At 58.1% G+C, this 55364-nt stretch carries 53 protein-coding genes, 1 pseudogene and 1 riboswitch (1 of these 55 cut by a window edge); of the genes and pseudogenes, 23 read left to right on the forward strand and 31 right to left on the reverse strand.

Annotated features, from left to right (window positions below; all coding sequences use genetic code 11):
* The 3 genes from CH74_RS00790 to purU form a co-directional block, all read left to right on the forward strand.
* On the forward strand, positions 1-676 hold the 3' portion of the coding sequence (locus tag CH74_RS00790; RefSeq protein WP_048305572.1) for a hypothetical protein. 641 nt of this gene lie to the left of the window's left edge; the window shows 676 of its 1317 coding nt (coding positions 642-1317); its start codon lies beyond the left edge, outside the window; it ends in the stop codon at positions 674-676.
* Between the two features lie 78 nt (positions 677-754).
* Positions 755-1363, forward strand: coding sequence for a LysE family translocator (locus CH74_RS00795; RefSeq protein ID WP_048305573.1), 609 nt, complete (start codon positions 755-757; stop codon positions 1361-1363).
* Positions 1364-1472: 109 nt separating this feature from the next.
* Positions 1473-2339 (forward strand): formyltetrahydrofolate deformylase, encoded by an 867-nt coding sequence (purU, locus tag CH74_RS00800; RefSeq protein WP_048305574.1) that lies wholly within the window; start codon positions 1473-1475, stop codon positions 2337-2339.
* Positions 2340-2399: 60 nt separating this feature from the next.
* Here the strand turns inward: purU and CH74_RS00805 are convergent, their stop codons facing one another.
* Entirely contained in the window at positions 2400-3386 is a 987-nt protein-coding gene (locus tag CH74_RS00805) for a D-glycerate dehydrogenase (RefSeq protein WP_082140233.1), read from the reverse strand.
* Positions 3387-3476: 90 nt separating this feature from the next.
* Between CH74_RS00805 and CH74_RS00810 the strand changes: the two genes are divergently transcribed.
* The 4 genes from CH74_RS00810 to CH74_RS00825 all read left to right on the forward strand — a co-directional run bounded on the left by CH74_RS00810 (position 3477) and on the right by CH74_RS00825 (position 7557).
* Positions 3477-4898, forward strand: coding sequence for a coniferyl aldehyde dehydrogenase (locus CH74_RS00810; protein WP_048305575.1), 1422 nt, complete (start codon positions 3477-3479; stop codon positions 4896-4898).
* A 10-nt stretch (positions 4899-4908) separates the two neighbouring features.
* Complete coding sequence (locus tag CH74_RS00815; protein WP_048305576.1) at positions 4909-5436, forward strand: hypothetical protein; 528 nt, start codon at positions 4909-4911, stop codon at positions 5434-5436.
* 23 nt (positions 5437-5459) lie between these two features.
* Complete coding sequence (locus CH74_RS00820) at positions 5460-7064, forward strand: GMC family oxidoreductase (protein ID WP_048305577.1); 1605 nt, start codon at positions 5460-5462, stop codon at positions 7062-7064.
* A 97-nt stretch (positions 7065-7161) separates the two neighbouring features.
* The gene (locus CH74_RS00825; RefSeq protein WP_253272871.1) at positions 7162-7557 is read left to right on the forward strand and encodes a putative zinc-binding protein; all 396 of its coding nucleotides are present in this window, start codon (positions 7162-7164) and stop codon (positions 7555-7557) included.
* 5 nt (positions 7558-7562) lie between these two features.
* On the opposite strand, the gene CH74_RS00830 is transcribed toward CH74_RS00825, so the two are convergent.
* Genes CH74_RS00830 through CH74_RS00840 form a run of 3 tightly spaced genes read right to left on the reverse strand, consistent with a single transcriptional unit; the run spans position 7563 to position 9891 of the window.
* Entirely contained in the window at positions 7563-8030 is a 468-nt protein-coding gene (locus CH74_RS00830; RefSeq protein WP_048305578.1) for a thioesterase family protein, read from the reverse strand.
* Positions 8030-8986: an L-carnitine dehydrogenase gene (locus CH74_RS00835; protein ID WP_048305579.1), complete on the reverse strand. Its 957-nt coding sequence runs from the start codon at positions 8984-8986 to the stop codon at positions 8030-8032. Before CH74_RS00835 ends, CH74_RS00830 begins: the two co-directional genes overlap by 1 nt.
* Complete coding sequence (locus tag CH74_RS00840; RefSeq protein ID WP_048305580.1) at positions 8983-9891, reverse strand: 3-keto-5-aminohexanoate cleavage protein; 909 nt, start codon at positions 9889-9891, stop codon at positions 8983-8985. Before CH74_RS00840 ends, CH74_RS00835 begins: the two co-directional genes overlap by 4 nt.
* A gap of 173 nt (positions 9892-10064) precedes the next feature.
* On the opposite strand from CH74_RS00840, the gene CH74_RS00845 reads away from it, so the two are divergent.
* From CH74_RS00845 to CH74_RS00855, 4 genes are all read left to right on the forward strand, one after another.
* A complete protein-coding gene (locus CH74_RS00845; protein WP_253272872.1) occupies positions 10065-10667 on the forward strand; it encodes a TSUP family transporter in 603 nt (200 codons plus the stop codon).
* Positions 10643-10828, forward strand: a complete 186-nt coding sequence (locus CH74_RS19195; protein ID WP_253272873.1) for a hypothetical protein — start codon at positions 10643-10645, stop codon at positions 10826-10828. Before CH74_RS00845 ends, CH74_RS19195 begins: the two co-directional genes overlap by 25 nt.
* 120 nt (positions 10829-10948) lie before the next feature.
* Positions 10949-11350 carry an MbcA/ParS/Xre antitoxin family protein gene (locus CH74_RS00850; protein WP_048305581.1) on the forward strand — a complete coding sequence of 134 codons (402 nt, stop codon included), beginning with the start codon at positions 10949-10951 and terminating at the stop codon, positions 11348-11350.
* Positions 11347-12024, forward strand: a complete 678-nt coding sequence (locus CH74_RS00855; protein ID WP_048305582.1) for an RES family NAD+ phosphorylase — start codon at positions 11347-11349, stop codon at positions 12022-12024. Before CH74_RS00850 ends, CH74_RS00855 begins: the two co-directional genes overlap by 4 nt.
* Before the next feature lie 26 nt (positions 12025-12050).
* Here CH74_RS00855 and CH74_RS00860 read toward each other — a convergent pair whose 3' ends face one another.
* The 6 genes from CH74_RS00860 to thiM form a co-directional block, all read right to left on the reverse strand.
* Positions 12051-13148, reverse strand: a complete 1098-nt coding sequence (locus tag CH74_RS00860; protein WP_156181287.1) for a DUF1513 domain-containing protein — start codon at positions 13146-13148, stop codon at positions 12051-12053.
* A 3-nt stretch (positions 13149-13151) separates the two neighbouring features.
* Positions 13152-14159 (reverse strand): imelysin family protein, encoded by a 1008-nt coding sequence (locus CH74_RS00865; RefSeq protein WP_048305584.1) that lies wholly within the window; start codon positions 14157-14159, stop codon positions 13152-13154.
* A 21-nt stretch (positions 14160-14180) separates the two neighbouring features.
* Positions 14181-15590 (reverse strand): di-heme oxidoredictase family protein, encoded by a 1410-nt coding sequence (locus CH74_RS00870; protein WP_082140226.1) that lies wholly within the window; start codon positions 15588-15590, stop codon positions 14181-14183.
* Positions 15591-15662: 72 nt separating this feature from the next.
* Positions 15663-16955 carry an imelysin family protein gene (locus tag CH74_RS00875; RefSeq protein WP_082140227.1) on the reverse strand — a complete coding sequence of 431 codons (1293 nt, stop codon included), beginning with the start codon at positions 16953-16955 and terminating at the stop codon, positions 15663-15665.
* A gap of 136 nt (positions 16956-17091) precedes the next feature.
* Positions 17092-17712 (reverse strand): thiamine phosphate synthase, encoded by a 621-nt coding sequence (gene thiE, locus CH74_RS00880; protein WP_048305585.1) that lies wholly within the window; start codon positions 17710-17712, stop codon positions 17092-17094.
* Positions 17702-18502 carry a hydroxyethylthiazole kinase gene (gene thiM, locus CH74_RS00885; RefSeq protein WP_048305586.1) on the reverse strand — a complete coding sequence of 267 codons (801 nt, stop codon included), beginning with the start codon at positions 18500-18502 and terminating at the stop codon, positions 17702-17704. The genes thiE and thiM overlap by 11 nt, the downstream gene beginning before the upstream one ends.
* Positions 18503-18528: 26 nt before the next feature.
* Positions 18529-18637, reverse strand: a riboswitch (TPP riboswitch).
* Positions 18638-18881: 244 nt separating this feature from the next.
* Between thiM and CH74_RS00890 the strand changes: the two are divergent.
* The 3 genes and pseudogenes from CH74_RS00890 (at position 18882) to CH74_RS00900 (ending at position 23388) form a co-directional block, all read left to right on the forward strand.
* Positions 18882-20596: pseudogene (locus tag CH74_RS00890) on the forward strand (thiamine pyrophosphate-dependent enzyme).
* A gap of 238 nt (positions 20597-20834) precedes the next feature.
* A complete protein-coding gene (locus CH74_RS00895; protein ID WP_048305587.1) occupies positions 20835-22301 on the forward strand; it encodes an NAD-dependent succinate-semialdehyde dehydrogenase in 1467 nt (488 codons plus the stop codon).
* A gap of 133 nt (positions 22302-22434) precedes the next feature.
* Positions 22435-23388 carry an alpha/beta hydrolase gene (locus tag CH74_RS00900; RefSeq protein WP_048305588.1) on the forward strand — a complete coding sequence of 318 codons (954 nt, stop codon included), beginning with the start codon at positions 22435-22437 and terminating at the stop codon, positions 23386-23388.
* Here the strand turns inward: CH74_RS00900 and CH74_RS00905 are convergent, their stop codons facing one another.
* Complete coding sequence (locus tag CH74_RS00905; RefSeq protein WP_082140228.1) at positions 23389-25452, reverse strand: bifunctional diguanylate cyclase/phosphodiesterase; 2064 nt, start codon at positions 25450-25452, stop codon at positions 23389-23391.
* 174 nt (positions 25453-25626) lie between these two features.
* On the opposite strand from CH74_RS00905, the gene lhgO reads away from it, so the two are divergent.
* Positions 25627-26826, forward strand: a complete 1200-nt coding sequence (lhgO, locus tag CH74_RS00910) for an L-2-hydroxyglutarate oxidase (protein WP_048305589.1) — start codon at positions 25627-25629, stop codon at positions 26824-26826.
* Positions 26827-26837: 11 nt separating this feature from the next.
* Here the strand turns inward: lhgO and pgaB (CH74_RS00915) are convergent, their stop codons facing one another.
* From pgaB (CH74_RS00915) to pgaA, 5 genes are all read right to left on the reverse strand, one after another.
* Entirely contained in the window at positions 26838-28703 is a 1866-nt protein-coding gene (pgaB, locus tag CH74_RS00915; protein ID WP_253272874.1) for a poly-beta-1,6-N-acetyl-D-glucosamine N-deacetylase PgaB, read from the reverse strand.
* 367 nt (positions 28704-29070) lie between these two features.
* Entirely contained in the window at positions 29071-29475 is a 405-nt protein-coding gene (locus tag CH74_RS00920; RefSeq protein ID WP_048305591.1) for a hypothetical protein, read from the reverse strand.
* Complete coding sequence (gene pgaC / locus CH74_RS00925) at positions 29465-30715, reverse strand: poly-beta-1,6-N-acetyl-D-glucosamine synthase (RefSeq protein ID WP_048305592.1); 1251 nt, start codon at positions 30713-30715, stop codon at positions 29465-29467. Before pgaC ends, CH74_RS00920 begins: the two co-directional genes overlap by 11 nt.
* Positions 30712-32679, reverse strand: a complete 1968-nt coding sequence (gene pgaB, locus CH74_RS00930; protein ID WP_253272875.1) for a poly-beta-1,6-N-acetyl-D-glucosamine N-deacetylase PgaB — start codon at positions 32677-32679, stop codon at positions 30712-30714. The genes pgaC and pgaB (CH74_RS00930) overlap by 4 nt, the downstream gene beginning before the upstream one ends.
* Complete coding sequence (gene pgaA / locus CH74_RS00935; RefSeq protein ID WP_048305594.1) at positions 32676-35099, reverse strand: poly-beta-1,6 N-acetyl-D-glucosamine export porin PgaA; 2424 nt, start codon at positions 35097-35099, stop codon at positions 32676-32678. The genes pgaB (CH74_RS00930) and pgaA overlap by 4 nt, the downstream gene beginning before the upstream one ends.
* A gap of 730 nt (positions 35100-35829) precedes the next feature.
* Here pgaA and CH74_RS00940 point away from each other — a divergent pair.
* Positions 35830-36705 carry a DMT family transporter gene (locus tag CH74_RS00940; RefSeq protein WP_048305595.1) on the forward strand — a complete coding sequence of 292 codons (876 nt, stop codon included), beginning with the start codon at positions 35830-35832 and terminating at the stop codon, positions 36703-36705.
* A gap of 72 nt (positions 36706-36777) precedes the next feature.
* Here CH74_RS00940 and CH74_RS00945 read toward each other — a convergent pair whose 3' ends face one another.
* The 3 genes from CH74_RS00945 to CH74_RS00955 form a co-directional block, all read right to left on the reverse strand.
* On the reverse strand, positions 36778-37416 hold the full coding sequence (locus tag CH74_RS00945) for a peroxiredoxin (RefSeq protein WP_048305596.1): 639 nt from the start codon (positions 37414-37416) through the stop codon (positions 36778-36780).
* 61 nt (positions 37417-37477) lie between these two features.
* On the reverse strand, positions 37478-38035 hold the full coding sequence (locus CH74_RS00950; RefSeq protein WP_048305597.1) for a bacterioferritin: 558 nt from the start codon (positions 38033-38035) through the stop codon (positions 37478-37480).
* Between the two features lie 114 nt (positions 38036-38149).
* On the reverse strand, positions 38150-38662 hold the full coding sequence (locus tag CH74_RS00955; protein WP_367379070.1) for an NlpC/P60 family protein: 513 nt from the start codon (positions 38660-38662) through the stop codon (positions 38150-38152).
* A gap of 215 nt (positions 38663-38877) precedes the next feature.
* On the opposite strand from CH74_RS00955, the gene CH74_RS00960 reads away from it, so the two are divergent.
* Positions 38878-39864 carry an ABC transporter substrate-binding protein gene (locus CH74_RS00960; protein WP_048305598.1) on the forward strand — a complete coding sequence of 329 codons (987 nt, stop codon included), beginning with the start codon at positions 38878-38880 and terminating at the stop codon, positions 39862-39864.
* Between the two features lie 54 nt (positions 39865-39918).
* On the opposite strand, the gene gloA is transcribed toward CH74_RS00960, so the two are convergent.
* The 8 genes from gloA to CH74_RS18735 form a co-directional block, all read right to left on the reverse strand.
* Positions 39919-40455: a lactoylglutathione lyase gene (gene gloA, locus CH74_RS00965; RefSeq protein WP_048305599.1), complete on the reverse strand. Its 537-nt coding sequence runs from the start codon at positions 40453-40455 to the stop codon at positions 39919-39921.
* 63 nt (positions 40456-40518) lie between these two features.
* Positions 40519-41676: a lipocalin-like domain-containing protein gene (locus tag CH74_RS00970; RefSeq protein ID WP_048305600.1), complete on the reverse strand. Its 1158-nt coding sequence runs from the start codon at positions 41674-41676 to the stop codon at positions 40519-40521.
* Positions 41673-44171 carry an ABC transporter permease gene (locus CH74_RS00975; RefSeq protein WP_253272876.1) on the reverse strand — a complete coding sequence of 833 codons (2499 nt, stop codon included), beginning with the start codon at positions 44169-44171 and terminating at the stop codon, positions 41673-41675. Before CH74_RS00975 ends, CH74_RS00970 begins: the two co-directional genes overlap by 4 nt.
* Positions 44168-44833: an ABC transporter ATP-binding protein gene (locus tag CH74_RS00980; RefSeq protein WP_048305601.1), complete on the reverse strand. Its 666-nt coding sequence runs from the start codon at positions 44831-44833 to the stop codon at positions 44168-44170. The genes CH74_RS00975 and CH74_RS00980 overlap by 4 nt, the downstream gene beginning before the upstream one ends.
* A gap of 53 nt (positions 44834-44886) precedes the next feature.
* Positions 44887-45825, reverse strand: coding sequence for a zinc ABC transporter substrate-binding protein (locus CH74_RS00985; RefSeq protein WP_048305602.1), 939 nt, complete (start codon positions 45823-45825; stop codon positions 44887-44889).
* Positions 45825-46754 carry a metal ABC transporter permease gene (locus CH74_RS00990; RefSeq protein WP_048305603.1) on the reverse strand — a complete coding sequence of 310 codons (930 nt, stop codon included), beginning with the start codon at positions 46752-46754 and terminating at the stop codon, positions 45825-45827. The genes CH74_RS00985 and CH74_RS00990 overlap by 1 nt, the downstream gene beginning before the upstream one ends.
* Positions 46751-47476, reverse strand: coding sequence for a metal ABC transporter ATP-binding protein (locus CH74_RS00995; RefSeq protein WP_048305604.1), 726 nt, complete (start codon positions 47474-47476; stop codon positions 46751-46753). The genes CH74_RS00990 and CH74_RS00995 overlap by 4 nt, the downstream gene beginning before the upstream one ends.
* Positions 47476-47622 (reverse strand): hypothetical protein, encoded by a 147-nt coding sequence (locus CH74_RS18735; protein ID WP_172656288.1) that lies wholly within the window; start codon positions 47620-47622, stop codon positions 47476-47478. The genes CH74_RS00995 and CH74_RS18735 overlap by 1 nt, the downstream gene beginning before the upstream one ends.
* Before the next feature lie 214 nt (positions 47623-47836).
* Between CH74_RS18735 and betT the strand changes: the two genes are divergently transcribed.
* Positions 47837-49900 carry a choline BCCT transporter BetT gene (gene betT, locus CH74_RS01000; RefSeq protein ID WP_048305605.1) on the forward strand — a complete coding sequence of 688 codons (2064 nt, stop codon included), beginning with the start codon at positions 47837-47839 and terminating at the stop codon, positions 49898-49900.
* A gap of 100 nt (positions 49901-50000) precedes the next feature.
* Here betT and CH74_RS01005 read toward each other — a convergent pair whose 3' ends face one another.
* Positions 50001-50288: a DUF29 domain-containing protein gene (locus CH74_RS01005; protein WP_253272877.1), complete on the reverse strand. Its 288-nt coding sequence runs from the start codon at positions 50286-50288 to the stop codon at positions 50001-50003.
* A gap of 151 nt (positions 50289-50439) precedes the next feature.
* Here CH74_RS01005 and CH74_RS19770 point away from each other — a divergent pair, with 151 nt between their 5' ends.
* From CH74_RS19770 to CH74_RS01015, 3 genes are all read left to right on the forward strand, one after another.
* A complete protein-coding gene (locus tag CH74_RS19770; protein ID WP_301280841.1) occupies positions 50440-50562 on the forward strand; it encodes a hypothetical protein in 123 nt (40 codons plus the stop codon).
* Between the two features lie 63 nt (positions 50563-50625).
* Positions 50626-51378: a HipA family kinase gene (locus CH74_RS01010; protein ID WP_048305606.1), complete on the forward strand. Its 753-nt coding sequence runs from the start codon at positions 50626-50628 to the stop codon at positions 51376-51378.
* Positions 51375-52205 (forward strand): DUF3037 domain-containing protein, encoded by an 831-nt coding sequence (locus tag CH74_RS01015; protein ID WP_048305607.1) that lies wholly within the window; start codon positions 51375-51377, stop codon positions 52203-52205. The genes CH74_RS01010 and CH74_RS01015 overlap by 4 nt, the downstream gene beginning before the upstream one ends.
* A 108-nt stretch (positions 52206-52313) precedes the next feature.
* On the opposite strand, the gene CH74_RS01020 is transcribed toward CH74_RS01015, so the two are convergent.
* Entirely contained in the window at positions 52314-52607 is a 294-nt protein-coding gene (locus tag CH74_RS01020) for a type II toxin-antitoxin system RelE/ParE family toxin (RefSeq protein WP_048305608.1), read from the reverse strand.
* Positions 52600-52842: a type II toxin-antitoxin system ParD family antitoxin gene (locus CH74_RS01025; RefSeq protein WP_048305609.1), complete on the reverse strand. Its 243-nt coding sequence runs from the start codon at positions 52840-52842 to the stop codon at positions 52600-52602. The genes CH74_RS01020 and CH74_RS01025 overlap by 8 nt, the downstream gene beginning before the upstream one ends.
* A gap of 371 nt (positions 52843-53213) precedes the next feature.
* Here CH74_RS01025 and CH74_RS19200 point away from each other — a divergent pair, with 371 nt between their 5' ends.
* Together CH74_RS19200 and CH74_RS19205 are read left to right on the forward strand one after the other, a co-directional pair.
* Positions 53214-54311 (forward strand): cache domain-containing protein, encoded by a 1098-nt coding sequence (locus CH74_RS19200; RefSeq protein ID WP_053070580.1) that lies wholly within the window; start codon positions 53214-53216, stop codon positions 54309-54311.
* Positions 54308-54961, forward strand: coding sequence for a methyl-accepting chemotaxis protein (locus tag CH74_RS19205; RefSeq protein ID WP_053070581.1), 654 nt, complete (start codon positions 54308-54310; stop codon positions 54959-54961). The genes CH74_RS19200 and CH74_RS19205 overlap by 4 nt, the downstream gene beginning before the upstream one ends.
* Before the next feature lie 15 nt (positions 54962-54976).
* Here the strand turns inward: CH74_RS19205 and CH74_RS01035 are convergent.
* Positions 54977-55364 (reverse strand): peptidase C45 acyl-coenzyme A--6- aminopenicillanic acid acyl-transferase (locus tag CH74_RS01035; RefSeq protein ID WP_048305610.1); only part of this gene is annotated, 388 nt, incomplete at its 5' end.

The following is a 55364-nucleotide window of genomic DNA, read 5'->3' on the forward strand; positions in this document are numbered from 1 at the left end:
GCTGATCGATCTTTCCCGACGCTTCGATCTTTCGGAAGTGGCAGGGTTTTCTCTCTCGCCGCGCAGCCTGATGATGCCGTCTGGCATGGCCTTGCTGGTGCTGCTCTTTCATTATCAACTGCTGCCAGGGTTGCAGATCATCAGCATCATTACTTTCCTGCTGCCGGCGGTGGCATTGCTCAGCAACCTGGTTCAAGGACCACGCTGGACGCTCAAGCGCGTTCGTCAGCACACGCTTGAGCGGCTGCCCGCCATGCGCGGCGAGATCTCTCTTTTTCTTTGCGCGGGGCTCTTCACCTTGGGGCTTTCGAGTCTGATCGATGCCGCAACTAACGGCGAATGGACGCTTTTTGCCGAGTTCGGCGCTGTTCAAGGGGTGATCAGCTTCCTGGCTATCGTGGCAAGCGCCATTGCCGGTCTGCATCCCATCATCGGCGTGTCGGTGCTTGCCTCGATGCTGAATCTTCAGGGAGGCGAACAGACCCTGTTCGCTTTCGTCGCTCTCGGCGCCTGGGCGGTGGGCACCGCCGTAGGTCCTCTTTCGGGCATCAATCTTTCGCTACAGGGGCGCTACGGCGTCAGCGGCTACCGCATGATGAAGCACAGCCTGGGCTATGCGGCAGTGATGGCAGGATTGGTATCGGTAGGCATCTTCGGGCTCGATTTCTGGTTGTGAGGTGAGTCTAGCCATCTTGTCAGCTCTATCCCGCACCCATCGGCTACACTCTATTTTCAATAAGAATAGGAAGCCGCCATGTCCTGGGAGTTCTTGCTGACGTCATTCGTCGTCGTGCTGTTACCCGGCACGGGTGTGATCTACACGCTTGCCGTTGGCCTGGGTCGAGGGTTTCAAGCCAGCGTTGCCGCTGCCTTGGGGTGCACGTTCGGCATCGTGCCTGCCGCTGTCGCTAGTATCCTCGGACTGGCGGCCCTGTTGCATACAAGCGCATTGATGTTTCAGGTGTTCAAGTATCTTGGGGTGGTTTATCTCTTCTATATGGCCTGGAGCATTCTGCGTGAGGGCGGCGCCCTCGACGTTACCGGCAATACAACCAGGGAGAACATGCGGCGTATCGCCGTGAGAGGGACGCTGCTCAATGTATTGAACCCGAAGCTGTCGCTGTTCTTCCTTGCCTTCCTGCCCCAGTTCGTGACGCCGGGCGCCGAAAACGCCACCCTGGCACTTGTCGGTCTTGCCGCGATCTTCATGCTGATGACGTTTGTGGTCTTCATCGGTTACGGCGCGTTTGCGTCGCTTGCTCGGGATTACGTGATCCGACGGCCTAGAGTCTTGCAATGGATCAGGCGCGCCTTCGCTGGGGCCTTCGGTTTTCTCGGGGCCAGGCTGGCAACTTCCGAATGATGGGGCTTGTTGCCGTGCTTTTTAGGCTAGGCATGGCGTTTATTCCCAATCCTCGACGCTGGCTGGTTAGAATGGTCCTTGCCTTTCATCGTCGATTGAGGAGCCTCGCATGAGCGCCACCGACACCTGGATACTCACCGCCCAATGCCCCAGCCGCCTTGGCACCGTGGATGTGGTCACCCGCTTCCTGAAGGAGCAGCATTGCTACATCACCGAACTCAACTCCTTCGATGATCGTCTGGCAGAGCGTTTCTTCATCCGTGTCGAGTTTCGACCCGAAAACGAGGGGTTCGATGATGAGCGCTTCCAGGCCGAATTTGCCCCTCGGGCGGCAGAGTTCGACATGACCTTCGAGTTGGCCGCACCCGGCAGGCGCACCCCGGTGGTGATCATGGTTTCCAAGACGGATCATTGTCTTAACGATCTGCTTTATCGCTACCGTACCGGTCAGCTGTCCATCGATGTGCGGGCGATCATCTCCAATCACCCGGATCTCGAACCCCTGGCCGTCTGGCATGAAATTCCCTATCACCACTGCCCGATAACGCCGGAAACCAAGCCCCAGCAGGAAGCCGAGGTGTGGCGTATCATCGAGGAAACCGGCGCCGAGCTGGTGATCCTGGCGCGCTACATGCAGGTGCTCTCGAGCGAGATGTGTACCCGCCTGAGTGGCTGGGCGATCAATATCCATCACTCTTTGCTGCCAGGGTTCAAGGGCGCCAAGCCTTATCATCAGGCCTACGAGAAAGGGGTCAAGCTGGTCGGTGCCACGGCCCACTACATCAATGACGATCTTGACGAAGGGCCGATCATCACCCAAGGCGTGGAAGTGGTGGATCACAGCCACTACCCGGAGGATCTGGTGGCCAAAGGCCGGGACATCGAACGCCAGACCCTGGCCCGGGCGGTGGATTACCACCTGCAGCGCCGGGTGTTTTTGCATGCCAAACGCACGGTGGTGTTTGCGGGGAGCTGATGAGAAGCTAATAAAATACCAGCTCAGTCGTAAAATCAAAGAGCAAGTGGTGAAAAGTAGTTATGTATTCCTCCAAGCATCTTCATTCACGAGATTGATCGGCCGCTGGCCCTTGAGCGCCAGGGTGATGTTGTCCACGGCACGCTGGGCCATGGCGTTGCGGGTCTCGGTCGTAGCCGAGCCGATATGCGGCAGCGCCACCACGTTGTTCATGTGCGGCAAGGGAGAGTCCTTTGGCAGCGGCTCCTGCTCGAACACGTCGAGGCCGGCGGCCCTGATCTCGCCGTTCTTCAGCGCCGCGATCAGTGCCGGTTCGTCGACCACCTTGCCCCGGGCGATGTTGACGAAGATCGCCGAAGGTTTCATCAGCGAGAACTCCCGTGCGCCGATCAGTTTCTCCGTGTCTTCGGTCAGGGGCACGGTGACGCAGACGAAGTCGGCCTCGGCGAGCAGCGCATCGAGTTCGCGACGTTCGGCGCCGAGTTCGGTTTCCAGTTCCGGCTTGGGGGAGGCGTTGGAATAGAGAATTTTCATGCCGAATCCCAGGGCGCCGCGGCGCGCGATGGCGGCGCCGATACGCCCGAAGCCGACCATCCCTAAGGTCTTGCCGTGCACGTCGCTGCCGAACTGGGCTTCATTGATGCTTGTTTTCCAGTCGCCGCGCTTGATGAACTCGGCAAGTTCCACTGCGCGCCGGGCGGTGGCCATGATCAGCAGAAAGCCGGTATCGGCGGTGGTTTCGGTGAGCACATCCGGGGTGTTGCACAGCAGGATGCCGCGACGGGTCAGCTCGTCGATCGGATAGTTGTCGACCCCCACCGAGATACTGGCGATGGCTTCCAGCTTGGGTGCCATATTGAGCAGCTCGGAGGTGACGGACAAGCTGGCGCCGCCGACCAGACCGTGGGCATCTTTTAGCGCCTCATGAAAGGCCGGGTCGTTGGCCAGGTCGGTGCCTGAGAAGCGCGTCAACTCGAAATCCCGGGATAGCGCGGCCAGCTGATCGTCGGTCAATCGGCCATAGACGAGAACGGGTTTCTTGTTCAGCGTAATTCTCCTCTTGATAGTGGGCCTATATCGTACCGCGTCACAGCGAGTGATATAACGCAGAAGACGCAACGCCACCCGGGATGTTTCATGACCGATCGTTCACACCTCAACGCCGACCTCGAACGCCTGCTCGCTGCCCAGCGCGAGGCTTTCAATCGGGAGCCCATGCCGGAGGCGGCGGCGCGCATTCGTCTGCTCAAGGCGCTCAGGGGAAGCCTGATTCGCCATCAGGATGCCCTGATCGAGGCCATCAGCCACGACTTCGGCCGTCGTTCGCCTCATGAAACCCGCTTCGCGGAGATATTGCCGACGGTGCAGGGTATCGATTATGCGGTGAAACGGATACGCCGCTGGATGAAGCCTTCCCGGCGTCGGGTCGGGATAGCCTTTCAGCCAGGCCGGGCGCGGGTGGTGTATCAGCCCCTCGGCGTGGTGGGCATCATCGTGCCCTGGAACTATCCGCTCTATCTGGCCATGAGCCCCTTGATCGCCGCCCTGGCCGCCGGCAATCGGGCGATGCTCAAGATGAGTGAGTTCACCCCGGCCACCGCCGAGGTCGTGGCCCGCTTGCTGGGCGAGGTCTTCGAGGAAGACCGGGTCGCGGTGGTTACCGGCGAGGCGGATATCGGCCGGGCGTTCTCGCAGCTACCCTTCGATCATCTGCTGTTCACCGGCAGCACCGCGGTAGGCAAGCACGTGATGCGCGCCGCCGCGGACAATCTGACCCCGGTGACCCTGGAGCTGGGCGGCAAGTCGCCGGCCATCGTCTCCAGGGACGTACCCATCGAGCATGCCGCCGAGCGCATCGCCTTCGGCAAGGGACTCAATGCCGGCCAGACCTGCGTCGCGCCGGATTACGTACTCTGCCCGCGAGAGCGGGTGGACGAACTCGAGGCGGCGCTGCGCCAGGCGTTCACACGGCTCTACCCGAGCCTCGTTGACAACCCGGACTACACCCGGATCGTCAACGAGCGTCAGTATCGACGGCTCGTCGACGTCCTCGACGATGCCCGGGCCAAGGGTGCCCGCGTGATCGCCATCAATCCGGCCGATGAGAACTTCGAGGGTTCGCGAGTGATACCGCCGACCCTGCTGCTCGATGTCACCGATGACATGCGGGCCATGCAGGAGGAAATCTTCGGCCCGCTGCTGCCGATCGTCCCGGTCGATGATATCGAGGAAGCGATGGCTTATGTGGCTCGTCGTCCGCGCCCGCTGGCGCTGTACTACTTCGGCTATAACAGGGCCGAGCAGCGCCGCTTGATGAGCCACACCCACGCCGGCGGCATGTGCGTGAACGACAGCGTGCTCCACGTGGCCCAGGAGGACATGCCCTTCGGCGGCATCGGCGCCTCGGGCATGGGCCATTATCATGGTCACGAGGGCTTCCTCACCTTCAGCAAGGCCAAGGGGGTGTTCATCAAGCAGCGCCTCAACACGGCCAAGCTGATCTACCCGCCTTATGGCGGCAAGCTACAAATGCTGATTTATCGCTGGTTTGTACGGTGAGGGAGGGCCGATGCCGATTGTGATCTCGCGCCGCGAACTCCTGAAGCTGGGCCTGGGCGCCAGCTTGACCCTGACCACGGTGGGGGTCACGGCGAGCCTCTCGGGTTGCTCATCCGCTCAGCCGGCGGCGGGTTTCATGGTGCTGCGCGACAGCGATCTGGGGCTGCTGGCCGTGTTGCTTCCTGCGGTGATCGGCCCTCATCCTGCCCTGGCAGACAATGAAAGCGCCGCCGATGCGACGCTTCGTCAGCTCGATCGCAGCCTGGCGGCCATGTCGCCGGCCATTCACAAGGACGTTTGCGAGCTGCTCGATCTGCTCAACCTGCCGCTCACCCGAGGCCCATTGACCGGTGTTTGGAGCGCCTGGGAGAACGCATCACCCGGCCAGATCGATGCCTTTCTGATTCGCTGGCGCGACAGCCGCTTTGACTTGCTGCGTCAAGGGGTCAAGGCGCTCAATCAGCTGCTGTCGATGGCCTGGTACGCGCTGCCCATGGCCTGGGCCGAGACCGGCTATCCCGGGCCGCCGCGCGTATGAATGACCACAGGAGATAAACGCCCATGCCGGTACCTGATCCGTTCCTGCAAGGCCTCGCCCGAGGCTGGCGTGTACTGGATGCCTCCCGACTCGATGAGGACCAGGTCTTCGAGGCCGACGTGATCATTGTCGGCACGGGGGCCGGGGGCGGCACCAGCGCCGAGATCCTGATCGGGGCCGGACTCTCCGTGGTGCTGGTGGAGGAGGGGTCGCACAAGACTTCTTCCGATTTCGAGAACGACGAGGCCAAAGCCTATGCCGAGCTCTATCAGGAGGGGGCGGCGCGCATGACGGCGGATGGCGGGATCAGCATCCTGCAGGGGCGAACCGTAGGCGGCTCCACTACCGTGAACTGGACCAGCAGTTTTCGCACCCCGGCGCCGACCCTGAACCATTGGGCAGCGGCCCACGCGGTAACGGGCCTCGATGCCGAGAGTCTCGCGCCCTGGTTCGAACGCATGGAAGCACGACTTGGCATCGCGCCCTGGGCCGTCCCGCCGAATCCCAATAACGGCGTTTTGCTTGCCGGTTGCGAGGCGCTGGGCTGGCACTGGTCAACGATCCCGCGCAACGTGCGTGGCTGCTGGAACCTCGGTTATTGCGGCACCGGCTGCCCGACCAATGCCAAGCAGTCGATGCTGCTGACCACCCTGCCGGCCGCCCTGGAGGCCGGTGCCACCCTGATCCATAGCGCCCGGGCGGAGCGCCTGGTTATCGAAGATGAGCGAGTTGTGGGAGTGGAATGCCGGGGCATGAATGCCACCTTGAGCCGGGCCGTTGGGCCACGCCTGCAGATTCGTGGCCATCATGTAGTACTGGCGGGTGGCGGCATCAACACGCCGGGGTTGTTGTTGCGCTCCCAGGCGCCGGACCCGTTCGAGCGACTTGGCAAGCGCACCTTTCTGCACCCGGTGGCGCTGACGGTGGCCCAGTTCGATCAACGCATCGACGGCTACTACGGCGCACCGCAATCCGTGCACAGCGATCATTTCCAATGGCGTGAAGGCGTGACCGGCCCCCTGGGTTTCAAGCTGGAGGTGCCGCCCATGCAGCCCAGCATCATGGCGGCGCTGTTCGGTGGTCACGGAAGGGAAGGCCTTGCCCGCATGAGCCGGCTCTCTCACAGCAGCGTGGCGATCGCCCTGATGCGCGATGGCTTTCATTCCGAGAGTCGGGGCGGGCAGGTGGTATTACGAAAAGACGGCACGCCGGTGCTGGATTACCCGCTCAACGACTATCTCTTTGGTGGGGTCAGGCGCGCCTATCTGGCCATGGGCGAACTGCAGTTTGCCGCCGGCGCCGAGGCCGTGATGCCGGGGCATAGTCATGCGCGTCTCAGCCGGGATTGGCCGGATTTTCGCGCGCAGGTGGAGCGCCTCAGCTATGCGTTACATGACGTGCGCCTGGCCAGCGCCCACGTGATGGGCGGCTGCGCCCTGGGGGACGATCCGCGTTATGCGGTGGTCGACAGTCGCGGGCGTCATCATCAGCTCGATAATCTGTCGGTCCTCGATGGCTCGCTGTTTCCGACCAGCATCGGCGCCAATCCCCAGCTCTCCATCTACGCCATCGTCGCCTGCCTGGCGAGCCGGCTCGCTGAGGAGATGAACAGTCAGCGCCATCCTTGACCTCACTCAACATGCCGATGCCGTTAGCATGCGACCATAGTTGGCGTCGGGGGGCCTAGCCCTCTTTTGCCGTCTCTCATCATCACAGGGAGGAATCATGACTAGCATGCAACGTCCAAGTAAACCCCGCACCCTGATCTATTCCTGCTCGGGTTGCTCCGACGTGGCGCAGCTCGCCAATGAAACCGCCGTACGCCTCGATCATGCCGGCGTGGCGGAGATGTCCTGCATCGCCGGGGTCGGCGGCGGCGTGCCCGGGCTGGTGAAGACCGCCCGTTCCGGTCGGCCGATCGTCGCCATCGACGGCTGCCAGATGCACTGCGTCAGCCATTGCCTGGACAACGCCGGCGTCACCGCCACCGAACACGTCAAGCTCTACGAAATGGGCTACAAGAAGCGTCGTGGCAAGCGCTACAGCGACGAAGAGATCGCCCGGGTCTGCGACGATGTCAGCAATATCATTGCGCGGTTGCCGATGAACGCCGAGGCGTAGACTTCTCAGCGCCGAATACCCAGCCGCCTGCCAGCCAGGGCCGGCCATTTGTCCGCTTCGGCCTGAGGCAGACCTTCGATGCGTTCCGCCACCGGTGCCGGGAAAGGCGCCGGGCGAGCGCCTTCGCTGTCGTTTTCCACCCCCATGCCCATCAGCATCTGTTCGCTGGTGGCGAGGGTCCGATCGTCAGCGTCTAGCATTTCCATAAAGACATGCAGGCGCTTGGCGTCCCGATCCAGGAGCATCACATTCACGCTTAACGCCTGATCCAGGTGGGCCTCCCGGCGATAGCACAGATGAGTCTCCAGGGTGTAGATGGTGTAGCTATGCTCGGCGCGGCCTGCCTCGTCCAGTCCGATATGATCCATCAAGGCTTCCAGGGCCAGGGAGAAGACCCGGGCGTACTCCGCGTCGTTCATGTGGCCGTTGTAATCCACCCACTCATGCGCGACCCGGATGTCGAGAATGCGCATCAGATGCGCCCCTTGAGCCCTTCGGCTTCCGGCCAGTACTTGTGTACCAGATCGAGCAGTTCCACCAGGAAGTCGTCCCGGCGCTGATCGAGCTCGGACACCGAGCGTCCGGCGGCTTGGTGTTCGCAGCCTTTGACGACCTTGTCGATTAGCTCATCGGTAAGCTCGGGGGCTTGCAGTTTGGTCCAGGGCAGTTTCAGTGCCGGGCCGAACTGCTCGAGCATATGGCGCATGCCTGCATCGCCCCCGGCCAGGTGGAAGGTCAGGAAGGTGCCCATCAACGACCAGCGCAGGCCGCAACCATAGACCACCGCCGCATCGATCTCCTCGGTAGTCGCCACGCCGTCGTTGACCAGATGCAGCGCTTCCCGCCACAGCGCTTCCATCAAGCGGTCGGCGATATGGCCCTCGATCTCCTTGCGCACGATCAGTGGTCGCATGGCCATGTCCCGATACAGCGCCTGAGCGGTTTCCATCTGCGCGGGCGTGGTGGCCTCGCCTCCCACCAGTTCCACCAAGGGCAGCAGATAGACCGGGTTGAAGGGGTGAGCGACGATCACCCGGCCCGGGGCGTTGGAACAGTCTTGCTGCAGATCCGTGGGCTTGAAGCCGGAGGTAGACGAGCCGACGATGGTGGCACTCGGGGCTGCCGCATCCAGCTTAGCAAGAATCTCGCGCTTGAGTTCGAGGCGCTCCGGCACGTTCTCCTGCACCAGATCCGCATTCTCGACCGCTTCCTCCAGGCTTTCGACGAAGCGCAGCCGCTCCTGACTGGCATCGTCCGCAAGGCCGAGTTTTTCCAAAGAGGGCCAGGCGTTTTTTACCGCATTACGTGTACGCGCCTCGGCCCCTTCCATGGGATCAAACGCCACTACATCGAAGCCTTGCGCCAGGGCCCGGGAAATCCAGCCGTTGCCGATCACACCGGTGCCGATCACGGAAAACTGCTTGCTCATACCTGGCCTCCTGCGGTGTTACCAGTGTTAGGATCGCGCAGCTTCAAGAAGGCGCGGGTTTCAGCGGGGGTCATGACCTTGCCTCCCAGGTTCTCGATGAGGCCGGCAGCCTTCTCGACCAGCTGGCCGTTGGTGGCCTTGACCCCCTTGCTCAGATACAGATTGTCTTCCAAACCGACCCGGGCATGGCCACCGAGCAGCATGGCCTGAGCCACCATGGGCATCTGCAACCGTCCGATGCCGAAGGCGGCCCAGTTGGCGCCTGCCGGCAGCTTGTTGCGCATGGTCATCATGGTCTCGGTGTCCGCTTCCGCGCCCCAGGGGATACCTAGGCACAGCTGGAACAGTGGATCACCGTCGAGCAGGCCTTCTTCCTGTAGCTGACGGGCGAACCAGACATGGCCCAGGTCGAAGCATTCGAGTTCCGGCTTGACCCCGGCGGCTTGTACCAAGCGTGCGTGCTCTCGCAGCCAGTCCGCGGTATTGATGTAGACCATGTCGCCGAAGTTGAGGCTGCCACAATCCAGGGTGCACATCTCCGGCAGCAGTTCGCCTACTGGGGCGTGGCGCTCCGCCGGGGTCTGCATGTCGGTGCCCGGGCCGCCCCGGGTCGGATCATTCTCATCCGGAATCCAGTCGCCGCCGCCGCCAGCGGTGATGTTGATGACGATGTCTTGATCAGCCTCGCGAATGCGCTGCACCACCTCACGAAAATGTTCGATGGAGTGGCTGATGCCGCCGGTTTCCGGGTCGCGCACGTGCAGGTGGGCCACACTGGCGCCAGCCTTCGCCGCTTCGATGGCGGCATTGGCGATCTGCTCCGGCGTCACAGGAACGTTGGGGTTCTTATCAAAGGTATCGCCGGCACCGGTCAGGGCGCAGGTAAGGATCATGTTGCGGTTCATGGGAAGAACTCCGTCATTGAATTGACATTAGTGTGGTAGAAAATCCGCCGGCTAAATCGACGTTTTGCGACATGGTGTTGACGTTTTACGTCACTCTTCTTAGTCATGTCGGTTTCGGCACCGCTCCAATCCGATATAATCCGCGTCAAATTTCACTGAACAGGACGTCCTGCGTGACGCTTTTCGACGCGCTTTCCCCGCTCTCCAGCACCCTCGAGCTGGTACTGATTGCGCTGTCGGCGCTGACCTCCGCCATTTCGGCGAGCGCCGGTATCGGTGGTGGCACCTTGCTGATCATCGTCATGGCTCAGGTAATGCCTGCCGTGGCGCTGATTCCGGTACACGGCATGGTGCAGTTCGGCTCCAACCTGGGGCGTGCGGCCCTCACCTGGCGACACATCGATCGTCAATTGATCGCTGCGTTCTTGCCCGGTGTCGTGCTGGGCGCCCTGGCCGCCGCCTGGTTGCTGATCCGCCTGCCCAGCGGCGTGCTGGAGCTGTGTATCGCGCTGTTCGTGCTCTACTCCTGCTGGGGGCCGAGCCTGCCCAAGCGCAGGCTGGGCCAAGGCACGACGCTGCTTGCCGGCGCGGTGACCACGCTTCTGTCCAGTTTGATTGGCGCCAGCGGCCCATTAGTTGCCGCCTTCGTCAAGCACAGTCAGACCACGCCCTTTGCCCGGGTGGCGACTTTCGCCGCCTGCATGAGCCTGCAGCACCTGACCAAGGCGTTTATATTCGCTTCGCCGGATTCGTGTTTCGCGACTGGCTGGGGCTGATGGTGGCGATGATCGCTGCTGGCTTGTTGGGCACCTGGCTGGGGCTGCGTTTGCTGAAAGGGTTAAGCGCCGAGCGCTTCGACAGCCTGTTCAAATGGATGCTGACGCTTTTGGCGCTGCGTTTATTGTGGATGGGAGCTGAGCAGATAGTTGCCCATTGAGGTGTGCTCAAGGGTAGGTCATGCGTTTTTGGCGAAAAGTTCTCTCGTGACAAAATTCGCCATTTGAGCGATGATGTAAAATGTTTCGTCATTTGAGCGATGCATAGAGAGAGCCCCGCCATGTCCTTGCACCAGCTCAGCAACGATAAGCGCCGTGATATGAGCGCCGCGGCCATGCGCACCTTCCCCAACATCGTCCGTGACTGGGGGCTGAAAGAACAGGAGGCCGCCGTGTTGCTCGGCGTGCCCGACTCTACCTACCGCCGCTGGCGCAAGGTGCCTGACAGCGCACGTTTGGACGTGAATCATCTCGAGCGCATGTCCCTGCTCCTGGGAATCTACAAGGCGCTGCAGATCCTGTTGCCCAACGCCGAGGCGGCGGATGCGTGGCTGCGCCGACCCAATCGGAACCCGCTGTTCGCCGGTCAGGCCCCGCTCGATCGCTTGCGCCAGGGTTTGGTCGCGGATCTCTATGTGGTCCGCCAATACCTGGATGCTGCAAGAGGCGGCGGCTTTGCATGAGCCTTTCGACAAATGATGTGCGCTGGCGCCCCAGCTATCGCATCATTCCCTCTCGATTTCCACCCATCGACCTGTTTGAGCGCGTCGCCGATCCGGACGATTGGAACCTGCTCCAGGAACTCGAAGGCAAAACCTCAGCGAGACTTCGCGAGCAGGCTGGGGCTATCCATCTCGTAGACGAAGAGGACCGTCGCTATGGTCCGGGCTGGACGCCGATCATGGCCGCGTTCTGCCATTTTTCGAGTCAAGGAAGCCGCTTCTCGGACGGCACCTTTGGCGTCTACTACTGTGCCCTTAGCGAGGCCACGGCCATCGCTGAAACGCGCTATCACGCCGAGCGGTTCCTGCGGGATTCGAACGAACCACCCATGCTACTACCGCAACGCGTCTATCTGTCTGATCTGGCGGGGTGTTTGATCGACTTGCGCAACGCGGCCTCTGCCGCGCCCTTTCTCGTTCCTGAGGATTGGTCGGCAGGTCAGACCTTTGGACGCGACGCCAGGGCGTCTCGTCGTGATGGGATCGTCTACCCCAGCGTGCGTGATCCAGAGGGGGAGTGCGCCGCTGTATTACGTCCCCCGGTACTCTCTCCCACCCGCCAGGGGCGGCATCTGGGGTATGACTGGGATGGGCAGCGCATCCGCCATGTGCTGGAACTGAGCCTGGTCGATTAGTAACCCGAATGGATTGCCAGCAGTGCTTACGCCAGGGTCAGGTGGTTGTCCCAGTGCACAGGCAGTTGGGTTAGGCGTTCCGGCGTGCTGGACGTGCTGTTTAGACGATAGAGCCCACCGCGGCCCGAGGAGACGAGAAAGTCGTTTTCGCCTTCTGCGACTACGCCGGCGGCGTCTTCCAGGGCAAGTTCGCGTAGCAGTTTTCCGGTGTGGGTTTCCATGATCAATATTCGAGCGCCCCTGGGTGCAGTGATCGCGGCGTGGCGGCCATTGCCGGAGATGGCGACACTTGCGATGTATTGCTTGAGCGAGGTCGTCAGGGGTTCAGGCAGGGCAAGCTCTTTAAACTCGTCGGCCCGGCCATCCAGCCGGGCGATCAATGGCAGTGTTTCCCACTCCGGCCCTTGAAACTGATAACCCGTAATCACCGTGCCGTCCGGTCCGACATCCAGATGGCGGCAGCTAAGCTGATGGTGAGAAGGTTCATGACGCGCAAGAATCTTGCCGCTGTGCCGGTCCATCAATAGCAGTGCCGGCGCCATGCTATCCAGGTTGAGCTTGGCGCGACCGTAGTCCGGGTGGGTTTCGATACCGCCAAGGGCCACGATCAGCGTATCGCCATCCGGATGCAGGCGCAGCTCGTGGGGGCCGATACCGTCAAGGGGGAACTCCTTCACGAGAGCGTAGTCACGCGCCGCATCGAAGACCTGAATGATGCCCACGGTGCTCTCAAATCGATTGGCGGTGGCATAGAGATAGTGCCCGTCCGGGCTGAATACGCCGTGACCGTAAAAGTGGCGGCCGTCTCCCGCTTCAATGGACAGCCGCGTGCTGCCGGCATCGATATCCAGCACATGAAGCTGCCGTCCGGGCCGCCGGGCGAACATCACCACTTCGCGCTTGCCCGGGCGTCGTGTGCCGCCATGGCAGCGCTCCGGTACGTCTGTCATGAAAGCCAGTTCGCCCCGCAGAGTAGCGCCTGCCAGGCAGTGCTTGCCCTCGGCATCGTCCACCGCGCTGAACAGCAGCGGTTCGTCGTCGGCCCAGGCCCAAGGCGCGGGGGCCAGCCCCGCCCAGGCGCTCAGGACTAGACTGTTCTTGAGAAAGTGGCGACGGTTCAGCATGGGTCAGTCTCCGTCGCTTGAATTAAACCCCTGCTTGATATCCAGCGCCGGGGCGATCTTGTACTCCATCAGCTGGCGCAGCTGCTCGACTTGCACGTACAGGCGTTGCAGTCCCTTATAGGCCTGCTCGTCTTCCAGCGCTGGGGCAAGCCCGGAAGGCAGTGACTCCGCCAAGGCGCGGGTCTCGGAGAGCGTCTCTTCCAGCTCCTGGCCCAGCTCCGCCTCGCTTTCCTGTTGCAGCAGCGCCTGCGCCCCCGGCAGGAAGCTCTGCTCCAGTCCCGCCAGTGACGCTGCGATCAGGGCGATGGATTCACTGCTACGCCAGGCATCCGCCAGATAGCCGTTGCGGGATTTGCCGCGCAGACCCATGGGCTCCGCCAGGCGTTTGTCATCCAGAATCTGCAGGCCGTGCAGGGCGCTTTCCACGGTGGTTTCCGTATAGCCTTCGGTGCTCAGGTAATGCTCCTCAAAAGCCTGCCAGTCCTGATTCAGCGCCTGGGTCGTGGTGGCCAGATGCTGGCCGATGGCGCCGGCCAGGGCGCAGCCTTGTGGTGATTCTAGCGGTACCTCATTCCCGTTCTCGGACTCGAACAGCAGATATTCCAGGGCCGGGAAGCCTTTGAGAGCAACGCTGTCTGCAGCGACCTGCTCCGGGGTGGGCGGGTTGGGGGCCTTGAGCCAGGCATCGACCTTTCTGGCGATGAGGTTCTTGCGGTCCGGCCAGAACTGCAGCTGCCAGGCGCGGCTTCGCTGCTCGATGGGGCCGAAATCCACATAGCGCACCCGCTGCCAGGCCTTGTAGGCCGCAAGCCAGGCATCGCGTATCGTATCGGGATTCTGACAGCCCTCTTGCAAGGTGTCCGCAAGCGCAGTGCTTTCATTTTGGAGCGCTTGATACTGCCCGCCGATAGCGCTGTACCAGCGCTCCTTAGGTTCGGCGTCATCGGCCCAGGCCGACGATGACAGCAGGGAGGTGGCAAGCAGGGCGAGAAGAGAGCGTCGCAAGGTCATGCTGTTTGTTCCTTATACTCTTCAAAGAGATTCAAGAAAGCGCAGCAAGGTCTCGCGCTCTTCTGCGGGCAGATGACGGTACTGTTCCTTGGCGCTTTCCGCTTCACCGCCATGCCATAAAATGGCTTCTTCCAAGGTTCGGGCGCGCCCATCGTGCAGGAAACTGGCGCGGGGATTGACGGTTTGCGCCAAGCCGATGCCCCATAGCGGCGGGGTGCGCCACTCTTGGCCGCTGGCCTTGAACTCGGGACGATTATCCGCCAGCGCCGCGCCCATGTCGTGCAACAGCATGTCCGTGTAGGGCCAGATGGTCTGGTCGCTCAGCTCTGGCCGATCCTCGACTTCGGCGGTCTGGTGACGCGGGGTATGACAGCCGGCGCAGCCAAGGTCGTTGAATTTCCGCGCGCCCGTCTGTACCGCTGGGTCGTCCATGTCGCGGCGCGCCGGCACCGCCAGGCTGCTGGCGTAGAAGGTGATGAAGTTGGCGATCTTATCGCTGACTTCCGGCTCGCCGCCATGAGGAGTCTCGTCACAGCGCTGCTTGGGGTCGCAGTCCGTGGCCAGATTCAGGCTCGAGGTCAAACCCATATCGCCGGCGAAGGCGCCTAGGCTTTGTTGCTCGATGCTGACCTCACCGGCCTTCCATCCGAAGCGGCCCATCTGGAGGGTGTCGGTGGCACGGTTCCAGGCCACATTGGTCCGCCCGGAGATGCCATCGCCATCGGCATCCTCCGGGTCCGCATTGGCCAGAAGATCCTTTTCCTCGATTGCTTCGAGCAACCCCAGGCCGATCATCGGTGGCGCTACCCGGGGCGAAGTCAGTAGATCCTCGGGTAGGGGGCCGTAATTTGGATTTTCGATGCGATATTCCGGGACTTGCAGGCTGACCGGTGAACCGTCTCCCAGCTTGACCTCTCGTTCGATGTACTCCACCACCATGTTTGCTTCCGGCTTGACACCGGGCAGGGCCGCGTTCTGCAACTGGGTGCCATAGACGGGGGCAGGCTTCACGCCCTGGCGCTCCAGGAGTTCCGCGTCCTCTTCCGGGTCGGCGGGCACGGATAGGCGCAAGAACAACGAGACCGGTGTTTCCCCCGAGGCCGGTGGATGGCCGCGACCGTCCTTGATGTGACAGCCCTGACAGGAGTTGGTGTTGAACAGCGGGCCCAGGCCGTCCCGAGCCTCGGTGCTGGCCGGAGCCGCAACCCAAGGGTTGCGGAAGAAACTGTTGCCCACGCTGAAATCGAGGCGTTTGGTCATCGACTGATTGCTCAGGGGCAGGGAATAGGCGTTGTGATCGAACTGCTCCACGGTGCCCTCACCCGCGCTCTTGGGGGTGTTCTGCAGCGGATATTCCTCGGCGGCGGCACCGGTTGCCAGTCCTACCAGGCAGAGACTCGCCCAGAAAATCAGATGATGCGATGCGGTCATGGAAAAGACCTCGTTGAAGCGTCAACGGCGAAGCCTTGAGATGGGGCTTCGCCGTTGTTTTTTACGGGTATCTTAGAAATCGTGGCCGGCGGTGTCCGGTTCCAGTGATGCGATACCCAGCGTGTTGGCAGCCTGCTCGATGGAGCCGGTCTGTTCGACCAGCGTCAGAATGGCATTATTGATCATTTCGCTACCCTGGGTATTGCCCGGGGCGATCATCATGTCGAATTTCATCGGTGACTCTTCGGCCTCGGCGGTCTGCTTCAGGGTATCGAGGGCCGCCATGGAGTCCTTGAGCTGCTGGCGCAAGGTGTCATCGAGCTCGCTATCCTGTTTGGCGACCAGATCGGAGAGCGAAGAACCGCTCAGCTCGCTGCCGTCCACCCGCTCATACTGGCCGGTATAGACGTTGCGAATGCCCTTGCCGTTGTAATAATGGGCGTTGTGGGTGTTGTCGCTGAAACAGGAGTGCTCGTCCTCGAAGGAGTTGGCTTCTAGTGCGACCTTCATGCGTTCGCCGGCGAGTTCCCCTAGCGATAGCGAACCCATGCCGAACAGCATGCGCTGCAGGCCTTCTTGTGGCTCAAGTGCCAGCAATTCCGCGCGATAGTTGTCCTGCTGTTCCGGTGCCCACTGCGCCGTCATCCACTCCAGGTCGTTGACCAACAGATCCGTGGCCGCATCCAGATAGGCGGCGCGGCGATCACAGTTGCCGTGAGTGCAGTCCTCTCCGGTTTGGTAGTCGCTGGGCGGACGGTCGCCGTTGCCGGCCTCGAAGCCATGTAGATCCTGGCCCCATAGAAGAAACTCGATGGCGTGATAGCCGGTGGCCACGTTGGCCTCGGAGCCGCCAATTTCATTGAGATCCGCCAGCAGCTGTGGCGTCAAGTCGCTGACGTCGATCGTCTCGCCACCCACGTTGATCTCGTTGCTGGCGATGATGTTGACCGTGGCGCCTTCATTACCCAGCTCGTGCTGGTAGTCATCGCCTTCCACGTAGTCGATCATGCCCTCGTCCAGGGGCCAGGCGTTGACCTGGCCTTCCCAGTCGTCCACCACCGGGTTACCGAAACGAAAGACTTCGCTTTGCTGATAAGGAATGCGGGACGCCAGCCAGGCCTGCTTGGCGGCTTCAAGAGTGTCGGCGTTGGGATTTTCGATGAAGGCGTCGGTGGCCTCATCGAGTTTTTGCGCCGTGATCAGGGCATCCTGGAAGGTGGCGTGGGCCAGATCGGCATAGTGTTCGACCACCGCCTCAGGCGTGACATTGTCGTTTGACTTGGTTTGCTCTTGTGCTTGGGCTTGAGCAGCCAGGCTGAAAGTGGCGATAGAAACAACAAGTGGCGCGAGGTGAAAGCGGGTCATGGCAGCTTCCTGAAGAAAAGAAAATCATTATTGGATGCGAGTTATTCTTCTTCGCGATTATAGGCATTCAACCCTAGGTTGCAATGCTTTTCCCCGGCAGTTGTTCTGAATAGCGCCGCCATTGTAAAATACTAATTTAGAAAGAATTTGTAGCGAATTGCTGCGACGCTGCTTGAGGATCCAACGCGGCACAGATCGCGGAGATGATCGCGACTCCTCGAGCCCCCGCCTTTTCTACGGCATCCACATGCTGGGCCTGCAGGCCGCCAATAGCCACGCTGGGTAACGGGCTTATCGCGGCCAATGCTGCCAGACCATCAAACCCCAGCGGCGATTCATGATCGCTCTTGGTAGCAGTAGCGAATACCGGTCCCAAGCCTACATAGTCGAGTAGCGACGTATCCGCCTTTGCCAGCTGTTCTGCAGTATTGATGGATAGCCCCAAAATGGCATCCGAACCCAGCGCCTTGCGGGCTGCGGCGGCGTTGCCGTCGGTCTGGCCGATATGCAGGCCATCCGCATCGGCGGCCAGGGCCACTTCCAGCCGGTCATTGATGATCAGTGGCACGCCGCTGCCGACGAGTGCCTTTTTCAGCGCCTTGGCCTGCTCGATCAGTTCCGCGTCCGAGGCGTGTTTATCTCGTAGCTGAACCATGGTCACCCCGCCGCGCACGGCCGCCATCACGGTCTCGACAAGGCCACGTTCGGCGCACATTTTGGGGTCAGTGATCAAATACAGGGATAAATCAAAGGTCATCGTCCATCTCCAGGCGCAGGCGGTTATTGAGCTGTGCGTCATTCAGGTTGTATAAGGCGTCGATAAAGGCCACGGCGAAGCTACCGGGGCCGTTTGCGCTTTCGCCAGCGATCTCACCGGCGACGCCATAGCAGGCCATCGCCGCCAGGGTGGCGTCGAAAACATCCTCGGCTCCGGCGATAAAGGCGGCGACCACGCCGGTTTGGGCGCACCCCAGCACGGTAATACGCGGCATCAGCGCATGGCCGTTGGCGACTCGGGCCTTTCGCTTACCGTCGGTGACGAAGTCCACCGGGCCGCTGACCGCCACTACGCCGCCGCTGCGTGTGGCAAGCTCGATGGCTGCCTGTTCCGCCGCTTCCACCGGATCGGCGCTGTCCACGCCACGACCACCCATGCGTTCGGAGGCAAGAGCAATGATTTCTGATGCGTTTCCGCGAATCACGCTGGGATTCAATGCGACGAGTTCGGCACCGATCCGGCGACGAAACGCTGTGGCACCTACCGCCACCGGATCGAAGACCCAAGGCGTGCCAGTTTGATTGGCAGCGCGGGCAGCAAGCTGCATGGATTCGACCCATTCTGCGGACAGTGTGCCGATGTTCAGGCTCAATGCATCCGCAAGGGCGGCGAACTCCTCGACTTCTTCTTTGGCATGCACCATGGCAGGGGATGCGCCGATGGCCAACAGCACATTTGCCATGACGTTCATGGCAACATGGTTGGTGATGTTCTGCACCAGCGGTGCATTCTGGCGCATACGCGCAAGATGGGACGGGCAATCGAACATATGGCTGCCTCCGGGCGGAGACAGGTCGGGACATTTCCGCGACTTCCTCCGCCAGTATTAACTGGTTCAGGTTCCGAGGGTGCTTCTCAGCCGGCTTTCGGTTAGTGCATGAAGCCAGCGCCCCTGTCGTGGCGTTACCTAAGCATGTCGTCGCGAAGCTGTCAAAGCAGGATCGAAGGCGAAATCGTTTGCCTCAGATACTGCCGGATGCTAACAAATGCTTAATGTTTTCTTGCTAATTATATTGCGTCATCAATCATGTCCTGCATGATTGGCACTTGTCTTCCAGTCGTCATAGGCTGTTAGGAAGGCCGTCATATATTCATGACGGCAGTGTTCACGCGCCCAGGCAAGGGCGTCAATGCGGAGGAAATCGCAGATGAGTCACAGTAACGTGGCCGAAATCATCGTGGAAACCCTGGCTCAGGCCGGTGCAAAGCGCTGCTACGGCGTGGTCGGCGATACCATCAATCAGTTTACCGATGCCATTCGACGCAGCGATCTTGAGTGGGTGCATGTGCGCCACGAAGAGGTGGGCGGGTTTGCCGCCGGCGCCGAGGCCTACATGACCCGGGAGCTTGCCTTGTGTGCCGGCACCTGTGGCCCGGGCAGCCTGCACTTCGTCAATGGGCTGTTCGATGCCCACCGAAATGGCTCGCCGGTGGTGTTCATTGCTTCTCAGATACCCACTAGCGAAAGCGGCGTCGCCTTCCCTCAGGACGTCGATCCCGTTCCCATCTACGAGCAGTACAGCGTGTTCTGCGAGACCATCATCAATCCCGATCAGGCACGGCGCATGACGGCGCTGGCCGCCCAGGCGGCCCTGGCCAAGAACGGCGTGGCGGTGCTGGTAGTGCCTGGGGATCTGTTTACCCAGACCCCAAGCCAGGATCTGCCGTTTCGCGCCCACCGGGTCAACCCGGTCATCTATCCCAACGAGCTGGAGCTAGCACCGGTGGTGGAACAGCTCAACAAGGGCGGCAAGATTTCCATCTTTGCCGGCTCCGGCTGTGAGGGGGCGCGAGAGGAGGTCATGGCCTTGGCGGCCAGGCTCAAGGCGCCCATTGCCTGGACCTCTCGAGCCAAGGATTTCATCGAACCGGACAATCCCTTTGAAGTTGGCATGACCGGGGTGTTTGGTCTAGCCGGCGGATTCCATGCGGTAGGGGAGTGCGACACGCTTATTCTGTTGGGCTGTAACTTCGCCTGGGGACAGTTCTATCCAGAAAAAGCGACCATCATTCAGGTGGACATCGATCCGCAGCAGCTGGGCAAGCGCCATCCGGTGGACATTGGCCTGATGGGCAGTGTGCGCGGCACCTGCGCAGTGCTGACGCCGATGCTCAAGGAGCAAACCAGTACCAAGTGGTTGGATAGCTGCCGCAAGCAATACCACAAAGCCCTGGAGAGCACGGCCCACGAGTCCAAGGATGATAATCTGATTCATCCCCAGGAGCTGACTCTGGCCCTCGATAAGCTGGCGCCGGATAACGCCTTCTTCACTGCAGACGGCGGCAGCCCCATGGTGTGGATGCTGCGTCACATTCGTACCCGCGGCCAGCGTCGTACCCATGCGAGTCTCGTGCACGGCACCATGGCCAACGCCTACCCCCAGGCAATCGGCATTCAGAAGGCCTTTCCCGATCGCCGGTGATTGCCATGTGCGGCGATGGCGGTATGACCATGCTGATGGGGGATCTGCTGACTCTCAGACAGGAGAAGCTTCCGCTCAAGCTCGTCGTTTTCAATAATAGCACCCTGGGCTTTGTCGAGATCGAACAGAAAGTGGAAGGGTTACTGGACAGCTACACCAAGCTCGAAAATCCGCATTTCGACAAGCTGGCTGAAGCATTGGGCTTCTGGGGGCGGCGCGTAGAGCAGGATCACGAGCTCGAGGGCGCCATCGCCGAATGGCTGGCTCAGGACGGTCCGGCGCTGCTTGATGTGAAGGTCAACCCCATGGAGCTTGTCATGCCGCCGAAGGTCGAGGCCGGCCAGGTTGCCTCCACGGCCATGTACTCCACCAAGGCGGTATTGGATGGGCGTATGGAGGATGTGGTCGACCTGGTGAAAAGCAACTTCCTGAAACGGTAAATCAAGGCAATATGTTCAACCGGGCGCCGTCTGGCGCCCGGGCATTGCTAATAGTAACGCGGTATGTTCATTTTTTACGACAAGTGTCAAAAATATACTATGATGGGCTGTTCGCTTGCCAGAATGTGGCGTCTGTACTGCACTAAGAGCCTGTTTGCGATCGTTGCGATGTTCTCATTCGCCGGTTCACACTGTTCTTGATAGCCCAGACTTGATAACCCATAGAGAAGGAGCCCTCATGACACTTAACTTGAAAGATTCAAGCTTGCTCAAGACCCAGGCCTATATTGACGGTCAGTGGGTCGATGGCGATGATGGCGAAACGTTTGACGTGATCAATCCCGCTACCGGTGAGGTGATCACCCAGGTGGCAAGCGTAGGGGCCAACGAAACCCGGCGCGCCATCGAGGCGGCCCAACGCGCCATGCCCGCCTGGCAGGCCAAGACCGCCAAGGAGCGGGCAGCGATCATGCGGCGCTGGTTCGACCTGATGATGGAGAATCAGGACGACCTGGCGGTGATCATGACCAGCGAGCAGGGCAAGGTGCTGGCCGAATCCAAGGGTGAGGTGGCTTATGGCGCCTCTTTCATCGAATGGTTTGCCGAGGAAGCCAAGCGCATCTACGGCGACGTGATTCCTACTGTGGCCAATGATCGTCGCCTGATCACCATTCGCCAGCCGGTAGGGGTCGTCGGGGCGATTTCACCCTGGAACTTCCCCAATGCCATGCTGGCGCGTAAGGCCGGGCCAGCCTTGGCAGTGGGCTGCACCTTCGTCATGAAACCCGCCAAGGAAACGCCGCTGTCGGCACTTGCCATGGTGGAACTGGCCGAGCGCGCCGGTGTGCCCAAGGGCGTGATCAACCTGGTGGCCGGCAAGAGTGCTAGTGCCATCGGCAACGAGCTGACCAGCAATCCGATCGTGCGCAAGGTCACCTTCACCGGCTCCACGGCCGTTGGCAAGCAGCTGCTCAAGCAGGCGGCGGATACCGTCAAGAAGGTCTCCATGGAGCTGGGCGGCAACGCTCCGGTCATCGTCTTCGACGACGCGGACCTGGACAAGGCCGTGGCCGGCGCCCTGGCGTCGAAGTACCGCAATGCGGGCCAGACCTGTATCTGTGCCAACCGCATTCTGGTGCAGGACAGCATCTACGACACCTTCGTTGAGAAGTTCACCGCCAAGGTCAACGAGTTCAAACTCGGCAACGGCCTGGAAGACGGCGTCACCATGGGCCCCCTGGTGAACGAGGACGCTGTGAAGGGCGTGCAGGAACTGGTCGAGGATGCTCAAAACAAGGGTGCCAAGACCGTCACCGGCGGCAGTCCTGCGGATAACGGCGCCTGCTTCTATCAGCCCACGGTGCTTACCAACGTCAACAAGGACATGCGTCTGTTCAAGGAAGAGATCTTCGGACCGGTCGCGCCCATCTTCCGTTTCAAGGACGAGGCCGAGGCCATTGCCATGGCCAACGACACCGAAGTCGGTTTGGCCTCCTACATCTACACTCGGGACATTGGCCGCGCCTGGCGCGTCTCAGAAGGGGTGGAATACGGCATGGTGGGGGTCAACGAAGTCGGCATCACTAGCGAAGTGATCCCCTTTGGCGGCATCAAGGAGTCAGGTTTGGGCCGTGAAGGCTCCAAGTACGGCGTCGATGACTATCTGGAGATGAAGTATATCTGCATGGGTGGCATCGAAAGCTGAGCCGATCATCGCTAGATGGCCAGGGAAAGCCGACGAGTGATCGTCGGCTTTCATCGTTTAGTGGCTCTTTGTATGGCAAAGAGCGCACATTCCCTCTTTACTGAAGTCGTCCGTAACCCTGACAGGAGATTTTATGAGTACGTCACCCAGCCCTTCACTTAGCCCCAAGCTGCAACCCTGGTTGGATCAAGTCAACGTGTTGATCGAGCAGCAGCGTCAGGCCGGGGCATCCTTTTCCCCGATCAGTGCCCGGGAGGCCCTGGCCTACGTGACCATGACCCTGGTCACCCAGCGACCTGAACTTCCCTGGGTTGGCGATGTGATGATCGATGCCGGCGGGTACCCGGTGCTGGTTCGTATTTACGATCCGGCGCCAGAGACACCCAAGCCGGTGTGCGTCTATCTACACGGCGGCGGTCATGTTGCCGGTGGGGTGACGGTCTATGATTCGATCTGTCGCAAGCTGGCCAAGGCCAGCGGTCATCTGGTGGTGTCAGTGGAGTACCGCCTGGCGCCAGAGTGCCCGTATCCGCTAGCCGTCGACGATACTCTAGCGGTTCTCAAGCATCTATGGCCGGCGCTCGAAGCCAAGCAGCGCAACGTCATCAAATCGCTGACGGTGGCGGGGGATTCCGCAGGAGGCGCTTTAGCGGCGACGGTCAGCGCCCGGTTGCAGGATGACGACAGCATTCCACTGCATCGACAGATCCTTATCTATCCAAGTCTTGATTACACCTTGTCGTATCCCTCCGTGCAGGAGCTGGGGCAAGGCTATTTTCTGGAAGAAGAGCGTATTCGCTGGTATTTCGATAGCTATTTTCGCGAGGGTGGGGATCGTCGCAACGCCTCGGCGCTGTTCATGCCCATGACGAAGACCTTGCCGGATACGTTGGTCATTACCGCCGGTTTCTGCCCGTTGCGGGATGAGGGGTTGGCCTATGTAAAACGGCTTGAAGAAGCCGGCGTGATGTATCGGCATCATCATTTTCCAGACATGCTGCACGCCTTTCTCAATATGGAGGATTTGGTGCGCGAAGAGTGCGACGAGGCGTATCAGGTGATGGGTGAGTTCCTGAACGCTGAATGATCAATCGCTGAGTACCAATTCGCGCTGTGTAAGAAAACCAACAACCTCGTTCTGAGCCAGCGGTTTGCTGAAGAAATAACCTTGCATCGTATGACAGCCAAGCTTGCGTAAAATAGCTACTTGCCGGGCGGTTTCCATGCCCTCGACGACACAGCCGATCCCCAGGTTGCGGCATAGATCGACGATGGTACGAATGATGTCCCTGCTGGTGTCCCGGGTCTCGATATCCGTCACGAAACTACGATCGATCTTGATCGTATCCAGTGGCAGACGGTGCACGTAGCTGAGGCTGGAATAACCGGTACCGAAATCATCGAGGGATATTTTCGCACCGAGAGCCCTGAGCCTGCTGATCGATTCATGGGCCTGATCGAAATCCCCCATGAGCGCGGACTCGGTCACCTCGAATCCAATACGAGTCGGCTCGACGCCGCTTTCCTCGATGACCCTGATGATTCCGGATATTGCATTCGGCGAGATAATGTCGCGTACCGATAGATTGAAAGAAATATAAATATCCTGGGGCCAGGTTGCGGCTGCTGCCAGGGCCTTGCGAAGTAGCGCCTGGGTGAGGGTATTGATCAGCTCGGTACGCTCCGCAATTGCGATGAAGACGTCCGGTGGTATGGCACCAAGTTCAGCATGGTGCCAGCGGGCGAGGGCTTCGAAGCCTACGGGTCTTTGACGCTGAATGTCGAATAGTGGCTGAAAATTCAACGACAGCTCTTTATCCAGATCCGCGCAGCGCAGCGCCTGTTCGATAAGGCTACGGGTACGAATTTCGGTTTCGTGGGATTTCGAGAACACGGTGGGCTTGCCGCGCTGCGACCCTTTAGCATAGTTGAGCGCATAGTCAGCTCGTTCATAAAGTACTTCTGGGGTCGTACCGGCTTCCGGGTACAAGGCGAATCCTGCCGAGCCCGAGACATTTGCCTGAATGCCCGGCATGGAAAAGGGCACCTGTAGTGCCGCGCATACGCGTTCACCAAACGCCATGACCTCGGCCGTGCCGCTAGTATCAGTGAGCAGCACGCCGAACTCATCACCGCCTAGTCTAGCCATCACGATCGTTTCACTGGACAGTGCTTTCAGGCGCTTGCCGGCATCCTTAAGGACGCGGTCACCGATTGCATGACCGTAAATATCGTTGATCGCCTTGAACCCATCCAGATCGATGACGCCTACCACGAATGCCCTCTTTTCATGTCGCGCGCATCCTAGAAGCCTATCAAGCTGGTGAAAAAAGTAGCGTCTGTTAGGGAGGCCTGTGACATTGTCTACATTGGCGAGTCGATAGTTTTCATCACTTAGTCGTGCGGTTTCGCTCTGACTATTGATCATTTTTTCGAAATCCGTCGATACGACGAATACGATATAGACCATCGCGCCACTCACCAACAGTAAATTGACTCCTACCGCTGAGAAGACTGAATCTTGGGTAAAGATTAAAAATATTGAATAGGGAACGGCAATTGTAACCATCATTGTCAGAGCCGCAGCCCTTAGATGCATAAGGCAAAATATCACGCTGATTGTGGTAATCGTGACGAACAGCACCGCCAAGCTCTTGGTGTAAGCGTCTCCATAACTGTAAAGGGCAAAGGTCCAGACAAGATAGATGATACCAATGATGTCGCCGGCGACCACAACACCGTAAAGTCGCCAGATCGCTTCCTTGTCACTCATTAGACGACCGCTGGATCTGAGCCAGACCACTACGCGTAGTACGCATATTCCGGTTAGAAAGATAGGGAATATCACCGTCAACATTAGCGGCGCCATTCCATGGAAGTTCCAGGCAAGCGTCAGCGCATTGATGCTAAGAATGAAATACAAAAGCGGCACCTGCTTCGAGAATGCCTTCATTTGGGCATGCAGGAGCGCCGAATTCTTGGTGTTTACCTTGAACGGCACGATTAGCGCTTTTGCTTTGCCGGCAATACTTCCTGGTGTGCGTCCTTTGCTTGAGGCATTGGGCCGCACCGACTCGCTATCGCCAAGCGCTCGGGCTTCGCCTGCTCGCTCATCGCCTTCATCAGGCAGAGGCTTGGTCAAATGACACATATCTCGCTCCGATACCGCTTATAAAAAGAGGGTTACTAAATAGGCATATCGGCCAGCATTATTCCTGGCTTTAATCCTTCTTGGCTTTGATTCAATACGCTGCTGTGCCGGTTATAATCGACGCAGAGGCCACGCAGATTGGGGCCTGGATCTTTGCAGACATGAGGATTTGCGGTGTACGATTTTATTATCATCGGTGGGGGCATTCTCGGCATGTCTACCGCCATGCAGCTTATTCAGACCTACCCCGATTGCAGGATGCTGCTGATCGAGAAGGAGAGCGGTCCGGCGCGGCACCAGACCGGTCATAATAGCGGGGTGATTCATGCCGGCGTCTACTACACGCTGGGCAGTCTCAAGGCGCGTTTTTGTTTCGAGGGTAATCGCGCCACCAAGGCGTTCTGCGAGGCCCATGACATCGCGTTCGATGTGTGCGGCAAGCTGTTGGTGGCCACCAACGATATTGAAATGCAGCGCATGCACTCGCTATGGGAGCGCACCGAGGCCAATGGTTTGGAGCGTACCTGGCTTGAAGCGGATGAGCTGCGCGAGCGGGAGCCTAACATCACTGGGATCGGCGGTATTTTCTTTCCCTCCAGCGGCATCGTCAGCTATGGCGAGATCGCCGCGGCCATGGCGCGGGAGTTCGAGGCAGCCGGAGGCGAGATTCGCTATTCCACGGCGGTGACCGGTCTTGAGGAGCATGCCAATGAAGTCGTGGTGTCGACGGATCAGGGTGAGTTCACGACCCGCCATCTGGTCTCCTGCTCTGGATTGATGGCGGATCGCGTGGTACGCATGCTGGGTCGTGATCCGGGATTCACAATATGTCCGTTTCGAGGCGAGTACTATCGGCTGCCGCCAGAGTACAACCGCATCGTCAATCATTTGATCTATCCCATTCCCGACCCAGCGATGCCGTTTCTCGGCGTACATTTGACTCGCATGATCGATGGCAGCGTCACGGTGGGTCCCAACGCCGTGCTGGCGTTCAAGCGCGAAGGTTACAAGAAAAGCGATATCTCCCTTGCCGACAGTGCGGCGATGCTGACCAACCCCGGTATCCTCAAGGTGCTGCGAGCCAATCTGCGCCCGGGCCTGATGGAGATGAAGAACTCGCTGTACAAGAAGGGCTATCTTGCTCAGGTGCAAAAGTATTGTCCGAGTCTTACCGTGGACGATCTTCAACCTTATCCGGCAGGGGTGCGTGCTCAGGCGGTCTCGCGCGACGGCAAGCTGATCGACGACTTCCTGTTCGTCAACACCAAGCGCACCGTCAACGTGTGCAACGCACCCTCACCGGCGGCTACCTCGGCGATTCCTATCGGTGCGCATATCGTCGACCAGGTCAAGGCGCAGGTATGTTCTCGCTGACTGGTTAACATTCATTTGGCAGGTACCAACTCGGTAGCCAAGGAGAAGTTGCGCTTCAGCACACTTGTCTCGGGATTCCCATTGAAAAAGTCATAGGGATAGTAGCCGTAGTTGTCGATACCCGCCTGCTCAATAGTTTCCATCCAGTCGGCTAGCTGCTGACTGGGAATGGGTGTTTGATTACGCCAGTCCTGAGACTGCAGCTCGAAGATCAGTTTGTTGGCAGGCACTTTGTCGAGGGATCTGGCAACGAGCATTTCAAGCCAGGCATCCGTATCAGCTGCGCCTTCCAGGTAGGGCATGGCCATCACGACGACGTAGTCGTAAGCACGTCCGAAAGATTCAACATCCTGGGCAAACCTACGCTTGCTTTCAGGGTTCAGGATGGGCTGTGCATAGATGTTGCGTGCCGTCTTGAACGGATAATTGTCGAGCATGCGATAGTGGTTGGCCTGCCTGGCCAGCACCTGAGTAAAGTTAATCAGGAAGTCGGTCTTGCGCTCAGTCCAGCGCGTCATGGAAGCTTCTTGCTGGCGAATTTCACTGATCGTGCCAGGAAGCCCCCACTTTTGGCGGTACCACGCCAAGGCTAGAGGATTGGCATCCTCGAAATCGCTGAGAAAAGCGTCATCATGAAATAGGATGCCGTCGAATTTGGTATGCAAGCCCAGATCGCGGTAAATGTCATGAATGATAGTGCGATTGCGTTCGACATACGGTGATAGACGCAGATACTGCTCTTTGTTGGGTTTTCCGGTACGCACGTCGGTAACGTAGTTGTGATCCTTCCCCAGATCGAAGGCCATCACCGGCATCCAGGCATAGACCTTGACACCTGCGCGCTTCTTGAGCTGCCAGGCCACGCGGTTGAATAGATCCGCCTTGACCGGCAGGTGGTCATTGGGAAAATAAAGCGCTTCAGCAACGCCGTCACCGTTCGCATCCGCAAAGGCCTGTAGATAGACAGTACTGATGCCCTGAGTCTTTATATTGTCGAGTAGCTTGCCAAGGTTGCGACTCTGCTGCGCTTCGTCTGCATCGTAAACATAGTCTAGATCGACGTGCACCACGCGTTCGGTCTTGCGATCCCAGGTATGCCCACTCAGGTATTCCTGGAAGGCCGTTATCAAGGTTTCCTGATCGACTAGATAACGCCCTATGGCGTGGGTGTTTTCATTAATGGTGTTGACCTTACCCTGCAAGGTGAAGGTATGCGGCATGCCTTCGTCTTCGGCGATCTCGCGTGCGGCGTTGCTATAAGCGCCGTAGGGCCAAAAGAGTGTTCGCGGGGCTTCACCTAGCTCGTGCTCGAGCTGCTGGCTTGCCTTGGCAAGATCGTCGCGAATGCGAATGTTGTATTCCTTTTCACTCTCATAGCCTTGTGCTGTCCATTCAAGGGTGGCCGCCGCAGGTTGCTCATTGCCTTGGGGATTGCCGATGACACCGTAGTGCAAATTATAGGTATGAGAGGCTACTTCGATTAAAGGAGAGTCGTGTAGCTCACGAAGCTGATCCCAGCTCAGGAAGCGGTCTCGAGGCAACATGATATTGCCGTAAGGCACTCTGCCACCCTCGGGCACCTCAAGCCAGCTACCCACCGGCGCAATCAATGCCGGATAGTCGTATAGCTTGAGCAGCGGAAAGACGATGTCGTAGACGCTGCGATAGCCATCGTCGAAGGTCAGAAGCACCGCCTTGTTCGGTAACGGTCTTTTGCCTGCCTTGGCATCGAGAATTTGCTGAAAACTGATCGGTTGGTAGCCCAGCTCATCAATCAGATTGAACTGCTGGACCAGCTTGTCTCGAGTAATGGTCTGCGGATAGATCTTCAGGTTGGGCGTCTGAATGACATCGATAATATCGTGGTAACTGATCACGCTGTATTCGATGTTTTCTTGTGCAGAAAAAATAGGGGAAGCTAAAAAAAACGACAAGAAGGTAAGAATGAATTTGCGCATGAGGACTCTCGCTCGAAAGAGCTGGTTGAGACATTTTTTGTATCTAAATAAACACTTTTAATGCGCAAAATGATACTTGAAGATAGAGCTCGATTCCAGCTTCAGTAAAAAGATAATCTTTCTTGAATAAACTTTTGGTAAAAGTCATTCCTAATGAAATGTTGTTCTTCGAATATAAAAACAGCCTGCACTAATACAGTAATAATAGAGCTATTAATACCGCTAAAATAAAAACACATTGCCCCGCCATGTGGCGAGGCAATGTATCAAGAATCACTGCAGAATATTATCGAGTGGCGTATTCGTGCTGAGGATACTCAGAAATCTCTTTGGGATGCGCGATAGCTTGAGGTTCGGCGGGTTTTGCCTCAAGTTTGGGCTGGGCGGCCTGCTCTTCCATCGAGCGGCGATAGGCACGCAGCCTGAGACGGAAAAGGACACGCTCATAAAGCACCCAGACGTGAAGAATCACGAACACCGCGACGAAGTCGATGGCAGTTAACTTGAGAATCTGCAGCACATAAGCCTGCTCTGCTAAGAAGTTGCTGCTGGTAACGGTGAGATAGGTCTGGGTGACGAATAATATCCACAGTGAAACGGTTGCCGAAACAATAGTGATATCACGCAGACGATACCCCCAGGTACGGCGCTGGGGGTTGTTGATGACGATTGAATCAAGTTTATTGCTCACGAAACGACTCTCCTCTGTCAGGGCTACTCCAGGTAGCGGGTTGGCCACGGCGCCTAATCAGTGCTTTAGGGAAGCCAACGACCACGGTGGCCATGTTCAATAGCCAGTAAAAGAACGGGTACCAGATACACCAGAACAAACATTTGATCATGCTGCGGTCGTATCGACTGTCGATGGAAAAGCTCACGCAAAACTGCAAGAGGCACAGGATGATCAACAACCCACCTGACCAGTCGAGTACTGCCGTTACCGAGTCCCAGTCCGGCACTGCCCAAGTCAGGTTGACGACCCACAGCACCATCAAGGTAAGCATCGAATAACACCAGGCGACGCTGACAAGATATTCCACCAGCAGCGGCCAGAAGCGGCGATTGCGAATGCGCAGTGCAGAACCTAGATGCTTGAGAAAAGCCTCGGCGCCACCTTGGGCCCAGCGCAGACGCTGCTTGTAAAGGCCACGCAAGGATTCGGGCATCAGCACCCAGCACAGCGCATGCGGTTCATAGCGGATGTGCCAGCCGCTGAGCTGTAATTTCCAGCTGACGTCGATGTCCTCGGTGATCATGTCGGTGCTCCAGCCACCGATCTTTTCGAGCGCGCTTTTGCGAAAGGCGCAGATGACGCCGGAAATGGTGAACACCATGCCGTAGATGCGCTGAGCCCGTTTGATCAATCCGATGATCGACGAGAATTCACCGGTCTGTATCTTGCCGATGGCAGTCGAGCGAGTGCGTACCCGGGGATTGCCGGTGACGCTGCCTACGTGGGGGCTGGCAATGAAGTGCTCCATCATCCAGCTTACTGCGTCGTAATCGAGCACCGCATCTCCATCGATGCCGACGATGATTTCGCCTTTGGCATTGGCCAAACCATTGTTCATGGCACTGGCCTTACCACCATTGGCCTGATGCAATACCTTCAATCCAGGATGCTTGCGGGCGAGCGCATCGAGACGCTCGCCGGTATCGTCACGGCTGCCATCGTTGATGGCGATGACTTCCAGATTGAGATAGTTCTGTAGAAACAGGTGATCGATGGTTTCATTGATGTTCACCCCTTCGTTATGGCAAGGCACGAGTATCGTGACCCAAGGGGCGTCCGGATCGGTCGCTGATCCTGTCACGCGTTTCTGTTTACGCTCCCAGTGGAAGTAGTAGTAGATCCCGCCGCAAATCCATACCGTTGCCATCAAGCTGGGGTAGCCAATGGTAAACAGAGCCAATATTTCCATTGCACTCATTGGGGTGCTCCCAGTTCGGTGGCCAAAGAGAAGTTGCGCCTCAGCACGTCTGTCTCGGGATGCCCATTGAGAAAGTCAAAGGGGTAGTAGCCATAGTTTTCGATACCGGCTTGGTTGATAACTTTCATCCAGTGCGCAAGCTGCTTGCTGGGGATAGGGCTCTGATCGCGCCAGTCCTGAGCCTGTAGTTCGAAGAGCAGTTTGTGAGCAGGTACCTTGGCAAGAGACTTGCGCGCCAGCTCTTTGAGCCAAGCATCCGGGTCATCCGCGCCTTCCATGTAAGGCATGGCCATGACCGCGGTATAGTCGTAGGCCCGACCAAAGGCTTCCAGATCCTGAGCAAACCAGCGCTGACTTTCAGGTTCGAGGATAGGCCGCGCATAGATATTGCGAGCCATGGCGAACGGATCGTCATCAAGCATGCGGTAATAGTTGGCTTGTTTGCCGAGTGTCTTGGTGAAATCGATCAAAAACTGCGTCTTGCGCTGGGTCCAGCGCGTCATCAAGGCATCGCTTTGACGAATTTTCTCGACGTCGCCGGGCAGGCTCCATTGCTTCTGATACCACTCGAGCGCTGCAGGATTGGCATCCTCGAAGTCGGTGAGAAGAGCGTCGTCGTGAAACAGGACACCATCGAACTTGGTGTATAGGCCCAGGTCACGGTAGATATCGGTAATGATCTCGCGATTACGCTCTACGTAGGGCGACAAGCGAAGGTACTGCTCCTTGTTGGGCTTTCCGGTGCGCACGTCGGTGACATAGTCATGACTCTGGCCCAGATCGAAGGCCATCACCGGCATCCAGGTGTAAACTTTGACACCGGAGCGTTTCTTGAGCTGCCAGGCAACGCGATTGAAAAGATCGGCTTTGACCGGCATGTGGTCATTGGGGAAGTACAGCGCTTCTGCCACCCCGTCGCCGTCCGCATCCGCATAGGCTTGTAGATAAACCGTGCTGATGCCTTGAGCCTTGATCTTGTCGAGGAGCTTGTCGAGGTTGCGATTTTGCTGGGCCTCGTCTGGATCATAGACATAGTCGAGATCCACATGTACGACTCGCTCGGTCTTGCGATCCCAGGTACGACCGCTTAGATACTCCTCGAAAAGTTTCATCGAGGTTTCCTGGTCAATCAGATAGCGCCCCATGGCCCAGGTACTTTCATCGATATTGTTGATTTTGCCCAGCAGGCTGAAGGTATGGGGCATATCGACGTCAGCGGCAATATCGAGTGTGGCATTGCTATAAGCACCGTAGGGCCAGAAGATGACCCGTGGTGCTTCTCCCAGCTCACGCTCGAGCTGCTGGCTCGCCCGGGCAAGGTCGTCACGTACCCGTGCGACATATTCGTTTTCGCTTTCATAGCCTTGAGGCGTCCACTTCGGTGTGGTCGCCGCAGGCTCCTGGTTACCCTGGGGGTTGCCGATGATGCCGTAGTGCAGGTCGTAGGTGTGAGAGGCGACCTCGATTAGCGGGGAGTCGTGCAGCTCGCGAAGCTGATCCCAGCTCAAAAAGCGCTCTCGAGGCAGCATGATATCGCCATAGGGAACTTCGCCGCCTTCAGGCACCGCCATCCAACTGCCTACCGGGGCAATCACCGCCGGATAATCGTACAGCTTGAGCAGCGGAAAGATGATGTCATAAACGCTGCGATATCCATCATCAAAGGTCAGCACCACGGCTTTGTCCGGCAATGGCTGCTTGCCGGCCTTGGCATCGAGCACCTGTTGAAAGCTCACCGGGTGATAGCCAAGCTCGTCAATCATGTTGAACTGCTTGACCAACAGATCACGGGTGATGGTCTGGGGATAGATCTTCAGGTCAGGCGTTTGAGCGACATCGATGACGTCGTGATAACTGATGACACTGTACTCATCATTCTGCCCATTTTGCTGGCTGCTGTTCTGGTCAGCGAAGACCGGAAGCGCCAGAGAGAATGTCAGAAGGGTAAGAATCCATTTACTCACAGGAATCTCCATTCAAAACCAGCGGTGACAAAGTTGCCGTACTCGGGATCACCGTCGTAGACACTCCGCTGTCGAGAAAAGCCGTAGGTCAAAATCAAATCCGGCTCGAGTTCCCAACCGTGCTGATAGCCGATTTGCCAAGTAGGATCACTACCAGAACTCTTCTGCCAGTAAGTGCCGCCACCTAGTGTCAGGGTTTGAACGAACGCCTTGCGATAGCCTAGCGGCAATAGGTAACTGATATCGATTTGGCCATCGGCGCTGGCATCGCGACGGGGGTTGAAATAGCTGGCTTCAACCTTGTCGTTCCAGGAAGTACCTAGGAAAACCTGGCCGTCGACGTGCCAACGGTCATGGCGATAGAGCGCTTCCTCCCACGTGGCGGCAACAGCGCGACGCAGGTTGCCGTCATCAAGATCCAGAAAGGTCAGACCAATGCCACCAGAGCCTGTCTTATCCCGGGTGTAGCGCGCTTCGACACCGTAAAGATCCGCATTGACGCCGTCACGCAGGGCTCGCAGCGGTGTTTCGGCGGTATTGAGCTCAACGTTGACGACCCCGGACCAATGATCCGACAAGGCGTAATTCAACTCTCCCCAAAAGAGCGCATCGTCGTTGAGTTGAGCGCCTCGTCCAGCTGACAGAGTTAGCGTGGCCGGGTACAGATTGAGTTCGTAGCCTACGGCGTCATAGGCGGCGTACAGGGACTTGTCGTCAAACTCCCCGAACTGACCGATACGCTGAGCAAAGAAACGCGAGCCGTTGTCGTTTCGCGGTGCTTCAAGGCGCGCCGAGTAGGTCCAGTCGCGAGAGCTTTGGGTGCCGCTGCCTTCACTGTCCCCACGCTTGGCCTCGACGATCAATCCGCCGGCGCGCTGTTCGCGTAGCTCTCGTGCCAGCTCGTCTCGAGCAGCACTGGGCGGGTCCTGGGTGATCTTGCGCTTGACCGTGGCAACGGTATCGCGCCACTGGCCACGATCGAGTCGAGACATCAGCGTGCCGTACTCTGCCTCACGGCGATCGTTCGGCGCCATCAGCTCGGCGGCGCGCTGGTAGCTTCGTTCGGCGCTGCGTGGCAGCCCACGCCAACGCTTCAGGTCGCCTTGGCTCTGCCAGAGCCATGCATTCCCAGGCGCTTGATTGAGCTGCTGTGACAAACGCTCGTCTGCGCGGTTTTCATTGCCACGCCATGCTATCAACGACGTCTCCATCTCTCGTATGACATCGTAATTGGGATTGGGTATGCGCTGGGTGCCGGTGAAGTCCCAGCGGGTGGCTGGCTCTTCTCTTTTCCATTTATCAAGAGCAGCCTGAGCCTCATCGTAGCGCTGTGCATCCGCATAGGCGTATATCAACGGCGAGTACAATGGGTTATTGGCATCTCGGGCCTGAGCAGGATTGGCAACGATCAATTTTTCATAGAGTTGCGCGGCTTCATTCGGGCGATGCAGACCCATTAAAGTGTCGGCCCGGGCTTTTTGAAGGTAGTTGGGTAGCGGACCATAGCGCTGCTCGAGATCGACTGCCAAATCCTCGGCTTGCTGAAATCGACGCAGCAAGGTCAAGGCCACTACCTTGTCGTACTCTGCGCGTTGAACCAGACCCTCTGCAGCGTTCTTGGAAGCGATGACGACATTGAGTTCTTGAAGCCCTTGCTCGGCACGTTGAGGTTCACTCAATTGCTCCGCCAGCCGTAACTTACCTTGAGCATCGTAAAAACGTAGCCACAGGCGATCCGCCTGGGTAAAGGCGTCCGGGTGTTTGCGCATCAGTCGTTTAGCGGCGTCTGCGGCGCCCAGCGTCACCGCCGTGCGGTAAAGCGCTTGAATATCTGCTTCGTTTTGCGGCTGACGCTCGAGAATGAACTGACGCGCCTGCAGCTCGGCGATGGTGTCGTCGGTCTGCGCGGCAAGATAGGCGCGGGCCTTGGCCCAATCGGCGCTGCGTCCAACGCGTTCTTCGATGCGGCTCAGCGCAAAGCTGGCGGCTTCGTAATTTTCCAGGTCGACGTTGGTCAGCACCAATCCCAACCACCCTTGCAGGTTGTTAGGTTCGCGCATGGTCAGAGCCTGATAGAACTCCAGCGCCAGCTCTAATCTGCCGGCGCGACGCGCAGCCACGCCCAGCGCTTCCAGGCTGACGCTTGAATAGTCGTCGATGCTGCAATTTTGGCAGGTATCGAGCGCTTCCTGATTGCGACCGTCGCGAAGACGTAAAGCGATGAGATCATCGAGTACCGTAGAATCACCGGTTCTGGCGTACAGCTTGGCCAAACCATCAATGGCTTCATCCATCTGACCTTGGCGCGCCTTGATGACCCAAGCTTCGCGCCGGGCATCGAGGTCACCTTCTTGTGCCGCTACCGTGCTGGCAGCCAGCAGGCTGGTCAGGCACAGAAGTGTCCACCATCCTTTCGTCATGCGATTGTCTCCCAGCCGATTAGGCAGTCTTTTAGCGTCGCAGGTATGAGGTTCGTCCATACATGATGATACATTTGGACACAAAAAGTAACCCCGGACGCGAAGTGCCATCATAATAAGATGCCTAGCGCTGTGCCCCAACATGACATTGGCTGTCTACAAGAGTGGTTTTTTTGGTTTCTTAAAATCGTTTATTTAATATTTTTTTATCTCAAAAAGGTTATTTTTTAATACCTAAAATATTATTAAGGTAAGAAGATGAATACTAAAAAGAAGTATTAACTCGTTTTATGCATAAGCATGTGTTTAATCAGAATTTAAAACACAAAAAAGGGCGTAACTTGTGACAATCTGCAGCTTTTATCGAGCAACTATTTATAAAAAATAGTAAAAAGCAGTATTTGAAGACAAAAAGGGGATCGGAAGAATAATTTTTGAAGTCAAGGTTTGAGCTGCAGCAGGAGAAGGACAACATAATGCTGTTTTCACGAGAATGGTTTTTCCAGTACCAATCTCGTTCAAACAAGTAGGATGCTAATGACGTGTGACTAAAGTCTATAGTCAAAGAGTTCATACTAAAACACAAGATTAGGGATTAGTGTTGAAATGTAACCGCTGCATTGCAACATTTGTAACTGTTCTAAGCGTGATGTCATGGACGATACGGTAGTCTATCCAGGCAGACGCCACTCAATGATTACCGTGTCTATCTTTCACTAAGGAATATCGCATGTCATCGACTCTACTGGGCATCGTGTATATGTGTCTTGGTGTGCTGTTTCTCGCCTTGGGCGATGCCGTGGCCAAATGGCTGAGCGAAAGCTATGCCCCGGTGCAAATCGTCTTCTTCCGCATGCTGATAGCTCTGCCATTGATCATGTTGATAGCTCGATTCAACGGCGGCTTGCGCACCTTGGGTACACGACGCCCTCTAATACACTTGCTGCGCGGCCTGATCGCCACCGTCATTACATTCAGCTTTATAGTAGGGTTATCCTTGCTGCCCTTAGCGGAGGTCACGGCCATTGCCTTTGCCGCTCCGTTATTCATTGCGCTGCTATCGGTTCCCTTACTCGGTGAGCGAGTCGAACGCCTGCCGTTGATCGCCTCATTCATCGGTTTTGCAGGCGTGCTGATCGTGGTGAGACCCGGCGCCGCAGGGTTTCAGATTGGGGCGTTGGTAGTGCTGCTTGCAGCCATCTGCTATGCATTACTGATGATTACCGCACGTCTTTACGGTGGCCGGGAGTATCTCTGGGCCATGGTCTTCTATGTGACCTTGGTGCCGCTAATCGTCAGTGCGCTTCTGCTACCACTGTTCTGGAAACCGCCCCAACTCGTGCATTGGCTGGGCTTTGTCAGTGCCGGAGTAATGGGAGTGGCGGCGATGGCGTTCATCACCTTGGCGTTTCAACATGCGCCAGCTTCGATTGCCGCACCTTTCGACTACACGGCAATGGTCTGGGCGATGCTGCTCGGCTGGCTGTTCTGGGGTGAACTTCCGGATACCTGGGTCTATGTCGGCACCGCTGTCATCATCGTCAGCGGTCTTCTCGTCGCTTTTCATGAGCGACGTCTGTCCATCAAGGCTCGCCCCACACTCTGAACTAGGGTTGAACCGAGCCCACAAAAAACGCCGACGTCAAAACGTCGGCGTTCAGTTTCCATCGGTAATCGATCAGGACTTGTTGGGTTGCTTGACCATGCGCAGGTAAGGCTTTTTCTCATCCCAACCTTGAGGAAAAAGCTCCTTGGCCTGGTCGTTACTGACCGAAGGCACGATGATGCAGTCATCCCCGTCGATCCAGTTCACCGGGGTCGCCACTTTGTAGCCATCGGTAAGCTGCAGGCTGTCGATCACCCGCAGTATCTCAGTGAAATTACGCCCGGTACTGGCCGGGTAGGTGATGGTCAGACGCACCTTCTTATTGGGATCGATGATGAACACCGAACGTACCGTCAATGTGCTGTCGGCATTAGGGTGAATCATATCGTAGAGATCGCTGACCTTCCGGTCCTGATCCGCGAGCAGCGGGAAATTCAAGGCACAGCCTTGGGTTTCCTGTATATCACCGGCCCAGGCCTTGTGATCATCGAGCGGATCCACCGATAGACCGATCGCCTTGACGTTACGCTTATCGAATTCGGGCTTGAGTCTGGATACCTCGCCAAGCTCCGTGGTGCATACCGGCGTGAAATCCGCCGGGTGCGAGAACAGCACGACCCAGCTATCACCGGCCCATTGATGGAACTCGATGGAACCTTCAGTGCTGTCCTGCGTGAAGTCCGGGGCGGTATCGCCAAGATGCAAAGACATACTTACACTCCTTGTTCAGGCCATGTTCAAATGTAGTGGCTGTTCTCGCGACCAATACCGCTTAGGCATTGTTGGTCGGCAGTCGATCGATCCCCTCCAGCAGCCCTGCCATGTCATCGGCGTGCTCTTCTTCCTGGGCCAGGATATCCTCCATGATACGGCGCGACGTCGGATCCTTGTCGCCTAGATAGGTAGCGATTTCGCGATAGCTGTCGATAGCAATACGCTCAGCAATCAAGTCTTCCTGAATCATCTCCTTTAGGTTGGAGCCCTCAACATACTCTGCATGGGAACGGCTTTGCAGGCCTTCCGGTGAAAAGTTGGGCGCACCGCCCAGCTGAACGATACGTTCCGCCAACATGTCCGCGTGCTCTTGCTCTTGCTGAGCGTGCTCTAAAAACTCGGCCTTGGCGACATTAGCGCTCAGACCGTCCGCCATATAATAGTGACGCTTGTAGCGCAGAACGCAGACGATTTCGGTCGCCAGAGCTTCATTGAGAATGTTGATTACGTTCTCGCGATCAGCTTTATAGCCTTCCGTAATCGCGCCTTTTTCGATGTGCTTACGCGCACGTTCACGAAGTGTCTGTACGTCGGTCAAAAATGGTTGATCTACCATGAAATAATCTCCTTGTATCAACGCTAGTTCCAAAAGCGTAGAACATCTTTAACGGTCAAGTAGAGGATGTGGGCAAATTGGCATTATTCAAGGGTCTTGACCCGAAGACATGGGCTAAGAAAACGGCAAAAGCAATAACTCAAGGCGCGGGGCCCCCTGTACCGAGATAGCGATTCTGCCAGTAGTCGAGATCAAGAGACGTGGTGGTGACATGACGACCCTGCCGGGGGCATGAACCATCTGGCCATCGCCCAAGTAGATGCCCACATGAGTGGCTTTGCTACCCGAGCCAAAGAACAGCAGATCGCCGGGGCGAATCGTATCCCGCTGAGGGATGCGAGAAAATTGCTGATTGGCGGTGCGGGGTATGTCGATGCCCGCATTGGCGTAAGCCATCTGAACCAGCCCAGAGCAGTCCAGGCCCCTTGTGGTCGTCCCGCCATAGCGATAGGGAATGCCTAGTGCCTGGCGGGCGCTGGCCAGGATCATGGCTCGCTCGAGGGAAAGCTCGGCCTGATCCTGATCGTACTCCTGCATGCGCATCTCGCGCCCGGCACAGCCGGCCAGGAGTACAAGCATGAGCAAAGTGAAACAGCGCCAGCATCGCGCGTTTAATGATAGAGCCATGAGCAACTCGATTTGAATATCACCAACCATAGACTAGCGCTACATGAGCACCTGAGCCATTCCAAGTAAATCGTAGAGGTTCCTATGGCGTCTTTGTAGCGTGTCAAAAGCGTATAAACGTCGAGAGCAGGCGTGGCCAACCCCATGATAAAACAGTGTTATAGTCGTTGACGCAAACAATAATCACCGGTTACTCGACCGCAAGGAGTTCTTTTATGAAAAAACGCTATCCGTTTACTTTCATTGTCGGTTCGGCGCTTTTAACGTTTCCCCTGGCATTCTCCGCAACAGCGCTAGCACAACAAGAAATGGCTCAACAGGAAGGCGCCAGCGTGCGTTTTTCCTCGCCGCCCTGGCCCGGCGTAACCGTCAAGACCGCCATGGCCTCCAGGTTGCTCGAGGCATTGGGTTACAAGCCCAGTCAGCAGGAGATCGGTTCCACCATCACGTATGAAGCACTCAATCTGGGCGAGATCGATGCGTTTCTCGCCGCCTGGCTACCCGGCCAACAGACCATGTACGACCCAAGCATGGAAAAAGGCACCATCGTCGATCTTGGCAACAACGTCGATGGCGCACGATTGGGTTTTGCAGTACCGCGCTATGTGGCTGAAGCCGGCGTTACGTCGGCAGAAGATCTGGATAAAGATGAGTACGCCAAGCGCTTTGGCCGCACGATCTACAACATCGAGGCTGGCTCCGGCATGAGTGAGATCCTTAACGGTGCGGTAGATGAGGATACCTATGGCCTAGGCGATTGGGATCTTTCCGAGACCTCGACGCCAGGCATGCTTAGCGTGGTAAAAGACGCCATCAAAAACGATGAATGGGTTGTGTTCGGCGCCTGGACGCCCCACTGGATGAACATCGAGTACGATATCGTCTATCTCGATGATCCCGAGGATCTATGGGGACCGGATGAAGGGCACAGCGACGTCAAGACGTTGCTCAGCAAGGACTTTGCCGATTCGCACCCTAACGCTGCCAGGTTTCTCGATCAGATCGTGATTTCCGCGGACGATCAGAGCGAGATGATCCTGGGATTTGGTTTTGAAAATAGAGAGCCCGAGGAAGTGGCGTTGGAATGGATCAAGAATAACCCGGAGAAGATCAAATCCTTCGCTGAGGGTGTTACCACTCGGGATGGCAAATCTGCCTGGCCTGCCTTGCAGGAAGCGTTTGATCTGCCCAATGCTGGATGATCGAACGTCCTGGCATTATTGCAATCGCCCGGCCATTGGTCGGGCGATTGTGTGTCAGCGCCCCATCTTGGTCATCAGAGCAGGCTCGACGATCTCGATCCAGTAGCCGTCCGGGTCCTTGACGAAGGCGACATTCTTCATCTTGCCGTCTTCCGGGCGTTTGACGAACTCGACCTGATTGCTCTCGAACCAGTGCATGGCAGTGGCCAGATCCGGCACCGAAAAGCAGATATGGCCAAAGCCCTGGGGCTCGGCGTTGCCATCATGATAGGCGAAATCCGACTGATCTTCGGTGCCCCAATTATGGGTCAACTCGAGTACGCTGCGCCGACCGAACGTCCACCGGGTTCGCTCGCCGACATCCTCCGGCACCGGCTCGTCCACATCCACCTGGGCCAGAAAATACAGGGTGAACTGCATCTCGGGAAAATCCAGCTTGCGCAGCACCCGTAGGCCAAACACATGCGTATAAAACGCCAGAGAGCGTTCCGGGTCCTTGATGCGCAGCATGGTGTGATTGAGGTTGAAGCCGGCGGTTTCCGGGGGGACGTGGGTATCAACGCCGGGATAGTTTTCGGTAAATATTGCCATGTTCTGCTCCTCGTCGTTCCTGATGATGGGTCAATATCAGCCTAGCGTATTATCAGCATCGCCTCATTCACCGGCATAGCCGGTCATTTCCAGATATCCCTCGCCCTCATTGCTGCCGCTTACCGTCACCATACCTTCCCAATAAGGAAACGAGGTGCCCATCCATTGATTCGGGTGACGGGCGCGGACCTCGACGTCAAGATCATGAGCAGGCACCTGAACACGCCAGCGTGTCGGAATTTCTCGTCCTGCTACTGTTTGATACTCAAGGGGCATCAAGTTCAGATCTTCGGGCTTGAGGGGCGTGATGTTGCCCTGCGGGGTAATCCAGCTGCCGGATAGATAGCTTCCATCTTCGTTCTCGTTGCCGCTCTCATCCCCGCCACGAAGACGAAAAGCCATCAGCTTGGCGCCACTGTCGAGATGCAGCGAAAACCAGTCCCAGCCGCTCTGAGTTGGCCCCAGCAGCTGGCTACTCCACTCCCGATCGAGCCAGGCGCGACCGGTAACGGCGATGGGCTCGCCGGCGACACGCACTTCGCCCTCGACGCGAAAGAACGGCTGACTGTAGTACATCGAGCCCTGGCCGTCCGCGGATTTCTGGCTGAACCCTTGCGTGCCGTGACGCACCAGCGGGCCTTCGGCATCGAGCGTCAAGCGATAGCCAAACTCCTTGCCGCTGGCGGTCACCAGTAAATGATCAAAGCCTGAACCGTCATTTTCACCCGCGCTATCATCCTTCCCCAAGGCACGTAGTGACCAGTTGTCGATCCAGGCCTCGAACGGCGTGGTTTTTACCCCAGCCTGGCCCACGCCGCCCCGGGCGAAACGCTCACTGAATAGGTGATCCTCCGGGGTCGAAAGCGCCGCGTGAGCCATCCACAGCTGGCGGCTGGCCCAGGGCGTTTCGTCTGAGGTCTTCTGCTGTAAATCTGGAGGCGCCATCGCCTGACGAAACAGCGTCCACTGCACCCCGAAGCGGCGGCCATCTTCCGCGACAAGATTGCCGGTCAGATACCACCATTCGATGCGAAAATCAGGATGCGGGCCGTGATCTTCCGGGAAGTTCAGCATCGTGCCGGGCTTTGCCTGGGGAAAGTTGTCGTCGCCTTCCCCAAGACCCGCATAGCTTGTGGGTGCAGTGGACTCCTTTGGCCAAAGCTGCCAGCCCATTACTACCAGGGCGACAATCAGCAGGGAAATACTCAGTAGACGCTTCATGCGGCGGCAAACTCCTGCAGTAGCTGGCGTGGCGGCACGCGGCGCAGGCGCCAGGCAGGTATCAGGGCCGCCAGGATGGCAACCACCACCGCCAGAGTAACGGTCATGGCAATCTGACCGGGAAATATATGCAGCGGCAGTCGCCAGCCAAAGGCGGCCACATTGATCACCGCTACTAGGGCGCCGGTCAGCAAAAGACCCAAGGGGATCGCCAGCAGTGCGGTGCCCAGGCATGCCATTACCAGCTGACCGATCTGCAGCTTCACCAGCCGGCCGCGAGACACCCCCAGTGCCCAGAGCGGCGCTAGCTGGGCGCGACGTGCTTCAGCCTGAGCCAGCAGGGTGGTTAGTAGCGCCAGTCCCGCGACGCCGAGGGTCAACGCATTGAGCGCTCGGGTAATGGCGAAGGTACGCTCGAATACCTCGGTAGCCACCTGCTTCAAGGCCTGCTGATCGATCAAGGAGCCTCCGCTTGGATTCTCCTCCGCTAGATTAAAACGCTCGCTCATAGCCTCCTGCAGGCGGCTCAGTGTCTGCACGCGATCCCCGGTTGGGGCCAGCACCACGCCGAGAGTGCCGGAAGGCGCCTTGAACTCCGTGGCCAGACGCGACACCGGCAGGGTGATCTCGCCCCGAGGATTGCCATAATCTGGATAGACCGCGGCAACGCTCAAGGTGACCAGACCCGACGGACCTTGAAGCTGCAAGCTGTCACCGGGTCCGAGCCCTTGCCGCCGAGCCAGCTGCTCGTTGATGAACGCCGCACCGGACGTTAGCGCCTGCCAGGCTGCCTCGTGGCCGTTCCGGGTCTCGAGCAGCGGCCAGGTCTCTTGCAAGATGGGCTTTGGCGCAATGCCGAACAGCGCCACCGCCCCGGCATTTTTGTCATCCATGATCAGCTCTGCCTCGGTGTTGCGCGCGGGCAGCAGGGTGGCCACTTCAGAGCGCTCATTCAGCCAGGATTCGAGATCCTCGAACTGCTCCGCGGCAGGGCGCACATAGAGATCCGCCAGCAGGCGCTGATCGAGCCAGTCGAGAAAGGTCAGGCGAAAGCCCCCGACCATGCTGCCTACCCCCAGGTTGGCGGATAGGGCCAGCAGCAGTGCCATCATGGCCAAGGAGAGCTGGGGCAGCTGCAATTGAAGATCGGCAACACCCCATTGCAGTAGGGCAGCGCGCCGAGGCAGGTAGCGAGCGAGCAGGCCAAGCAGCCCGGCGAGCAGCGGCGGCAGGCACAGCGCCGCCCCCAGCAGCAATAAAGCGACCAGAGTAAAACCCAGGGCCAAATCTTGTCGCCCAGCAGTGCTTGCCAGGTACCACCACAGGAAACCTGCCCCCGCCAGCAAGGCACCGCCGAAAAGCAGCTGCACCCGCAGTTGACCGCGCAGACGCCCGCGCCAGGCCTGGGCCTGCCCCAGGCCGAGTACGTTGATTCGGCTTGCCCGCCACAGCATGCTGGCCCCGGCACTGAAAAGTCCGCCCAGGGTAATCGCAAGGCCCCCAAGCCAGTAGTACCAGGGTAGATTCAGGGTGTTGCTGACCGTGGTGTCGTAAAGAGAATCCAGGGTCGCGGCCACGTCCGGCAACAGCAGCTGAGCCAGAATCACACCGCTGACAATACCCAGCAGCGCCCCGAGGAGACCCATCAGCAGCAGCTCCAGTCCCAGGGCCAGTATCAGCGTTCGCCCCGGCACTCCAAGGGCGCGCAGGGTGCGCAAGAGCCCCAGGCGTTGCTCCAGGGCCAACCCCAAGGCGGCATGCACGATGAATAGACCCACTACCAGGGCCAGCAGGCCCATGGCGGTGAGATTGAGATGGAAGCTGTCCGCAAGCTGACCGGGTGAGGCCAGTGTATCTGGTGAGGTGCGTACAAACGCGGCAGGCAGTTCGACATCGCGCTCCGGCGCAATCACTAGCCGAGTGATACGTCGATCCATGTCCAGCAGGCGTGCGGCGACGGCAATATCCGTCACCAAAGTGGCCGGGGGCAAATCCGGGGCGATCTCAAAGGGTGGCAAGTTCTCAAGGGCGCGGGCCTTTTCAAGCGTGTCCGGGGCCACTCGCACGCGATAAGGGGGGATTAGCCAGTTGCCCAGGGCATCCGCATCGCCGTTCTGCTGGGCCAAGGGCGCACCCCCGGGCAGGCTCAAGGGTTCGATGCCGATCAGCATTAGACTCTCGCCGTCGGATAGAGACAGCTCACCTTCGATGATGGGTGAGACCGGCAGCCCGGCTCGACGAAGATCGCGATAGTCATCCAGGGTCAGCGTTGCGCCATCGCGCCGGGTGATGCGATCAAGATCCGCGCTGAACAATGACTCGGCCCGGTCATAGCTCTCCCGCGCCGAGGCGTTGATGGCCTGCACGCCGCTCCACAATGCGCTGGCGACCCAGAGGCCTAACAGCAGCATGGCTAGCTGACCGGGATGGCGACGATAATGGGACAGCAGCGTTGCAAGGGTCGTGCGCAGCACGCTTGGCGTGGCGGTACTCACAGTGACCTATCCATCAGCTTGCCTCGCTTTAGCACAAGATGGCGCTGCATGGGGGCGGCGACCTGTGCGCTATGGGTCACCATCAAAAGCGCGCAGCCGCTTTCATCGATAAGCGCCTGAAGCAGATCCAGCACCTGGGCCGCGGCGGCCTCGTCAAGATTGCCGGTAGGTTCATCCGCCAGCAAAAGGCGCGGTTTCGGCGCCAGGGCGCGACCGATGGCCAAACGCTGCTGCTGGCCGCCGGAAAGCTGCTCTGGATAGCGCGCGGCAAAATCGTCAAGCCCCAGGCGCGTGAGCAGATGCCGGGTCCAGTCATCATCCTCGCGACCGGCAAATCGCGCCTGCAGGGTGAGGTTGTCCCGCACGGACAGGCTGGGCACCAAATGAAACTGCTGAAACACCAGCCCCAGCTGATCCCGGCGCAGGGCAGCGCGCTTGGTCTCGTTCAAGGCAGAAAGACGCTGGCCGCCAAGGTGCACGCTGCCTTCATCCGGCAGATCAAGCCCTGCCGCCAGATGCAGAAGCGTTGATTTACCGCTGCCGGATTCCCCCATCAGGGCCAGGCTTTCCCCCGCCGCCAGTTGCAGATCGACATCGTCGAGCACCTTGAGCGGGCCCTGGGGCGTCGGATAGGTCTTGGTAATGCCGGTCATTTGCAGCATGGTTGCGACGTGTCATCCTTTACTTGGCTAGGCTGGCCTGCATAGCGTTCCCGTCACTTGACGGTGGTGGTCAAACCCTTATGGAGCAATGCGGCATTATGGCGCATCATGCCGACATAAGTGCTGGCTTCACCGCCGCTTGCCAGCGCCCCGGAGTAGAGGGTACCGGCGATGGGCAGCCCGGTTTCTTCGGCGAGCTGATTGATGATTCCCGGGTTGGCGTTGTTCTCGAGAAACAGCGCCGGTACTTGATTGTCGCGGATGACATCGATCAGCCGCGCCATCTCCGTGGCAGAAGGCGCGGAGGCGGTGCTCAGCTGCCGGGATAGAAAACGCACGTTATAAGCATCGCCGAAATAGCCGAAGGCCTGATGGTTGGTGACCACGACCCGCCGATCTTCGGGAATCGCCGCCATCGAAGCGCGAATATCCTGATCTAGCATCTTGAGCTCATCGAGATAGCGCTTGGCATTGTCACGATAGCGCTCAGCGTTGTCCGGGTCCGCCTCGATCAGCCCATCACGGATATTGGCGACATACTGCTGGGCTCGGCCTACATCCAGCCAGGCATGGGGGTCGGCGTCGCCCTGGTCGTGGGCATGGCCATGGCCATTTTGATGAGCATGTTCGTGACCGTGGTCCTCTTCCTGCGCACCACCGGTCAGCACCGAAATACCGTCGCTGGCGGTTACCCGGACGCCGTCGTAATCACTGGCCTCGATCAGCCGGGTGAGCCAGCCTTCCAGCTGCAGACCGTTGAAGATGAGCACGTCCGCCTGGCCAAGGGTGCGCGCCTGGGTGGGGCTTGGAGAAAAGGCATGAATATCGCTGTCTGGTGCTACCAGAGAGCTTATCTTGACCTGTTCACCGCCGACCTGCTGGACCATGTCCGCGAGAATGCTGAAGCTCGTGACTACCCGCAGCGGCTCCGCGGCCTGGGCAACGTTGAGACCTAGCGTCAGGAATAGGGCGAGGGTAATGGATCTGGGCATCATGTCGTCCTGTGATGGGGGCGGGGAGTCGAGGAGTCTTCCGTATCGGGGGTGTCGAGTGTGGTCCTGGGTCGGCGCAGCCGCGCCAGCACGCTATTGTGACGACCGCAGAGCGCCGAGAACAGATAGACGATGCCCGCCAGCAGAATAATGCAGGGCCCGGAAGGCAAACCAAGATGATAGGAGAGCAGCAGCCCCCCGGTGCTAGCCAGCATGGCAATGACAATGGCGAGCCCCATCAGGCCTTCCAGCCGCTTGGACCAGAAACGCGCGGCGGTGGCCGGCAGCATCATCAGGCCCACCGCCATCAAGGTGCCCAGGGTCTGGAAACCAGCGGTCAGGTTGAGCACCACCAGGCCTAAAAAGAGGCCGTGAATCAGCCCGCTACGCGCCCCCTGGCCGCGCAGGAACAGCGGGTCGAGGCATTCCACCACCAGGGCGCGAAACATCAGCGCCAAAAGCAGCACGGTCACGCTGCACACCGTGGCGATCAACAAAAGGGCGCTGGAATCCACCGCCAGGATCGAGCCGAACAGCACATGGGTGAGATCGACGCTGCTACCGCCCATTGAGACCAGCAGCACCCCCGCCGCCAGCGAGATCAGATAGAAGCTGGCCATGGCCGAATCCTCGCGATGCCCGGTCATCTGGGAGACGCCGCCGGCAAGGCCCGCCACGATCAGTCCCGAAAGCACGCCGCCAAGACTCATCGCCGGTAGCGAAAATCCCGCCAACAGGAACCCGAGCGCGACCCCAGGCAGAATCGCATGGGCCATGGCATCCCCCATCAGGCTCATGCCCCGCAGCATTAAAAACACCCCGAGCGGGGGAACCGCCAGGGACAATGCCAGCCCGGCGATCAGGGCGCGACGCATGAAGCCATAGTCCGTCAGCGGGGTGAGCAGCAGCGCATTGAGGGTGTCGATCACAGGGCCACCCCACCCAGGTCAAGGGGCGTCAGCGCAGCAGAGCCGAGCGGGGTCTTGCCATAGCGCTCGAGAAGCGTCTGGGGATCGAACCACTGACCTTGGCCTTCGGCGAGTAGCAGCACGCTATCGGCTAGACGTGCCAATTGCTCGAGGTCGTGTAGCACGATAATAAGCGTGACGCCCTGGGCGGCCATGTCCCGCAGTACCTGGGTGATGACCTCGACGGTTTCGCCGTCCACGTTGGCAAAAGGCTCATCAAGCAGCAGCAGTTCGGCTTCCTGCATCAAGGTGCGCCCGAGCAGTACCCGCTGGCGCTGGCCGCCTGAGAGCTCGCCGAGAGGGCGGTGGGCAAGATGCGAGATGCCAAGGCGTGCCATGATCTCCCGGGCCTTGCGATAGTGCGCTGCGCAGTAGCCCTTCAATGCCCCGTGACTGGGCCAGGTGCCGGTCATCACCAGCTCCTCGACGCTCATGGGAAAACTCAGATCCAGCACCAGCTGCTGGGGCAGCCAGGCGCGACGTTCTCTTGGCACGCTGCATTCGATGCGCCCGGCCACCGGTGAAAGCAAGCCCATGATGGCCTGGATCAAGGTGCTCTTGCCCGCCCCGTTGGCGCCGATCAACGCGGTGATGGCGCCATCCTGAAAGCTGCCTGTGAGCCCGTCGAGTACCGGGCGCCCGCCCTGAGCCAGGCGTACGTCCTGCAAGTGTAGCCGGGACATCAGCCAAGCCCCCCGTTGGCCCAGGCCACCGCCAGCCACAGTACTGCAAGCGGCGCCAACGCCATGGCTAAACGCTTGCGCGCCGATAAAGACATCAATGAAAAATGACAGGGGCCATCGGGACGATGGCGATGACGAGAAGCCATGAAGCCGCCTTGCAAAAAAGAACAGGCTATACGATAACAAAAAGCGCGCAGTTTGCCGGCGATGCATTCTCGATTTTGTCTGGAAGGGGCGAATTCGATGTGAGAGGGTGCGCTATCTTGGTTATGAAGTGTCCTATCTTTCATTGCTTGCAGTTGCCGTCAGGTCGCGTCAGGTGATGAGGGTCTTGGTGTTATCTCACGGGTAAGGATAATCATGAGTACACAACCACAAGAAGAACCAGGCAAGGATCGGATCAATCCCGCTGTTTTCTACAGCTCCGTCGTAGGCATCATCGCATTCTCGCTATGGGCGATGATCGCCACGGAGCAGGCCAACGGCATCATCAACGCTATCTTGGGCTGGATATCTCGTACCTTCGGCTGGTACTACTTTCTTACCGTGGTGATTTATCTGGGCTTCGTGATCATCATTGGTACGTCCCGTTTCGGCAAGATCCGTCTGGGACCGGAGCACGCCCGGCCGGACTTCAACCTGTTTTCCTGGTCCGCCATGCTGTTCTCCGCAGGCATCGGTATCGGCGTCATCTTCTTCGCCCTGGCAGAACCCTTGACCCAGTTCTACAGCGCCCCCAACGCCCCCGAGGATCAGATCGCCGCGGCTCGCCATGCCATGCAGTTGACCTTCCTGCACTGGGGGTTGTCCGGCTGGGGCATCTACACCCTGGTGGGCATGTCGCTTGCGTTTTTCAGCTACCGTCATAATTTGCCCCTGACCATCAGCAGCGCGCTCTACCCTATTTTCGGCAAGAAGATCTACGGGCCGATCGGCCATGTAGTGGATACCGCCGCGGTGCTGGGTACCGTGTTCGGCATCGCCGCGAGCCTGGGAATCGGGGTGATCCAGCTCAACTACGGGCTGAATTTCATGTTCGGCATTGCCGAGAGCGCCTGGACCCAGACAGGGCTGGTGCTGGCCATCGTGGTATTTGCCACCATCTCTGCAGTGACCGGGGTAGAGCGGGGCATTCGCCGCCTGTCGGAATTCAATATTCTGCTCGCGATCGCGCTGCTTTTATTCGTGCTGTTCGCCGGCAAGACGGTATTTTTGCTCAATGCGCTGGTCATGAACCTGGGTGATTACCTGACCAGCTTCGTCTCCATGTCCTTCAACACCTATGCATTTGACACGCCCACGGACTGGCTCAATGCCTGGACCCTGTTCTTCTGGGCCTGGTGGATTGCCTGGGGGCCTTTCGTCGGCCTGTTCCTTGCACGTATTTCCCGAGGCCGCACCATTCGCACCTTCGTTGCCGGCACCCTGACCCTGCCCATCGCCTTCATGATGATCTGGATGTCCCTACTGGGAAACAGTGCCCTGGACATTGCCATGAACGGTGGCGCCGAGTTCGGCCAGCAGGTCATGGACAACCCGCCGGCAGGCATCTATCTGTTCCTGCAGCAGTATCCGGCGCCGGTGTTCACCACCATCGCGGTGAGCATTCTGGCCATCGTATTTTTCGTTACCTCCGGGGACTCCGGGGCGCTGGTACTGTCGAACTTCACCACCATTCTCAAAAACGTCAACAGCGATGCGCCAATCTGGATGCGTATCCTCTGGTCCGCGGTAATCGGGGTACTTACCCTGTCGCTGCTGTTGGCCGGGGGTCTGACCACGCTGCAAAGCGCCGTGGTGATCACGGGGCTGCCGTTCTCAGTGGTGCTGTTCTTCATGATGGCCGGGCTCTACAAGGCGCTCAAGCTGGAAGCCTTCAAGACGGACAGCCAGCGCATCAGCCTGCCTGGCCATCTTTCTGGGCGCACCGTAAGTGGTGGTGAGCGGGGCGCCAGCCGCAGCTGGCAGCAGCGTCTCAAGCGCGCCATGAGCTTTCCCGATCGCAAGCAGGCCCAGCGCTTCATGCAGGAAACCATCAAGCCGGCCATGGAGTCCGTAGCCAGTCAGCTACGCGAAGGCGGTATAGGGGTCGAGGTCAATCAAGGCGTTCAAAATGACGACGATTACGTGGCGTTGAACGTGAATCACGAAGATGAGCAGAACTTCAGCTATCAAGTGTGGGGCCATGGTTTTGCCACTCCAGGCTTTGCCACCCACACGCCACAAGCCTCGTCACGCTACTACCGGCTGGAGGTATATCTGCTCGAAGGTAGCCAAGGCTATGACCTGATGGGCTATTCCAAGGAGCAAGTGATCGAAGACATCCTCGATCAGTACGAAAGCCACCTGCACTTTCTGCACCTCAACCGGCTCGAACCGGGCCATACCAACATTCCGGACAGCCCGGAGCAGCCCAGTGCTTGAGATATAGTAAGAGCTGGCTTCAGGCGTTTGAAACGATCGGCCCCGGGAAATTCCCGGGGCTGTTTCGTATGAATACGGATATGGCAATTGCCAGTGGTGATCAGTCGGGTTCTGGCGTGAAGCTCATTGCTTCCGAGAAACTGTAGAGAGGCATGGCGGGAAAGACGTCGATTTCGCTTTCCGTTTCGATAGCCGCTGCCCGGCGCGCATTTTCGTAAGCTTCTTCGACAAGCTTTTCCAGTGCTGCTTTTAGGCTCGGGTTGTCATCGAGAAGTCGCGTCGTCTTCTGCTGTGCATCAATGATCGAGATACGCAAGCTTCGAGTGCGCCGCTCCAACTGGCATTCCCACCTCAAAAGATGCATGAACAACCGTGTCAACTGGCTCACCAAGATCCGTCGTTCATGCTTGGCTATGCTTTCGATCTCCCCGGCAATGTGTGATCTTGCTCAACAGCAGTCCGCTTCAATTAGACCAGTTCAAGTTTTCTGTCATGGATTAGGAATGAATACTGGGTTAGAGCTTCTGCAATGACGGTTGATGAATAAGTTGTGCCTAGTCAGCGAAAATTACATCGAATACAGTGATGCGTTCTATAGCCTCGGCGAAGTAGAAGACGTTCATATCATCGATCGCGTGTTCTGGTGGGAGGTGTTTGATTGAATCCTCGCATGTCGGCAAACACATCCATTTGCAAAATTAGGAATAAGGGCTTGATGTATAACAATGCCTTATATTGGAAATGTAAACGCAGCGGAAATACTGGGGCCTACTGAAAATGGGAATTGCAAACCGCTTCGCATAAAGGACACGGATGGCCAGCTCTATATAGTTAAGGGGATGGCAAAGCCTGGTCGGGCTGCGCTGGTTTCAGAAATACTCAGTGTTCAGCTTGCCGAGCGATTCGGGCTGTCGGTTCCAGATTACGCCGTAATGCACGTACCGGATGATCTTATCGATTTCTCGATCGAACCCCTCGCCAGCAACCTTAGGGGCGGCGTAGCGTTCGCCTCACGCTGGGTGGCTGGTGCTGACGATCTAACTTTTCAGCAAGCTAAAAATTTACCCGAGCAAGTCCAGCAGCGGACCTTGCTACTCGACGTGTGGCTAGGGAACGGAGACCGGGAACTCGATGCTTTCAGCGGTAACGTAAACCTCCTATGGACACCGAATCTTTCGCCGATCGTGTTCGACCACAACCTAGCGTTCAATATGAATTTACCGGAATACTGGGTAGAAGGCCATGTATTCGCCGGTCAGGCGCACAGATTCAGGAACTATGCTGTAAGAGACGAGTGGGCCCATAAAATTGACACTGCGCTGGCCGATTGGGATAACATGGTTAGGCTTGTGCCTTGTGAATGGATCTATTGGGATGGGGAGGATCGCACCAACGCGGCACATCCCACCATCCAAGAGCGCCTTGAGTGGCTTGAGCGGTACCGCTCTGATCCTGAGAAGTTTTGGAGAGACTTATGAGCGCCATCTGTAATTACGCTATCTTGCGCTTTCAGCCTTACGCCGATACGGGCGAGTTCGCCAATATTGGGGTTGTCATGCTCTGCAATGATGGGCAGTTTCTCTATCGTCTTGAAACTCGTCACTACAAGCGCGTTACCCAATTCTTCGGCATCCAGAGGTCACTGCTGGGCGACGTTCGCAAGGCGTTCGAACAGGAGCTTAAGCGCATTGCAGCGTTAATGAAGGAAAATACAGAGAAACGCGACGTTCAGCTTAGTGTGTTCAAACATTTGATTCGCCCTAGCGAGACAATATTGCGATTCAGTCACCCCGGCACAATAGCCGCTGACGCACCTTCGGAGGCCATCGACAAGCTATTCATGGCTTATGTCCATCATGAGTTCGGAAAGCAGTACAACGAAGAAGCCGAAATGACCAAGCAAGTCAGTAAGTGGCTAAAGCATATTAAGGATCGAAGCTATGCCGAGCACATATTGGGCAATGAGCTTCACCAAGTGAAATTCCCCTTGGTTTGGCAAGAGGACGGTGTAGCACGGCAGGCAGTCAAGCCCATTAGCTTCGATCTAGAAGATGCCAGCAAGATCATTGAAAAGGGTGACAAATGGGAAGCACGCATGCGGCGCTTGAAAGAAAGCGGGAATGCGCCAGCCGATACGGTTTTCGTTGCTCATGAGCCAGATTCGAAAGACGACTTTTCTCGTCAACGTGCTTATCGCGAAGTGCAGCGAGAGCTGGTTGAACGCGGCCTTATACGCATCATCCCCGATACGTTGGGAAGAGATAACATTCTGCGGGCCATTGCAGAGCCACAGTCACTGCACTAAGAGTTGATCCGCTAATACGACGCTACCACTAATCCGCCCATCGAAGCGGGTTTTTCTTGCCAGAGAGTCAGTACCCTGCCTATCCGGATATCAAGCACCTAATTAACGCTAAAGCTCAAAGAAATGTTTCATCGGTTCCATTTGCTGATGGAGTATTCTAATGACAAAAACATCGTGCTTTCGCTGGCGATAAAAAATGGCGTGTCGGTGGTGGTCATGTCGGCGAACGTCGTTCGCAATCTCTGGGCATTCATAACCCATCAGCGGAGAGCTGGATAGAAGACCAAAAGTACTCTTCAGATCATCGGTGTAAGCGGCGGCTTGGTGAGCACCAAAGTTGAGCAGGATATATTCGTAGATAGTTGTGAAATCTTCCGCCGCAAGATTCGATAGCTTATACATCGTGTTTCTGCTTCACCCGAGCAGCAATGTCGTGCAGAGATAGGTCGCTTTCTCCGCTTCGCTCCCCAGCTTCAACGGCACTCCTTAACGCTGCCGCTTGGTTTTCCTGCCGTTCGAGCAATCGCAAGGCTGAGCGCACGACTTCACTAGTGGAGCCGTAGCGTCCGGAAGCAATCTGTTTTGCCACAAAATCGTCTAGTTGTGAGCCAATAGTGACGCTCGTTGTACGGGGCATGGCTTGGTTTCCTGTGTTAATAGATAACACAAATGTAGCATTCTTGGGTCCCATTTCAAGAGAAGGGCGCAATCGCTCTGGCTAGCATTCTGGTTTGACTGTAATCACTCAAAATATTGATTCCTGCTTAGCACTTCTTTTCTTCAGCTTCGACCAGCGCTTTAGAAAGCTCTGGAATTAGAACGCATGCACTTAATTTTCCATTTTTCGAGCCGATAACCAAGTGAACCGATGGCTGAAATTGGCGGCTGCTGTTGTGGCGATACCATGCCGCCATTTTCACCACTCATAACGCGCACTTGATACTTGGCTTCGCTTGGCGACCTATCGCTCGTGGGGCCGCTGGTCAATAAAAAAGAAGGAAGCCCTTTATGCCTCGTCCCGCTGGTTTACGTCGTTTCTCAGGTCTACAAAGCAAGATTCTAGCGCTGGTGCTGATTCCACTTTTCCTGGTTACCGCCTCCCTTGTGACAGTTGCAGCGCTCAAGCAGCGTGCCGCCAGTCAGGAAAGCATTGCCGAGCAGCGCGAGCAGCTGATCGACGCGCGCAAGGAAAGGGTCAAGGGTGTGATGGACATTGCCCGCAGCGCCACCTCAGCCTTGGTGGACGACCCAACCCTGAGTCAAGAAGAAGCGCTAAAGCGCTCATCCCAAGTGCTTCAGGGCATACGCTTTGATGGTGGCAACTACATTTTTGGTTACGATTACGACGGTAAGGCAACCGTGGTGGGCGATAACCTGGAACTGGTGGGCACGGATCAGTTGAACGAGCTGGATCCGGATGGGCGGCCCATCGCAAGAGATGTCATTGAGCTTGGACTCAACGGCGGCGGTTTTTATACCTATCGCTGGCAGCATCCGGAAACCGGCACCGTGGAAGAAAAGCAGTCCTACATCGTGAATCTACCCAAGCTGGGCTGGGTCATCGGCGCCGGAATGTACATATACGATATCGACCAGACCATGGCGGCGGTCAGCGCCAAAGCGTCCGAATCGCTGCGCAATACCATCATCAGCACGATATTGCTGGGCATCGCGATCTTCGTCGGCGTAGCACTGGCGGCGCTGTGGCTGGTACGCAGACTCGTACGCCCGATCAACATCACCTCTTCGGCAATGCGCGATATCGCTCAGGGTCGTGGTGATTTGACCCGGCGACTTAACGTTGCTACCCGGGACGAAATAGGCGAATTGGCGGAGCAGTTCAATACCTTCGTGGCGCGTATGCAAACCACGCTCATCGATGTGCGCCGCGGAGTGTATGCAGTGCATAACGCCGCCGGCGAAATGGCAAAAGGGAGCGAGGAGCTGGCCACGCGTACCGAGCAGGCCGCCGCCAATCTCCAGGAAACGTCTTCGTCGATGGAAGAAATCACGTCTACCGTCAATCACAGCGCCGAATCGGCACAGCAGGCCAGCCAGCTGGCGTCTTCCACGGTCACCGTGCGCGCCAGGGCGGTGAGGCGATGACCGACGTGGAAAAGACCATGGGTAATCTCAGCGATTCAGCGGCACAGATCGGTGAGATCATCAAGCTGATTGACGATATCGCGTTTCAAACCAACATTCTGGCGCTCAATGCTTCGGTGGAAGCAGCCCGGGCCGGCGAGCACGGCCGCGGCTTTGCGGTGGTCGCCCAGGAAGTTCGCAACCTGGCCAGCCGCAGCGCCGATGCGTCTAGCGAGATTCGTGGCTTGATCGATACCGCCGTCACCTATACGCGCCAGGGTAGCGAGACCGTGCAGCGTGCCGGTGTCACCATGCGCGAGATCGTGGAAAGCGTAACCCGTGTCACAGATGTGATCGCTGAAATCAGCGCCGGCGCGCGGGAGCAGAGCAATGGCATCGGCCAGATCAACACGGCGGTGACCGAAATGGACACCATGACCCAGCAAAACTCCGCGATGGTACAGCAGACTTCCAGTACCGCTGAAGCCATGCGAGAACAGGCTACCCGTCTAAGCGCCTTGGTCGATACTTTCGTGCTTGGGGACGACGACACCCAAACCGCGCCAAAAGCGCCGGCGCCCGTCGCGCCTCTTGAGTCCCCCAAGGCTGGCAAGGTGGCATCGCCTCAAAAGACAAGTGCCGTGTCGGAAGATGTCTGGGAGGAGTTTTAAACCGCCCGCTTGTCATCATTCGTTCAACCTTACATCCAGCGTATCTTCCGCTGAGCATGGCTTACCTAAGCGCAGACACAGTCTGCGCTTTTTTAGGTTCATTATCACGGCGAACAGGGTCTCCATTCGCTCAGCCTCGGGCTGTTCATGATTGGTGTGGCGGCAAATAGAGGAAGGAGCGTTGGCATGGTCGCTGAGCACATCGAATAGGGCATCCGGCGTGCTCGCAATGGGTTGATCAAGAAGCTGTTGAAGTCTTGTCAGCCGAATCGGGGAGTCGGGCTTGGGGAAGTCATCGATGCAGGCGGTTGTCGCCTCCGCGTAGAGATGGTTGGTATGCAGCACCTTGCCATCCTGTGGGTCAAGTTCGCCCGGAACCCCGGGATGCACCTCGAAGCCGGTG

Origin of the sequence: Halomonas sp. PR-M31, from assembly GCF_001039575.1 — a bacterium.
Taxonomy (GTDB): domain Bacteria; phylum Pseudomonadota; class Gammaproteobacteria; order Pseudomonadales; family Halomonadaceae; genus Modicisalibacter.

Bases quoted from the DNA above. Each gene is read 5' to 3' on its own strand.
- CH74_RS00795 (WP_048305573.1), top strand. From the start codon at position 755: ATGTCCTGGGAGTTCTTGCTGACGTCATTCGTCGTCGTGCTGTTACCC.
- purU (WP_048305574.1), top strand. From the start codon at position 1,473: ATGAGCGCCACCGACACCTGGATACTCACCGCCCAATGCCCCAGCCGC.
- CH74_RS00810 (WP_048305575.1), top strand. From the start codon at position 3,477: ATGACCGATCGTTCACACCTCAACGCCGACCTCGAACGCCTGCTCGCT.
- CH74_RS00815 (WP_048305576.1), top strand. From the start codon at position 4,909: ATGCCGATTGTGATCTCGCGCCGCGAACTCCTGAAGCTGGGCCTGGGC.
- CH74_RS00820 (WP_048305577.1), top strand. From the start codon at position 5,460: ATGCCGGTACCTGATCCGTTCCTGCAAGGCCTCGCCCGAGGCTGGCGT.
- CH74_RS00825 (WP_253272871.1), top strand. From the start codon at position 7,162: ATGACTAGCATGCAACGTCCAAGTAAACCCCGCACCCTGATCTATTCC.
- CH74_RS00830 (WP_048305578.1), bottom strand. From the start codon at position 8,030: ATGCGCATTCTCGACATCCGGGTCGCGCATGAGTGGGTGGATTACAAC.
- CH74_RS00835 (WP_048305579.1), bottom strand. From the start codon at position 8,986: ATGAGCAAGCAGTTTTCCGTGATCGGCACCGGTGTGATCGGCAACGGC.
- CH74_RS00840 (WP_048305580.1), bottom strand. From the start codon at position 9,891: ATGAACCGCAACATGATCCTTACCTGCGCCCTGACCGGTGCCGGCGAT.
- CH74_RS00850 (WP_048305581.1), top strand. From the start codon at position 10,949: ATGTCCTTGCACCAGCTCAGCAACGATAAGCGCCGTGATATGAGCGCC.
- CH74_RS00855 (WP_048305582.1), top strand. From the start codon at position 11,347: ATGAGCCTTTCGACAAATGATGTGCGCTGGCGCCCCAGCTATCGCATC.
- CH74_RS00860 (WP_156181287.1), bottom strand. From the start codon at position 13,148: ATGCTGAACCGTCGCCACTTTCTCAAGAACAGTCTAGTCCTGAGCGCC.
- CH74_RS00865 (WP_048305584.1), bottom strand. From the start codon at position 14,159: ATGACCTTGCGACGCTCTCTTCTCGCCCTGCTTGCCACCTCCCTGCTG.
- CH74_RS00870 (WP_082140226.1), bottom strand. From the start codon at position 15,590: ATGACCGCATCGCATCATCTGATTTTCTGGGCGAGTCTCTGCCTGGTA.
- CH74_RS00875 (WP_082140227.1), bottom strand. From the start codon at position 16,955: ATGACCCGCTTTCACCTCGCGCCACTTGTTGTTTCTATCGCCACTTTC.
- thiE (WP_048305585.1), bottom strand. From the start codon at position 17,712: ATGACCTTTGATTTATCCCTGTATTTGATCACTGACCCCAAAATGTGC.
- thiM (WP_048305586.1), bottom strand. From the start codon at position 18,502: ATGTTCGATTGCCCGTCCCATCTTGCGCGTATGCGCCAGAATGCACCG.
- CH74_RS00895 (WP_048305587.1), top strand. From the start codon at position 20,835: ATGACACTTAACTTGAAAGATTCAAGCTTGCTCAAGACCCAGGCCTAT.
- CH74_RS00900 (WP_048305588.1), top strand. From the start codon at position 22,435: ATGAGTACGTCACCCAGCCCTTCACTTAGCCCCAAGCTGCAACCCTGG.
- CH74_RS00905 (WP_082140228.1), bottom strand. From the start codon at position 25,452: ATGTGTCATTTGACCAAGCCTCTGCCTGATGAAGGCGATGAGCGAGCA.
- pgaC (WP_048305592.1), bottom strand. From the start codon at position 30,715: ATGAGTGCAATGGAAATATTGGCTCTGTTTACCATTGGCTACCCCAGC.
- pgaA (WP_048305594.1), bottom strand. From the start codon at position 35,099: ATGACGAAAGGATGGTGGACACTTCTGTGCCTGACCAGCCTGCTGGCT.
- CH74_RS00940 (WP_048305595.1), top strand. From the start codon at position 35,830: ATGTCATCGACTCTACTGGGCATCGTGTATATGTGTCTTGGTGTGCTG.
- CH74_RS00945 (WP_048305596.1), bottom strand. From the start codon at position 37,416: ATGTCTTTGCATCTTGGCGATACCGCCCCGGACTTCACGCAGGACAGC.
- CH74_RS00950 (WP_048305597.1), bottom strand. From the start codon at position 38,035: ATGGTAGATCAACCATTTTTGACCGACGTACAGACACTTCGTGAACGT.
- CH74_RS00955 (WP_367379070.1), bottom strand. From the start codon at position 38,662: ATGGCTCTATCATTAAACGCGCGATGCTGGCGCTGTTTCACTTTGCTC.
- CH74_RS00960 (WP_048305598.1), top strand. From the start codon at position 38,878: ATGAAAAAACGCTATCCGTTTACTTTCATTGTCGGTTCGGCGCTTTTA.
- gloA (WP_048305599.1), bottom strand. From the start codon at position 40,455: ATGGCAATATTTACCGAAAACTATCCCGGCGTTGATACCCACGTCCCC.
- CH74_RS00970 (WP_048305600.1), bottom strand. From the start codon at position 41,676: ATGAAGCGTCTACTGAGTATTTCCCTGCTGATTGTCGCCCTGGTAGTA.
- CH74_RS00980 (WP_048305601.1), bottom strand. From the start codon at position 44,833: ATGCTGCAAATGACCGGCATTACCAAGACCTATCCGACGCCCCAGGGC.
- CH74_RS00985 (WP_048305602.1), bottom strand. From the start codon at position 45,825: ATGCCCAGATCCATTACCCTCGCCCTATTCCTGACGCTAGGTCTCAAC.
- CH74_RS00995 (WP_048305604.1), bottom strand. From the start codon at position 47,476: ATGTCCCGGCTACACTTGCAGGACGTACGCCTGGCTCAGGGCGGGCGC.
- CH74_RS18735 (WP_172656288.1), bottom strand. From the start codon at position 47,622: ATGGCTTCTCGTCATCGCCATCGTCCCGATGGCCCCTGTCATTTTTCA.
- betT (WP_048305605.1), top strand. From the start codon at position 47,837: ATGAGTACACAACCACAAGAAGAACCAGGCAAGGATCGGATCAATCCC.
- CH74_RS19770 (WP_301280841.1), top strand. From the start codon at position 50,440: ATGAATAAGTTGTGCCTAGTCAGCGAAAATTACATCGAATACAGTGAT.
- CH74_RS01010 (WP_048305606.1), top strand. From the start codon at position 50,626: ATGCCTTATATTGGAAATGTAAACGCAGCGGAAATACTGGGGCCTACT.
- CH74_RS01015 (WP_048305607.1), top strand. From the start codon at position 51,375: ATGAGCGCCATCTGTAATTACGCTATCTTGCGCTTTCAGCCTTACGCC.
- CH74_RS01020 (WP_048305608.1), bottom strand. From the start codon at position 52,607: ATGTATAAGCTATCGAATCTTGCGGCGGAAGATTTCACAACTATCTAC.
- CH74_RS01025 (WP_048305609.1), bottom strand. From the start codon at position 52,842: ATGCCCCGTACAACGAGCGTCACTATTGGCTCACAACTAGACGATTTT.
- CH74_RS19200 (WP_053070580.1), top strand. From the start codon at position 53,214: ATGCCTCGTCCCGCTGGTTTACGTCGTTTCTCAGGTCTACAAAGCAAG.
- CH74_RS19205 (WP_053070581.1), top strand. From the start codon at position 54,308: ATGACCGACGTGGAAAAGACCATGGGTAATCTCAGCGATTCAGCGGCA.